Below are 57,671 nucleotides of genomic sequence, written 5' to 3'. Positions count from 1 at the left end.
TACGTTATGTAGAAGGTGTTCCTGCCGAAGACAGCTTTGGATATGTTGCAGTCGACTCTGAAAATGGCGTTAGCGATCCATCTACAGTCAATATCGTTAACGAAATGTTAGATGGTAATGTTGCGGAAAACGGGCCAAGTCTGTCTGTGGTCGGTGATAGTGTGACCGAGGGTGACAATATCACGTTCTCGGTTGTTTTAGATGAAGTCACCAGCACTGCTGTTAAGTACCAAGTTGATATGCTTGCTCAAGGTTCTTCAGTTGATAAGAATGACATAAATCTATCGAATGCAACCTACACAAATGGTGTTGTTTTCTTAGGTGGTTACTTGATTGTTCCAGCAGGTATAAGTAGCTTCGAAATATCGATTCCGACTATTGATGACTTGGTTGTGGAAAGCAGCGAAACGGTCGTTCTTGAGCTCGGAGGTGAAACGGGGACGGCAACAGTTCTTGATAATGATAGTACAGAACTTAGCGTAATAGATGCGGGCGATGTAATTGAAGGAACTGACGCAATATTTACCGTTTTACTCTCTAACCCTGTTCAAGAGGCCGTTGTCGTCAATCTGAAGTCAACAACAAATGATCGCTATACTGCGGAAGATGTTGATCTAGGCACTATGGTAGTGACCTATGTGGATACTCATGGTCAAACTCAAACATTAGATATAGCGCCTAATGGAGACGTTACTATACCTCCAGGTGTCGCTGAATTTAAAGTCGCAGTCCCGACCAAACTAGATAATGTCCATGAAGGTGATGAGAGCTTTGGTCTTACGGTTACGGAAATCGGTAGTGTCACCAGTAATGGTATTGCAACTGGTAACGCAAATATTGTGGATTCTGATCCTGCACCTTTAGTTAGTATTAGTGCCGATCAAAATAGCGTAAATGAAGGTGAAACGGCAGGCTTTACGCTGACACTTGATAAAGTTGCAGATGAGAGTGTTACGGTTCATTTCGAATATAGTGGCGTGGCCCAAGATGGAAAAGATTTTGTTGGCGTTCTGAGTGTTGAAGTTCCTGCGGGTCAATCTTCAGCTGCTCTTGACTTACTGACGGTCACCGATGGTATTTATGAGGGCGCAGAATCTTTCACAGTAACCATTAAAGAGGTTGATGGCGCTGATGCGAGCATTGCTTCAAATAACAGCGCAAGTGTTGTGATCGTTGATGCCCAAAGTGCACCGAAAGTGACTATTAGCTCAGATCAATCCTCAGTTGATGAAGGTAGTGATGCAAAATTTATCGTCAACATTGACCAAAAAGCAGATGAAGATGTACTGGTAACATTCACAATCGGAGGGAATGTTGATGACAAAGATTATATTGCTCCAAGTACGTACACAGTCACGATTCCAGCGGGTAAAACGTCGGCGCCGATTGATATAAAAACTCTCGATGATGGTATTTACGAAGATCTTGAAAACCTAACCGTGACTCTAATTGATACGGTTGGTGCAGATTCGACGCTTGCAAGTGACTCGAATGAAGCAACAGTCTCTATTATAGATGCTCAGCACGCTCCAGAGTTTATTTCTGGCGGCGATAGTGCTGGTGACAAACCAAATGATGATGTTTACGACTTCGGGTCAGTTAACGAAAACACGGTGAGTGGGGCCGTTATCGGCACGGTCGTTGCTGAAGATCACGATAATGACGTGCTTGTATACCGCTTTGCAGATGGCTCGAGCACTAATGGTATTTTTGATATCGACCCGACAAGCGGAGAGATTTCATTGAACAAGACAATCGATGATGTTGACTTGGGCGATTATACGCTTCAGGTTGAGGTTATCGATGGAACTGGCGGGATTGATACTGCCGAGGTAAATGTTTCTCTGGTAAATGTGAATGATGCTCCTGAATCTTCGCCTTCAGTGGTTGAGATGAATGAAGATACTCAAGTGATGCTTGATTGGTCATCATTCGGTATTAGCGATGTGGACTCTGATGTATCAGATCTCTCCGTTCAAATTACAACGCTTCCTGGCGATGGCTCATTAGAGTACAGAGATTCGCAAGGCGATTGGCAGTCTGTCCAAATCGATCAAGTGCTTGATAAGCCGCTCTTTGATGAAAACAGTGTTCGTTTTGTACCTGAATTAAATGAGTCTGGCAGTGACAGCTTCGGCGGAAATCAAGTCGGAGACCAGGAGTCTAGTTACGCTCAAATTGGCTTTAAACCAACAGATGGACAGAGTATCGGTCAAGAGTCAACACTGACAATAGACGTAAACCCTATCGCTGATAAACCGAACTTAATCGCAGTGACGCCATTAAACTCATTGCCTCAACAAGAGTTTAACGTTACGACATGGAGTAATGTTCAAGTTGGTTCTAGTGATGGTATGGGGGTCAATGGAGAGACTCTAATCTCAGCGATCAACGCTCTTAATGAAGCCGATGGTACTCGATTGAGTTGGGCAAATGTGGAAGATTTAGGGACTCATGCAACCTTGGCAAATGAGGCCGTTCTAGTCACATCTCTTGTTTATCTCGAAGCTGGCTCGAGTTACGACTTTGTTGGGCAAGCAGATGATAGCCTTGCAATCAAGTTGGGTGGTACGTTACTTGATCAAGCTCGTTGGGGGAGCGACAGTGGTGATATTAAGGGAGCTAGCTTTACCCCTTCGGTATCTGGCTTTTATCCAATTGAAATTTATCACCATAACCAAAGTGGTCCGGGTAACTTTAATGTGGATGTATCCATTAATGGACAAGCGCCTGTCAACCTGAGCAATAGTAGTCTTTACGTAGTTAGTGATGAAAGTGCACTAGAAGCAACTGATATCAGAACGTCTGAACTACAAGAAGTTAATGGTGTTGCGTTTTACGAAACATACCAGCTGAACGAAGGGTTACAAGATACAGCGATACCGCTCTCTGAAATTAAAGCAAGCTTAAATGATACAGATGGCTCTGAATCACTTAAAGTCACGCTAACTGGCTTACCTGTAGGTGCGATCCTTTCAGATGGAAATAGTTCTATTACTGTCGCAACTATTGATGAAGAACTGGACGTGACAAGTTGGGCATTAGATGCACTTACTGTGACTCCACCTGCGGGCTCCCATGATGACTTCACTATCAATTTGACTGCAACGAGTACAGAAAGCTCGAATGGTGATTCAGCAGAATCTAACTTGGTGATCAATGTTGTAGTACATGAGAACTTACCGACGGAAACGGAAAGTGATTTGGGCGAAACCATAGAAGACAATACTCTACAAGGGAATGTATTGCTTAATGACTCTGACGGCGACAATATTCTGATGGTAGATCATCTTACTATCGATGGTGCTGATTACGAGGTAGGCGAAAGTGTTTCTTTGACTAGTGGTACGTTACTAGTAAACCGAGATGGTAGTTACATATTTGAACCTGCTGAGCATTGGTCAGGTGACGTTCCATTAATTAGCTATACCACAAATACTGGCGTAACAAATACACTTGATATCAATGTTGTTGCTATCGCAGATGCACCTACGATCACGATCAATGTTGGCGACTTAGTTAAACGAGATGCTATTGATCCAAACCATCACTTAGCTACATCGGCAATAAATAATACCAATACCGAAAATGAGGCTGTCGCAGCCAACCTTGGGTTGGATAATGCAGTACCTAAAATTAATACACACGCTGGTGTTGTGTTGGGAGTCAATACTGACTTAAGTGACACCGACAGCTTGTTTGTTGGGACAGATTTCAACGATGTATTCTATGGTGGCGGTGGCGATGACGTATTTGTTGGCGGTGGTAACAATGATACGTTTTATGGTGATGACGCGACCAGTCTTACTCTGCATGATGGTAAAGATACAGTTTACTTAACAGGGAACTTTGATGACTACAAAATGACCTTCAAAGACGATCATGGCGGTAAAGTTCCATATTGGATTTTATTAGATAGTCGTTCTATCGATTCGGTAAACGATCATACAGGTAGTGATGACCGAGGTGATCATTTATATGAAATTGAACGCGTTGTTTTTGCAGACAAAATTGTTGATTTGAAACCTGATGGCACTTATGAAGTGCTTCAAGATCGCTGGATTTCGGTCGATGTGGATGTTGATCTAGTTGATGTCGATGGAAGTGAGGATTTAGCGCAGACTGCTCTTGTACAAGATCTACCAGACGGTGTTGACGTGTATGTTGATGGGCTCGCAATTAAGCAAGATTCAAATGGAGATTACCCTGTCACTCTTGGTACAGATGGTAAGCTTTCCCTGGATATCAGAGTGCCATTCGATTATGAAGGCAGCTTAGAGTTCCCGCTAAGCGTTACTGCTACGTCTGTTGAAGGATCAAATAATGACGCAGCTTCAACAACTGAATCCGTTGAGCTTACAGCTCGTGACTATGTGTTGGAGTCGGGATCACATGGGAATGATCAGATAACGGGTAGTGACGATCACGATATTATTGTTGGTGATGTTCAAGGATTGGAGATCATTGCAGGTCAGGACTACAACATCGCATTTGTTCTGGATACTTCAGGGAGCATGGGTAACTGGGTAGGAACTGCGAAGCAAGAAGTGCTAGACGTGTTTGATGAGCTGTTAAGTGCGGTAAATCAAGGAGAGAAGCCAGGGACAGTGAATATTCACCTTAGTGAATTTGCTTCAAGTGCATCAGCGGTGATTTCTGTTGACTTGAGTTCTCTTACAGCAAGAAAAGAGTTTGTAGAAGAGTTGAATCGTGTAATTGATGATGAGGGTTCTGGCGGCACAAACTATGAGGCGGGCTTACAGTCGGCCGTTGAATGGTTCAGCAGTCAACCTAACCCTAATGGCCAAAATATCACGTACTTTGTTACGGATGGTCAACCAAATAGAGCAACATACCTCTATGGTGTAGCACCGAGTGAATTCTCGAAAGTGATTTTGGACGTCGATAATTCTGGCAAGCTTGTTACCCTGCAAGATATTGCGAGTAAAAACAATTACTCATACGGACAAACAGTTACCTACAAAGGTGATGTCGTTATAGATAGTTACGGTAAGGTTTATTCACCGCTAACAGGAAGAATCCTTGGCGATATCGACAGATATTATGGCTCTATCCGTTATTACGATGAAGGGAATAGCTCGACACAAGCTCAACACATGTATCAAGTACTAGCGGCATTGTCCTCTATAGAAGCGATAGGTCTTGGGAGTGGCGTTGATGAACATACACTCAAGCAGTATGACACTGATGGTGTGGTAGAGTCAGATATTGATGTTACTAAGCTTGCTGAAACGATATTGGGTCAAGATGTACCTCTCAAACAAGGTTCAGACACTATTCAAGGAGGTGAAGGTAACGATATCTTGTTAGGTGACTTAATTGAGTTTGGTGGTAATGAACAAGGCTTAAGTGCGATTCAATCACATGTGGCGCAGCAAACGGGTCAGGATGTGTCTACCGTTGACGGCGAAGATATACATGAGTACGTTAGAAATAACTTGGAAGAATTCAACCAAACTCACCAAGGAGATAAATCGGATAATTTATATGGCGGCGCTGGTGATGACTTACTATTTGGTCATGGTGGCAACGACATACTCGTTGGTGGTGAAGGGGATGATATTCTGATTGGTGGTTTAGGTAGTGATACTTTAACAGGGTCAGAAGGGGCCGACATCTTTAAGTGGAGTGAAGTCACTAACGATGTTGATACTGTCACTGACTTCAATAAAATTGAAGACGCTCTAGACTTCTCAGATCTGTTTGACGACTTATCTAAAGATGAAATTGGAGAGCTTCTTAATGATCTTCAATCAGGTGATCATACTGGTGATGTCGGAGAGTATCATGTAGAAGTGGCACCAGACGGGGGATCTGAGGCAAACCTGAGTATTACAAAAGGGAGCTCGACATTGGACATCCATTTTGACGGTGCAAGTGTTGATGATGTGACTCAAAGCTTAATTGCGAGTTTAGAAGCTCAGTACAAAGACATGTAGTAGCGCTAAACTGTAGTCAAATTTAAAATCAAAAAAGGTCTAGCAATTTGCTAGACCTTTTATTTTTACGGTCTGTTTATTGTTGTGCTAGCTTTTTGGAAGTGTTGTGAAAACGGTCCATTCTTTCTTCACTTCACCCTTGTGGCCAATCACTGTTGCGGTTACTCGACGGTTCAATGCGTGACTAACTTGGTCTGTACCTTGTGTCGCAAGTACTGTGTCTCCATAGCCGACAATGGTAACTCTATCTCCACTAATGCCATTCTTCATGAGCTCTTTTCTAACGTTTTCAGCGCGGCGCTTAGATAGGTCAAGATTATGTTCTGCAGTACCAGTGCGACTAGCATAACCTTGAATCTCTATAGACGTGTTCGGGTACTCTTTCAAAAAGTCGGATAGTTCAAGAATTTGTTGCGTAAAGATAGGGTTGATCACATCGGAATCGTTCGCAAATAGTACTCGAATTTGCATTTCTTGTGAGGAGTCAACGTACGAACCACAACCGTCGTTGTCTATTTCGGCACCCAAAGGTGTACCCGGGCACAAATCTCGCTCGTTAATGACTCCGTCAGAGTCATCATCTATATGATCAGCCCACTGATCGGCAATTGGGGTATCTATGTAATCATATTCATCACCACGATCTGATGAACTGCATGCGGAGAGCATTAATGAGAGTGTAATAAAAGCTATGTGTTTCATAATTAATACTCCACTTCTTCTAGCCATTCTTTAGGCATTTCAACCCTTAATGCACTCAACAGTTGCCCAGTTGCGTTCATCACTCGATATTTGGCGTACTGCTCTGCGTATTTAGAATCTAAGTAGTCTTTACGCGCCTCAAAGAGCTCGTTTTCAGTGTTCAATAGATCAAGCAGTGTTCGTTTACCGATGCGATATTGCTTCTCGTAAGCAATTACGGTCTCAGACGCAGAGTCTACATGATCTGATAGAAACTCTTTTTGTTGTAATGTTAAATCAAGCGCACTCCAAGAAAGCCTTAACCCTTCTTCAACATTGCGATAGGCACCTTCACGCAAGTCTTTTGCTTTATTTAGCTGGTAGGCGAAGTTTTCTGAGTTCGCTGCATCACTGCCGCCATTGAATAGGTTGTAGCGTAGACGCAGCATGGCAAGTGTCTCATCACTTCGACCTTTTAAACCATCAGCGTCGTCACGCCATGTTTGCGAAGCTTCAATGGAAATGGTTGGGTAATTAACACCTTTAGACTGTTTGTATTGAAACTTAGCCGAGTCTACGTCTGCGAGCGCCACTTGAATAACGGGATGAAGTTCAAATGCCAAGCCTACCGCTTCATCAACCGTGTACGGGATAAAGTTTTGGTCCGCTCTCGGAAAGATTAACCCTTGTGGTGTTTGACCGACTAAACGAGTGAACATCGTGTGAGAGTCATACAGGTTATTTTGAGCAGCAGCTAAGTTTCCGTGTGCTTTTGCCAAACGTGCTTCTACCTGCGTCAAGTCAGCAGTAGAGCCGATACCCGAGTTGACTCGTTTTTTAATATCATCGTAAATATCTTTATGAACAGCAAGGTTGTTTTCTGAAAGCTTTAGGACTTCATACGCTTTAACAGCGTCCAAGTACACTTTAGTCACTTCAAGTGCCTTATCTGAAGCATCTGCTAAGAGTTGAAATCTAACAGATTCAGCATCAGCTGCGGTTCGATCAATATCATTTAACGTAGCGCTACCATCCCATATTAGTTGGGTCAGTGTCACTGAAGCTTCCTTTCGAGTGTAATCCGTGTCGCCTCGACCAACTTCATCTGACGGGTCTAATCCTTCATATCCAATTCCAGCATCTAGATCAACAGAGGGGAGGTAAGCACCTGATGAAGCTTCATTTATGTACTTCTGGCTCATAAACTCGTTAAATGCACTTTTAATATCGGGGTTATTTTGTAGCGTCTGTGCAACCGCTTGCTCTAGAGTTTGACCGAAAACTGGTGAAGACACTATTAAGCAACAGCAGGCTATATGTACTCGATTCCATCTCACGTTAGTTCTCCTAAAATCATGTCGCTCTTATTCTGTTTCATATTTGAGACGAGAAGTTACAAACAATGAATTTTCTTAGTGCGTATTATCAACTTGTTGATGTTTAAATGTTTAATTCAATAAAAAACAACAATCTTACTCTCTAAACTCTAGCATACGAGGCAAAGCTTGCTTGGTAAGTGGTCGATTTTTTCGTAGAAAACCTTTTTATCTTAAGAGCATAGCGGAAACTGGTTTAAATGAAGGCAAATTCTTCGGTTATTTTCCTTATTACTCTCAAAAAACTAAATCCTCTTGGAATAAAACGAAAAATTCATATTTTGTCTAAACTATAGACGTGTTTAGTGCAGTAACAAGCCTTTAATTAAACTAATACAAGGATGAAGAGCATGGATCGAGTAGCGTTAAGTTCATTGATGAGCAATGTAGTGGTTATAGGGCTTGATGGGAACCTGAGAAGTCTTGAAAGTGGTCAGCTACCTCAGCCTGGTGAATTAATTATTGAGGAAGTTTCTGATACATCAGAATTAATTGTACAACAGGTAACACCGCAAGGTAGTTCAATTAACGTTACTGATGATGTCACTGCGCTAATCGAGGCTATCGCTAGTGGAGAAGACCCGGCTGCTCTTGGTGAGGATTTTGAGCCAGCTGCTGGTGAGGAAAGTGGTTCTAGCCCCCAAAATACTGGTGCAATAGATCGTACTGGCGCTGAATTGTTGGCTAGTACGAATTTTGAGACCGTCGGTATTGATGGAATCGGACTATCTACAACTCAAGCACTATCTTTGTTGGATCTTTTCAGAGTAATTAATGGCCCTGTACCACCGACTATCTTAGTTCAAGAAATATCTAGTCCGACTATCAACGAAGGTGACCAAGTTGTATTCGATATTACTCTAAGTCAAACAACTGAAGACAATACTGATGTCATTCTTTCTCTCCTTGATGGAACCGCAACAGGCGGCTCAGCTGACGAGAACGGGAGTGACTACGTCAATGAGCGTGTCCTCATAACATTTTCTGATGGTACAACAGAAGAAGTTTCAGTCGGTGAAAGCGGAACCTTTACCATTTCGATCCCACCGGGTGAAAGTGACTTTACGGTCTCTATAGACTCTATTGACGACTCTGTATTTGAAGGCCCAGAAACGTTTACGCTCTCTGGCACGACAGAAGAACAAAGCACACCTGTTACTGGGACTGCCACTATTTTAGATGATGGTAGTGGACCTGGCTCAAATCCTGATGATGATCGCCCAGCGGTAACGATGAGTGATGCAGGTACGGTTAATGAGGGTGAGACAGCGAACTTCAAAGTGACGCTGTCGAATGCCTCCGAGTCCACTGTTCAAGTCGAGCTAGGCCTGAACTTAGGTGACACCGAAGTTGGAGACTTAGGCACCTTAGAATACAACACAGGCTCCGGTTGGGTTGCAGTGCCAAACGATGGCGTAGTAACGGTGCCAGCGGGGCAAACCGAGTTTGATGTGCGTATCGCTTCCATTGATGACGCCGTTTATGAAGGCCCTGAAGATTTCAGCGTGACAGTAACCGGCATTGGCGCAGTGCAAGGCAGCGATACCGGTACGGCAACGATAGTGGATGACGGCAGTGGTCCGGGCCCTGATCCGGATGATGACCGTCCAAGCGTGACTATTTCAGACGCTGGCACCATCAATGAGGGTGAGACAGCGAACTTCAAAGTGACGCTGTCGAATGCCTCCGAGTCCACTGTTCAAGTCGAGCTAGGCCTGAACTTAGGTGACACCGAAGTTGGAGACTTAGGCACCCTAGAATACAACACGGGAAGTGGTTGGGTTGCAGTGCCAAACGATGGCGTAGTAACGGTGCCAGCAGGGCAAACTGAGTTTGATGTGCGCATCGCTTCTGTTGATGACGCCGTTTACGAAGGCCCTGAAGATTTCAGTGTGACAGTAACCGGCATTGGCGCAGTACAAGGCAGCGATACGGGGACGGCGACGATCGTGGACGATGGCACTGGGCCAGGCCCCGATCCGGATGATGACCGCCCGAATGTGACTATTTCAGATGCTGGCACCATCAATGAGGGTGAGACAGCCAACTTCAAAGTGACGTTGTCGAATGCCTCCGAGTCCACTGTTCAAGTCGAGCTAGGCCTGAACTTGGGCGATACCGAAACCGGTGACTTAGGTACCTTGGAATACAACACAGGCTCCGGTTGGGTTGCAGTGCCAAACGATGGCGTAGTAACGGTGCCAGCGGGGCAAACCGAGTTTGATGTGCGTATCGCTTCCATTGATGATGCTGTTTATGAAGGTCCAGAAGATTTCAGCGTGACGGTGACTGGCATTGGCGCAGTGCAAGGCAGCGATACGGGAACGGCAACGATAGTGGACGACGGCACGGGTCCAGGCTCTGATCCGGATGATGACCGTCCAAGCGTGACAATTTCAGACGCTGGCACCATCAATGAGGGGGATACGGCGAACTTCAAAGTGACGCTGTCGAATGCCTCCGAGTCCACTGTTCAAGTCGAGCTAGGCCTGAACTTAGGTGACACCGAAGTTGGAGACTTAGGCACCTTAGAATACAACACCGGAACCGGTTGGGTTGCAGTACCAAACGATGGCGTAGTAACGGTGCCAGCGGGGCAAACTGAGTTTGATGTGCGTATTGCTTCCATTGATGACGCGGTGTACGAAGGCCCAGAAGATTTCAGCGTGACGGTGACTGGCATTGGGGCGGTGCAAGGTAGCGATACCGGTACGGCAACGATAGTGGATGACGGCACGGGTCCAGGACCTGATCCGGATGATGACCGTCCAAGCGTGACTATTACCGATGCTGGCACCATTAATGAGGGTGAGACAGCCAACTTCAAAGTGACGCTATCGAATGCCTCCGAGTCTACAGTTCAAATCGAGCTAGGCCTCAACTTGGGTGACACCGAAGTTGGAGATTTGGGCACCTTAGAATACAACACAGGCTCCGGTTGGGTTGCAGTGCCAAACGATGGCATTGTGACCGTTTCTGCTGGGCAAACTGAGTTTGATGTGCGTATCGCTTCCATTGATGACGCGGTGTACGAAGGCCCTGAAGATTTCAGCGTGACGGTGACTGGCATTGGGGCGGTGCAAGGCAGCGATACGGGTACGGCAACGATAGTGGATGATGGTACGGGTCCGGGCCCCGATCCGGATGATGACCGTCCAAGCGTGACTATTTCAGATGCTGGCACCATCAATGAGGGGGATACAGCCAACTTCAAAGTGACGTTGTCGAACGCCTCTGAGTCCACTGTTCAAGTCGAGCTAGGCCTGAACTTAGGTGACACCGAAGTTGGAGACTTAGGCACCTTAGAATACAACACAGGCTCCGGTTGGGTTGCAGTGCCAAACGATGGCGTAGTAACGGTGCCAGCGGGGCAAACTGAGTTTGATGTGCGTATTGCTTCCATTGATGACGCGGTGTACGAAGGCCCAGAAGATTTCAGTGTGACGGTGACTGGCATTGGGGCGGTGCAAGGCAGCGTTACGGGGACAGCAACGATAGTGGATGACGGTACGGGTCCAGGCCCCGATCCGGATGATGACCGTCCAAGCGTGACTATTTCAGATGCTGGCACCATCAATGAGGGGGATACGGCGAACTTCAAAGTGACGCTGTCGAATGCCTCCGAGTCCACTGTTCAAGTCGAGCTAGGCCTGAACTTAGGTGACACCGAAGTTGGAGACTTAGGCACCTTAGAATACAACACAGGCTCCGGTTGGGTTGCAGTGCCAAACGATGGCGTAGTAACGGTGCCAGCGGGGCAAACTGAGTTTGATGTGCGTATTGCTTCCATTGATGACGCGGTGTACGAAGGCCCAGAAGATTTCAGCGTGACGGTGACTGGCATTGGCGCAGTACAAGGCAGCGATACCGGTACGGCAACGATTGTGGATGACGGCACGGGTCCGGGCCCTGATCCGGATGATGACCGTCCAAGCGTGACTATTTCAGACGCTGGCACCATCAATGAGGGTGAGACAGCGAACTTCAAAGTGACGCTGTCGAATGCCTCCGAGTCCACTGTTCAAGTCGAGCTAGGCCTGAACTTAGGTGACACCGAAGTTGGAGACTTAGGCACCTTAGAATACAACACAGGCTCCGGTTGGGTTGCAGTGCCAAACGATGGCGTAGTAACCGTGCCAGCAGGGCAAACTGAGTTTGATGTGCGTATTGCTTCCATTGATGATGCTGTTTATGAAGGTCCAGAAGATTTCAGTGTGACGGTAACCGGCATTGGCGCAGTACAAGGCAGCGATACCGGTACGGCAACGATTGTGGATGACGGCAGTGGCCCGGGTCCCGATCCGGATGATGATCGTCCAAGCGTGACTATTACGGATGCTGGCACCATCAATGAGGGGGATACGGCGAACTTCAAAGTCACTTTATCGAACGCGTCTGAAGCGGAAACGCAAGTGGAGCTGGGTCTTAATCTCGGCGATACCGAAGCCGGTGACTTAGGCACCTTAGAATACAACACCGGAAGCGGTTGGGTTGCAGTACCAAACGATGGTGTGGTGACCGTGCCAGCAGGGCAAACTGAGTTTGATGTGCGTATTGCTTCCATTGATGACGCCGTTTATGAAGGTCCAGAAGATTTCAGTGTCACGGTGACTGGCATTGGCGCAGTGCAAGGCAGCGATACCGGTACGGCGACGATTGTGGATGACGGCAGTGGCCCGGGTCCCGATCCGGATGATGATCGTCCAAGCGTGACTATTACGGATGCTGGCACCATCAATGAGGGGGATACGGCGAACTTCAAAGTCACTTTATCGAACGCGTCTGAAGCGGAAACGCAAGTGGAGCTGGGTCTTAATCTCGGCGATACCGAAGCCGGTGACTTAGGTACCTTGGAATACAACACCGGAAGCGGTTGGGTTGCAGTACCAAACGATGGCGTAGTAACGGTGCCAGCAGGGCAAACTGAGTTTGATGTGCGTATCGCTTCCATTGATGATGCGGTGTACGAAGGCCCTGAAGATTTCAGTGTGACGGTGACTGGCATTGGCGCAGTGCAAGGCAGCGATACGGGAACGGCAACGATAGTGGACGACGGCACGGGTCCAGGCTCTGATCCGGATGATGACCGTCCAAGCGTGACAATTTCAGATGCTGGCACCATTAATGAGGGTGACACAGCGAACTTCAAAGTCACTTTATCGAACGCGTCTGAAGCGGAAACGCAAGTGGAATTGGGTCTTAATCTTGGCGATACCGAAGTTGGAGATTTGGGCACCCTAGAATACAACACGGGAAGCGGTTGGGTTGCAGTGCCAAACGATGGCGTAGTAACGGTGCCAGCGGGGCAAACTGAGTTTGATGTGCGCATTGCTTCTATTGATGACGCCGTTTATGAAGGCCCTGAAGATTTCAGTGTCACGGTGACTGGCATTGGCGCAGTGCAAGGCAGCGATACAGGTACGGCGACGATTGTGGATGACGGCAGTGGCCCGGGTCCCGATCCGGATGATGATCGTCCAAGCGTGACTATTACGGATGCTGGCACCATCAATGAGGGGGATACGGCGAACTTCAAAGTCACCTTATCGAACGCGTCTGAAGCGGAAACGAAGGTGGAACTGGGTCTTAATCTTGGCGATACCGAAGTTGGAGATTTGGGCACCTTAGAATACAACACAGGCTCCGGTTGGGTTGCAGTGCCAAACGATGGCGTGGTAACGGTGCCAGCTGGGCAAACCGAATTTGATGTGCGCATTGCTTCCATTGATGACGCCGTTTATGAAGGCCCTGAAGATTTCAGTGTGACAGTAACCGGCATTGGCGCAGTACAAGGCAGTGATACGGGTACGGCAACGATAGTGGACGATGGCACGGGTCCGGGCCCTGATCCGGATGATGACCGTCCAAGCGTGACTATTTCAGACGCTGGCACCATCAATGAGGGTGAGACAGCGAACTTCAAAGTGACGCTGTCGAATGCCTCCGAGTCCACTGTTCAAGTCGAGCTAGGCCTGAACTTAGGTGACACCGAAGTTGGAGACTTAGGCACCTTAGAATACAACACCGGAAGCGGTTGGGTTGCAGTACCAAACGATGGCGTAGTAACGGTGCCAGCGGGGCAAACTGAGTTTGATGTGCGCATTGCTTCTATTGATGACGCCGTTTATGAAGGCCCTGAAGATTTCAGTGTGACGGTAACCGGCATTGGCGCAGTACAAGGCAGCGATACGGGTACGGCAACGATTGTGGATGACGGCAGTGGTCCGGGCCCTGATCCGGATGATGACCGTCCAAGCGTGACTATTTCAGACGCTGGCACCATCAATGAGGGTGAGACAGCGAACTTCAAAGTGACGCTGTCGAATGCCTCCGAGTCCACTGTTCAAGTCGAGCTAGGCCTGAACTTAGGTGACACCGAAGTTGGAGACTTAGGCACCTTAGAATACAACACAGGCTCCGGTTGGGTTGCAGTGCCAAACGGTGGTGTGGTGACCGTGCCAGCAGGGCAAACTGAGTTTGATGTGCGCATTGCTTCTATTGATGACGCGGTGTACGAAGGCCCTGAAGATTTCAGTGTGACAGTAACCGGCATTGCCGCAGTACAAGGCAGCGATACCGGTACGGCGACGATTGTGGATGACGGCAGTGGCCCGGGTCCCGATCCGGATGATGATCGTCCAAGCGTGACTATTACGGATGCTGGCACCATCAATGAGGGGGATACGGCGAACTTCAAAGTCACCTTATCGAACGCGTCTGAAGCGGAAACGCAAGTGGAGCTGGGTCTTAATCTCGGCGATACCGAAGCCGGTGACTTAGGTACCTTGGAATACAACACCGGAAGCGGTTGGGTTGCAGTACCAAACGATGGCGTAGTAACGGTGCCAGCGGGGCAAACCGAGTTTGATGTGCGTATCGCTGCCATTGATGATGCTGTTTATGAAGGCCCTGAAGATTTCAGCGTGACGGTGACTGGCATTGGGGCGGTGCAAGGCAGCGATACGGGAACGGCAACGATTGTGGATGACGGTACGGGTCCAGGCCCCGATCCGGATGATGACCGTCCAAGCGTGACTATTTCAGATGCTGGCACCATTAATGAGGGTGACACAGCGAACTTCAAAGTGACGCTATCGAACGCCTCCGAGTCTACAGTTCAAGTCGAGCTAGGCCTGCACTTAGGTGACACCGAAGTTGGAGACTTAGGCACCTTAGAATACAACACAGGCTCCGGTTGGGTGACAGTGCCAAATGATGGCGTGGTAACGGTGCCAGCTGGGCAAACCGAATTTGATGTGCGTATTGCTTCCATTGATGATGCGGTGTACGAAGGCCCTGAAGATTTCAGTGTGACGGTGACTGGCATTGGCGCAGTGCAAGGCAGCGATACCGGTACGGCGACGATAGTGGATGACGGCACGGGGCCGGGCCCCGATCCAGATGATGACCGTCCAAGCGTGACTATTTCAGATGCTGGCACCATTAATGAGGGTGACACAGCGAACTTCAAAGTGACGCTATCGAACGCGTCTGAAGCGGAAACGCAAGTAGAGTTGGGTCTTAATCTCGGCGATACCGAAGCCGGTGACTTAGGCACCTTAGAATACAACACGGGAAGTGGTTGGGTTGCAGTGCCAAACGATGGCGTAGTAACGGTGCCAGCAGGGCAAACTGAGTTTGATGTGCGTATTGCTTCCATTGATGACGCCGTTTATGAAGACCCAGAAGATTTCAGTGTGACGGTGACTGGCATTGGCGCAGTGCAAGGCAGTGATACCGGTACGGCGACGATAGTGGATGACGGCACGGGGCCAGGCCCCGATCCGGATGATGACCGCCCGAATGTGACTATTACCGATGCTGGCACCATCAATGAGGGTGAGACAGCGAACTTCAAAGTGACCTTATCGAACGCCTCTGAGTCTACAGTACAAGTCGAACTAGGCCTGAACTTAGGTGACACCGAAGCCGGTGACTTAGGTACCTTAGAATACAACACGGGAAGCGGTTGGGTTGCAGTGCCAAACGATGGCGTGGTGACGGTGCCGGCGGGGCAAACCGAGTTTGATGTGCGTATTGCTTCCATTGATGACGCGGTGTACGAAGGCCCAGAAGATTTCAGCGTGACGGTGACTGGCATTGGCGCAGTGCAAGGCAGCGATACGGGTACGGCAACGATAGTGGATGATGGCAGTGGTCCGGGCCCTGATCCGGATGATGACCGTCCAAGCGTGACTATTTCAGACGCTGGCACCATTAATGAGGGTGAGACAGCGAATTTCAAAGTGACGTTGTCGAATGCCTCCGAGTCTACAGTTCAAGTCGAGCTAGGCCTGCACTTAGGTGACACCGAAGTTGGAGACTTAGGCACCTTAGAATACAACACAGGCTCCGGTTGGGTTGCAGTGCCAAATGATGGCGTGGTGACGGTGCCGGCGGGGCAAACTGAGTTTGATGTGCGCATCGCTTCCACTGATGACGCCGTTTATGAAGGCCCTGAAGATTTCAGTGTGACGGTGACTGGCATTGGCGCAGTGCAAGGCAGTGATACCGGTACGGCGACGATAGTGGATGACGGCACGGGGCCAGGCCCCGATCCGGATGATGACCGCCCGAATGTGACTATTTCAGACGCTGGTACGATTAATGAGGGTGAGACAGCGAACTTCAAAGTAACGTTGTCGAACGCCGCCGAGTCTACAGTTCAAGTCGAACTAGGCCTGAACTTGGGTGACACCGAAGCCGGTGACTTAGGTACCTTGGAATACAACACCGGAAGTGGTTGGGTGACAGTGCCAAACGATGGTGTGGTGACCGTGCCAGCAGGGCAAACTGAGTTTGATGTGCGTATCGCTTCCATTGATGACGCTGTTTATGAAGGCCCTGAAGATTTCAGCGTGACAGTAACCGGCATTGGCGCAGTACAAGGCAGCGATACCGGTACGGCAACGATTATTGATAATGATGCTCCTCCTTCTATTTCAAATGTTGTGAATGCAGTTGTTTCGGAAGAAGGTTTAGCTAATGGTATCCCTGATAATACAGGATCACCTTCAGACACCACTAACTCCGCAAGTTTCTCAGGAACATTCACAGTTGCCGATCCAGACACGGCGAATGTTTCAGTGGTATTGGCAGGCCCTAACAACCTAACATCAGGAGGGGAGCCTATATCGTGGACGTGGGACAACAGTACTCAAACGCTGACTGCGAAAACTGCTCACCTGAGCGTTGTTGCTACTGTTGTGCTGAGCGAGCCTTCAGCTTCAGGTCAAGGCTCTTGGGACTATACTATTACTCTGTTTGAGCCACTTGATCATCCTGTTAATGATGTGGAAGACATCATCAACTTTGATTTACAGATTTCTGTAAGTGATGGACAAACAACAACATCTCAAAGCTTAAATGTGGCCGTTGAAGATGATTGCCCATACGTGCCTGTTGTTGTTCAACCCGTCGATGTGTCGCTTACTGGTGCACCTAACGTTCTGACAGGGCGCATAGATTTTGCAGGAAGTGAGGCAGACGCAACCAGTCGAACATTTGGGGATGTTGTTGTGACTGCAAACGGTTTTGTGTCTGACGAATCTGTGATGCTGGGAACAGCTGAAATCAATCAATCATCAGAAGGGATTGGCGTTAAAAGTTCTGGTAACAACGGCTTCCAATTAGAAAACGAAGTCGATTATCGATTCGCGGGTAATGAGGGTGTATCAGAGCAGTTAATCATAGACTTAGGCAATAAAGTTGCTTACGGAGCAGAAATAGAATTTGAGAAAATGTTTGGTGGTGAACTTGAGAAAGGAATCGCATCTTTTTATAGAGATGGTGTATTAATTGCTCAGCAATCGTTCAGCTCTGACGCAAGCAGTGGTGATTACGCGGCAAATTTCAATGTTCAACAGGGAGGCTTTGATAAAATCATCCTCGAGGCGACCAGTAATGGCAATGGCCCGGATACTGAAGACAACAGTGACTTTACCGTTAAATCAATAACCTTTACAGGTGCGTACTCTGGCGTGCCAATTGCTAGTGCGGATGGGAACCTCGGTGCTGTATATGGAGCTGATGGCCCTGGTTCTATAGTCTTAAATGGAGGTGAGGCTGGTTTAGAGACTCTAGATGGTAAAGACGTGTTGATATACGTCGATCCACAAAACTCTAATAGACTGATTGCAGAGGCTGATGGAGAGCTTGCATTCGAAGTTCAACTTACACCTAGCACTGGAAAATGGGAGTTCTTCCAATACTTACCTTTGACCTCACCTTATGGCGATGGGGATATCGATTTTAACTACACGATTACTGATAATGATGGAGACAGTAAAACGGGGTACTTTTCTGTCAACCCTTACGCCCCACCAATCGTAGAAGGTGTAACTCTAAACGTTTCTGAGGAAGGCTTAAGCAACGCCATTGCTGATGACTCTGCTCTAAACGGCTTTGATGACACAACTGAATCGAGTACTGATGTAGAACAATTGACGCTGGGTCAAACCGTTGATTCTGTTACGCTCAGTGAACCATCTACAGCTCTTACTAGTAACGGTATCTCTGTAACGTGGACGTTATCAAATAACGACCAAATGCTTATCGGTTCAGCGAACGGTGAAGAGGTTATCAAAATATCAGTCAATGATACTGGAGTGGTATCTACGGAGCTTCTTGGTCCGATTGATCACTCCAACCCATCTGGAGAAGACACCTTAAATATTGAGGTGCCTGTGCTTGTCTCGAATGCTCGTGGTCTTACTAACTCCACAACGGTCAACGTTATTGTGGAAGATGACTCACCAGATTCTGCATCTATTATTCACGATGTAGTTGCAGAAACTAAAGAAAGTGCCAACGTTCAGCTCATAATGGATGTCTCGGGTTCTATGCGAACGGATAATCGCTTGCAGATAATGAAAGATTCGGCAACTCAGTTATTGAATCAATATGAGTCTATCGGTCAAACGCGAGTTCAAATTATTACTTATAGCAGTACAGCATCCACTTACGCTATAGGTGCTGCGACGTGGCTGACGGTCGAGGAGGCCAAAGCGTATATTGAGACGCTAACTGCGGGTGGCGCGACTAACTATAACAACGCGCTAAATGAAGCAAAACAGTCATGGGATGATGTAGGTAAGTTAACCAGTGCGTCGAATGTTAGTTACTTCTTGTCAGATGGTCAGCCAAACCCTGCGTCATCATTTATAAACGACGCTCGCGAGCAGAGTTGGATTGATCACCTAACCGATCCTGATAATCAGATAACAGCCCTAGCGTATGGTATGGGCGTTAATCTTATGCCGGAGCAATTAGATCGCGTAGCATATGATGGCTTTTTGAATCAAGACCTTGATGGTGTTGTGGTTCCTGACGTAACTCAATTACCTCCGGTTATGTTGCAGTCAGTGATTCAACCTGTTGGGGGGAACTTGATGTATACCACTTCTCCAGATACAGGTATTGGGGCAGATGGTGGTTATATTAGCGAAATAGAACATGACGGTGTCACTTATTCGTTTGATGGTACAGACCTAATAGTAACTGACAATAACGATGGTATTTCGCATGCATTTGACGACACAACGATGCAGCTTACTATCTATATCGACAGCAAACATACTCTGGAAATCGACTTAAACGATGGTGCGTATGCATTTTATGGTGCGGTGGGTGATACAGTTGAAACGTTAGACTTCGATTATGTATTGACGGATAACGATGGTGATCAAAGTGAGAACACCCTGCAATTCGTTATTGATGAAAACGGAGGAGTAAATGCTTCAAGTAATGGCTCTGCAAATATTATTGAAGCTGAAGTGGACGTAAGTCATGACATCTTGATCGGTAATGATAACGAGGCAGATGTCTTTAAATGGGTCAACGACTCCTTGGATACAGGAACAGATCTAATTAGAGGTTTTGAGAGAGATTTGGACACCTTAGATCTGAGTGAAGTCGTTGAAGATGCAGGGCACAATACGATAGAAGAACTTCTCAATAGTATTGACTTGAACATTGATGGCGATGACTTATCTCTAGAAATAACCCATAACGATGGAAACTCAATTCAAACTATCGTAATAGAAAACGGGGCGACAGAGTTTAGTGATTTAATCGTGGGAAATGCGGACTTTGAGAGAGATGTGTTATCCGCACTTACTAAGGTTAACTTAGAGCCATAATGAAAAAGGGCCAGTAGGCCCTTTTCTTCTGCTTTGTCTTACTTATTCGTAGCCTAAAGCACTTTACATGCAAAACCTTTTAAGTAGAAACCTTCTGGATATGCTGTATCGGTTGGGTGGTCAGCGGCTTGTTCAAAACGCTCCACAAACTTTACTTGGCGGTTAGCGTCTACGGCTGCATCAGCGATGATTTTCTGGAACAGAACTTGATCCATCAAGCCAGAGCACGAGTAGGTCAGTAGAGTGCCGCCCGGTTTTAGAATTTGCATTGCTAGCATGTTGATGTCTTTGTAACCACGACATGCACCGTTTAGTTGTGCTTTGCTCTCTGCGAACTTCGGTGGGTCCATAATAACCACATCGAACTGAGTTCCTTGATCACGATACTCACGAAGCAGCTTAAACACGTCTGCATTTAGGAACACGGCACGCTTCTTCGAAATATCAAAATCGTTTAGCTCTGCGTTGAATTTTGCGGTATCTAAAGCAGGTTGCGACACGTCAGCGTTAATCACACGCTTTGCATCACCTTTTAGAGCGTAAAGTCCGAAGCCACCTGTGTAAGAGAAGCAGTTAAGAACTTCTTTGCCTTTCATATATTTCATCGCTTGCTGGCGACTATCACGTTGATCTAGGTAGAAACCTGTTTTGTGTCCGCCAACGATATCTACACTAATCTTTACGCCATTTTCTTCGATGACGACCGATTTAGGTGGCTCTTCGCCGTGCAAGACGCCCGTGATCTCTTTTAAACCTTCTTTTTTACGAACGGCCACGTCAGAGCGCTCGTACACATTACAATCAGGGAAGCACTCAACCAGAGCGTCAACAATAGCCTGCTTATTGTGTTCTGCGCCAGCACTGAGAAGTTGGCACACAAAGAAATTTTGGTAACGGTCGATCGTAACGCCTGGTAAGCCGTCAGACTCTGCTGCGATAAGGCGATAACCCGTAAGGCCATCACGTTCGATAATGTCTTCACGAAGAAGTTGTGCGTCTTTAAGTCGTTTAACGAAAAACGCGGTGTCGATTTCTTCTTTATCAAAACTCCAAATACGAGCACGAATTTGCGAAGCTGGCGAATATGCCGCCTTAGCTAGCCATTTACCGTCGTGAGTGAATACATCAACCGTTTCGCCAAGAGCAGGTTCGCCCTCAACTTTGTTGATGCCTCGAGAGAAGATCCAAGGGTGCTTGCGCTTGACCGATTTCTCACGACCTTTAACCAAATAGATAGCAGCTGTCATTTCATTAGCTCTTGTTGAATTTTGAAAGGGGCGTATTGTCCGGGATGTGAATGGTAAAAGCAATATCCCTCGGCAATCCAGTACATTGTAGTGACTTTTAAATACAAAAAGGTCACTAAAGTGACCCTTTTATTTGAATTTGCTGTAACAGATTCCGTTGTTATGCTTTAAGTCCAGTAAGTAGTGCTTCCATTGTGTCGCTTTGCTTACGCAGTTGATCAACGTTTTGTGAAGTCGTGCTTATCATATTGCACACGTTATCTGCTTGAACTCGAATTTCTTCAACGCTTGAGGCGATATTGTCCGCGACTACACCTTGCTCTTCAGCTGCTGTTGCAATTTGAATGCTACTGTCGGAGATAGTTTGATTTTTATCTGCCAAAGAGCCGATTTCGTGATTCACTTCCGTCATGAGGTTTTGTCCCTCATTTGCATTATTAACTGTCACTTCCATCAGCTTAGTAAGCGACTGGCTGTTACGCTGTAACGATTCAATCATCGTTTGGATTTCAACTGTCGCTTGCTGAGTGCGTCCCGCAAGAGCGCGAACCTCATCCGCAACGACCGCAAATCCACGACCTTGTTCTCCAGCACGTGCTGCTTCAATGGCTGCGTTCAATGCAAGTAGGTTAGTTTGCTCGGAAATCCCATTAATGGTTGTCACGACTTCATCAATTTGTGCGGCATTAGCATCTAACTCCGCTACTGCTTGAGACGCAGATTGAATCTCATTAGAGAGGTTCGAAATCGAGTGAAGCGTATTCTCAACTTTCACTTGTCCAGACTGAGCCACGTTACGTGCATCATCGGTTTGCGTGCTTGAATCGTGAGCTAGTGTCGCGACTTCTCGAATCGTTGATGCCATCTGTTCAGTTGCACTCGCAAGAGAGTTGAGGTGTTCCTGCTGAGTCGCTGAAATATCTGAACTGTGATGAATCGATTGATTCAGGTCTGAGCTAATTTGTTGCATTAACGCCACAGACTCTTGAATCGACAGCACCATTTGTTGCTCTCGTTCTGCAACTTTGTCTATCGTAATAGCAATTTCACTAAACTCGTCGCGAACAGGGAAGAAGTTCATTCTCGCAGTTAAGTCGCCACCAGCAAGAGTGTTTAATGCTTTGTTCATCGTGAACATCGCGCCGCCAATAAACGTCATGATGTAGTAAACACCAAGAGCGAGAATAAACAAGCTCACACAGATGATGCTCACTTGAGTCGTTGATAGGGCAGTCCATAAAGAAAGTTCATGGTTCGCAACCAAACTGTACGCACCATTTAAAACAGACACGGATTGCGGACCAGAGCCAATAGAAACGGTTTCTGAACCCGCTATGAGGCTTGCTACTTGAGATTGAGAAAGATTGCCTGCCTCTATCAGACCTTTCATAAGCATGAGCTCTTCTTGGTACATACTTGAGATCAGTGTATTAGCCGCGCTATTAAGGACGAGAGTGAGAATGACTAAAGCAAGAAGAGGGAGAACGAAGAGCAAATAGAACTTTTCTTGAATCTTTAAGTGAATGAGATACTTATCAATCCAGCGGAATGGAATTTCTTTCATAATTATAATAACCGTGCAAAAACCCACTATCCTTAGTGGGGTGAATAGACAAAAAGAATATATCACTCAGTAAAAAGAAGCGGTACAAAGATGAACGTAAAGTGTGAGAGATTTATAGTAAAAGGTCATGTTCAAGGCGTGGGCTTTCGTTACCATACTTCCCATCAAGGATTGAAGCTAGGATTAACAGGTTATGCGAAGAACCTAAACAATGGTGATGTTGAAGTGATGGCGTGTGGAACAGACGCGCAAATAGTTGCGTTTTCGGAATGGTTACAAGAAGGACCGCGAACGGCAACAGTAGAGCATGTGATGCAGGAGCCTGCGTCGTATAAGCCGTTACGCGGTTTTAAAATTTTATGAACCTACAAGCATTTAGCTGGCTTTGGTAGGCCGGCTAATTTGGTTGCTTGTTTGGCTGGCCCCTTTTTAAACAGCTTGAATAGATACTTACTATTACCTTTTTCTGGGCCGTGCGCTTTTTCCATCGCTTTCACAAGCATACGCACTGCAGGGGAGGTATTAAACTCTTCATAAAAGTCTCGCACAAAATGCACAACTTCCAAATGAGCATCCGTAAGCTCGATGTCTTCTTCTTTTGCTAAAAGCTCAATCATACCTTCTTCCCATTGAGTATGATCCAATAAGTAGCCTTGAGCATCCGTTTCAATTTCTTTGCCGTTGTAAACGAACATAACGTTTTATCCGTTAAGTAAACATGGATGTTTATAGATTAGCGACAGCCGAGAATGTTCTCAACAAAAGAATCTCGAAGTCGTATCGAGCGAATCAAAAGCGTACAAAATGGTGAGTGTTTTTGACTGAGCTAGGTACTTTGATATAAATGCTCTTTTATTCAAATAAATAGGAAACTATTCAGTTTGTTAGAAATTTTACGGGGTGAGTACCAACGAAATTGCATGGATATCCAGGCTTATTCATTTTTGTTTTGGTTTTTTCTTGGCTACTTGTCTGATTATGGGATTTTATGGGTGAATGAATAGCTGACAACGTTGTGTTTGTTTTCATAGACCGATATTCTCTTTTATTGATGAAAAGCCTGTATTCAGGTTAGAAACAACAATGATGACAAGGAGTTAGTCATGTCGAAACAACGTTACATTGAGATTAATGACAATGTAAAATCCACTTGGTCCATCGAGCGAATTTGGCAACTTGCAGAATCCTTACCTGTAGAAGAAATTGCGATTGCTGATATAAAAGGCCCAAATGAAGTGACTTGGTTTAGTCATGAAGGGCCACAGCCAACCTGCCGTGAAATTGCAAAACATTGCCAACGAATCAACAATGCTGATTTGTCGTATCCGGTAATCTTAACCAGTGACTATCGTGTTTTTGACGGTATGCACCGAATCGCCAAGCAAATCATGTTAGGAGAGGAAACGATTAAAGTGAGACGCTTTAGAGAAAACCCAGAAGCTGACGAAGTTATCGAGTTGGCGGTAGACCAAGCGTAACAAACTGAATTACTTGCAAAGAAAAAGCCCGAAGGAATTACCTTCGGGCTTTTTGATTCTACTTAACGAGAAACGATTAATCGTCGTTCATGATGCCTAGAATGCTTAGTAGGCTGATGAAGATGTTGTAGATTGATACATACAAAGTTACTGTCGCAGAGATGTAGTTTGTTTCACCGCCACGAATAATGCTTTGTGTTGTCATCAGGATCGCCATAGTAGAGAAAATGATAAACAAGCTGCTCAACGCCAAGTGTAAAAGGGTTGATTGAATAAAGAAGCTTGCAATCATGCCCACAACCAGCACAACAAATAGTGATAGCATTAAGCCACCCATCATCGATAGGTCACGTTTCGTTGTTAGTGCGTATGCCGATGCTGCCATGAAAGATAGTGCCGTACCACCGAGTGCGGTTAATACGATATCGCCCATGCCTGCACCTATGTACATGTTTAGAATAGGGCCAACGGTGTAACCTAAGAAGCCAGTAAATAGGAACGTAAACACAAGGCCAAGACTGTTGTTACGGTTTTTCTCTGTTAAGAATAATAGGCCGTAGAAACCAACCAGCATTAGGATGATACCTGGATGTGGAAGGTTAAATGCCATTGCAACGCCAGCAACGACTGCCGACCATAAAAGTGTCATTGAAAGTAGAGCGTAAGTATTACGCAATACTTTGTTCGTTTGTAGAGCACTTTCTTGAGTTGAAGTGCGGGTAAACATTGGACTGTTCATAATCTTCCTCGATAAGAGACTTTCTTTTAAGTACATTTATGGGATTGAAAGTTCAAAAAATCAAGCCCTAACCATACGTAACTTAGATAAAATAATAATAGAAATAAGATGTTATGTATTTGGCAACTTGTAACACAATATTACTGACTAGCATAGCTATATTGATTCTTACACAGATTTTTGAATTTAGTAACAAAAAGCACTGGCTTCATAGAAACCAGTGCTTTTTTATGTCGATTCGGCTAAATCTTAGTGGTGTAAGATTTGCGCTAGGAAATTTTGGGTCCTATCCGATTGAGGATTTTCGAAGAAATCAACAGGGTTGTTTTCTTCGATGATCTCTCCTGCGTCCATGAATATCACGCGATCGGCAACTTCTTTAGCAAAGCCCATTTCATGTGTCACACAAAGCATAGTCATGCCTTCCTCGGCGAGTTCGACCATTACATCCAGTACTTCGCGAACCATTTCCGGGTCGAGTGCAGATGTTGGCTCATCAAAAAGCATGACTTTAGGGTTCATACACAAAGAGCGAGCAATCGCCACACGTTGCTGCTGACCACCAGACAACTGACCGGGATACTTCTCCGCTTGGTCTGGAATTTTTACACGTTCCAGATATTTCATCGCAACTGCTTCTGCCTCATCTTTTGGCATCTTCTTCACCCAGATAGGCGCGAGCGTACAGTTTTCCAGTACGGTTAAATGAGGGAAGAGATTAAAGTGTTGAAAGCACATGCCCACTTCTCGGCGCACTGCTTCAATGTTCTTTAAGTCTTCAGTTAATTCCGTACCAGAGACGTAAATGCTGCCTGCTTGGTGCTCTTCAAGACGGTTAATACAGCGAATCATCGTTGATTTTCCCGACCCTGATGGACCACAGATAACGATTTTCTCGCCGCGCTTAACGTCGAGGTTAATATTTTTTAGTACGTGAAACTCACCATACCATTTATTCATGTCCTTCAATTGGATCATGTAGTCTTGTTGTTGCGTCATAATACGTCCTTGATCTTGATGAGTTATCGTTTGTGACCGGTATGAAGTTTGTTTTCAAGCCATATCGAATAGCGTGACATGCCAAAACAAAATACCCAAAACACTAACGCGACAAATACATAACTTTCTGTAGCAAAGCCTAACCATTCAGGGTCGGTGTTTGCTGCTTGCCCTATACCGAGTACGTCAAACATACCAATGATGAGTACCAAACTGGTGTCTTTAAACAAACCGATGAAGGTGTTCACGATAGAAGGAATAGTAATCTTTAGCGCCTGTGGCAAGATAATCAGCCCAGTCTTTTTCCAGTAACTTAACCCAAGCGCATCAGCGGCTTCATATTGACCTTTCGGAATGGCTTGTAGACCACCGCGTACCACTTCTGCCATGTAAGCGGAGGCAAACATAACCACACCTATAAGGGCGCGAATCAGTTTATCTGTCTCTGAACCTTCAGACATAAACAATGGAAGCATAACCGAAGCCATGAACAAAACCGTAATCAGAGGAACGCCACGCCAAACTTCAATGTAGACGGTACAAATGCTGCGAATGATCGGCATCTCTGAACGTCTACCAAGCGCAAGCACCACACCAATTGGCAATGAAACTACGATACCAACTAGCGCAATAATGAGTGTAACGAGTAGTCCACCCCACTTGTGTGTATCGACCACTTCTAGTCCAAAGACACCACCGTATAACAGCCCAGCGATGATGAATGGGTAGATGTTTACGAAGAAAAGCCAAATCCACATCCGTTTCGGTGTCTTCTCATACGCGAGTAAAACAGTAAATATGGCCAATGTGATATAGAAAAGGCGAGGGCGCCATAGTTCGGACTCTGGATAAAAACCATACATGAACTGCTCCCAGCGCACGCTGATAAATACCCAGCAAGCACCATCTCGGCTACAGTCGTCACGCGTTGAGCCAATCCAGTCTGCGTTAATAAACGCCCAATCCACGATATACCATATTGCAGTTACGACAATATACGCAAGAATGACAGTAACAATGGAATTGATAGGGCCATTAAATAGATTTTTCCGCATCCAACCAACGAAGCCTACAGTATTGGCGGGTGGTGGGAGATCCGGTTGAACTTGATGAGTACTCATATTATCTCTCCACCAGCGCGACTTTACGGTTATACAAGTTCATTAATGCAGACGTAATCAGACTTAATGTCAAGTACACGCCCATCGTCATCGCAATGATCTCAATCGCTTGTCCCGTTTGGTTCAGGGTAGTACCAGCAAACACAGAGACAAGATCTGGGTAACCAATCGCCATCGCTAACGATGAGTTTTTGGTGAGGTTGAGATATTGACTGGTTAAAGGTGGAATAATAATTCGTAACGCTTGAGGAATGACAACAAGCTTTAAAGTTTTCGAGCGTGGTAAGCCTAGCGACATCGCTGCTTCGGTTTGACCATGACTAACCGCATTAATACCAGAGCGAACAATCTCAGCAATGAAAGAAGCTGTATAAACACTCAATGCCAAAAGTAGCGCAGCCAATTCAGGAATAATGCTAATACCACCTCGGAAGTTAAACCCTTTTAGTTCAGGATAATTCAGTGAAATTGGCATACCAGCAAGGAAGTACACAACCAATGGAAGGCCAACAACTAAACCCAAAACTATTCTTCCCATTGGGGTTTGTTGCCCAGTGAGACGTTGCTTATTATTCGCCCATACATTAATTAATAAGCTTGCGATTACCCCGAAGATTAACGCGGCAATAACGTAGCTACTGCCGGGTTCCATAGTCGGTGCAGGGAAATATAAGCCACGAACGTTCAGGAAAATAGCTTCACCAAGACTTAAGCTTTGGCGTGGTGAGGGTAATGCTTGAAGAACAGCGAAATACCAGAAGAATATTTGCAGAAGAAGGGGGATATTTCGGAAAGTTTCGATATAAACTGCCGCTAAACGACTAACTAACCAGTTAGAAGAAAGGCGGGCAACCCCCATGGTAAAGCCAATCACAGTAGCCAGAATAATACCTAATACGGAGACTAACGCCGTATTAAGAAGGCCGATGATAAATGTTCTACCGTAAGAGTACGTTTCATCGTATTCAATTAGTGTTAACCCAATACCAAACCCGGCTTCTTGATTCAGAAAACCGAAGCCCGTTGCAATACCACGAGCATCTAAGTTATTGAGAGCGTTGTTTACAATCGTGTAAAAGAAAAATACCAGTGCAGCAATGGCAATGATCTGGAAAATAGCAGAACGAAAGGCAGGATTATAAATCAGGCTCTTGCTTCCGCTTGGTTTGGACATCGTACTTGGCGATGCATCTTGTGTCGGTTTCATACAGCGATAACCTCAAACCTTAGTTATAGATATCGGCCTGTATAAAGAAGTTTCGTCCTTGCTGGCTAAAGAATAACGCTCCATGTCTGGTGACGTACGAACCTTTAAAGCCGTTCCACCAAGCGAGCGCTTTTCGCCATCCAATGAGCGATCCTTACTCATACAGTGAGATATAATCAAGAAAAAGGGCGGCATGAACCGCCCTGATTAACTCTTTCTATCGGATTGGTGGCGCGTACATAAAGCCGCCTGCATTCCATAGCGCATTAACGCCACGAGAGATTTCTAACGGCGAACCAGTACCGACTGTACGTTCGAAGCTTTCACCATAGTTACCAACTTGTTTGATAACCTGGTAGCCCCAATCGTCGCGGATACCCAACCCTTTGCCTTTAGGGCCATCAACACCAAGGATACGTTTGATGTTTGGATCTGTTGACTTCAGCATTTCATCCGCATTCTTCGAACTAATACCGTATTCTTCAGCGTTAATCATCGCAGACAATGTCCACTTAGCGATGTTAAACCATTGATCATCGCCTTGACGAACGACTGGACCTAGTGGCTCTTTAGAGATGATTTCTGGAAGAACGGCCGCAGAGGACGGATCTTTCAAATTCAAACGCAGTGCATAAAGGCCAGATTGGTCAGTTGTTAATACGTCACAGCGTCCCGCATCAAAACCTTTCGAAGTTTGCGCCGCTGTGTCGAATACCACAGGTTTGTACGCCATGCCTTGGTTGCGGAAATAATCTGCAAGGTTTAGCTCGGTTGTTGTACCTGATTGAACACATACCGACGCACCATCAAGCTCTTTAGCACTTGATATACCAAGTTCCTTCTTCACCATAAAACCTTGACCGTCGTAGTAGTTCACACCTACGAAGTTTAGGCCCAGTGCAGTGTCACGGTGGAGAGTCCAGGTCGTGTTACGGGAAAGCACATCAATCTCACCAGATTGAAGCGCAGTGAAACGTTCTTTTGCGGTTAGGGGTACATATTTAACTTTCGTTTTATCCCCAAGAACGGCTGCAGCCAGTGCTTGGCAATATTCTACGTCGATACCTTCCCATTCGCCTTTTGAGTTAGGGTTAGAGAAACCAGGTAGACCGGTACTTACACCACAAGTAAGAAAACCTTGTTTTGTGACTTTGTCCAGAGTAGTGTCTGCTGCTTGAGCTGATGTTGCCATCATCGCAGTAGAAGCCGCTACGACGGAAGCAAGAACTGTGAGTTTATTTGCCATTTGTATCCTTCCTGTATGATCCATGTTTAATCAGGAGTGACCTGAAATAACGTGTCCAATTCGTTAGAGTTATCGTCCTACGTGATTGATTTTCGAAGAAACGGCATTCGATAGATCAACCAGTTATAAGCGTAGGAAAGGATCTGTTAATTCTCAAATATATAATTTAAATGAAGTTTTGAGAGAACTTACAAAGTGCCTTGAGATTTAGAATGACGAAATGTTAATTGTTTGTAAATAGTGCAATTCATGGACAATTTGGTGCATCAGAACAATCAATAGAAGAGTGAACAATACAAAAGAATAAAAAGTTGTTATTAAAACTGTCATTAGCTGAGCAAGGTGAAGTTCAGTAAAAATTCAAACAAAAATTATTTGTGATACCGAAACAGGGTGATGAGCTTGCCCCATTTTTGGTAGCATGGTCTACAACAGCTAATTAGAGTAATCATGGATTGAAATGCGATATTTTCCTCTGTTCTTAGATTTAATTAATAAACCCGTTCTCGTCGTGGGTGGCGGTGAGGTGGCAAGCCGAAAGGTGGAAGCGTTGCTAAAGGCTGGGGCGGATGTGACTATCGTTTCTCCGACGTTGGTTGATTTTCTGTCTAAGCTTGCTTCTGAGCATCAACTGCGCTGGGTACAACGTTTCTATTCGAGTGACATTGTCACTAAAAACTTTGTTCAAGTGTGGGCGACGACAGACAATCCTGAGCTAAATCACCAAGTGTACAAAGATGCCAAAGAGCTAGGCATCTTGGTTAACGTTGTGGATGATAAGCCTTATTGTGATTTCATCACGCCGTCAATGATTAATCGTGGCCGCATCCAAATCGCTATCTCTAGTGGTGGAGCTTCGCCAGTTTTAATTCGAAACATCCGTGAAAAGCTTGAATCGATACTGCCACAAAACATGGGGTTGATGGCGGATTTTGCTAACTCAAAGCGAAACTCAATTAAAGAGGCACTGCCTAGCGTCGATTTACGCCGCAAGTTTTGGGAGCAATTTTTCTCGAATCCCGAGGTGGAAAACGCGCGAGGTAATCGTGAGTTAGAAGCAATTTACCAAGCGACCATGGCAACACCTTTAGATGAAAAGGGAAGTTGTACTTGGATACATGTTGGGAAAGATGTTGAGATGTTGCCAATAAAAGCCGTACGCTATATGCAACAAGCGGAGCTGGCTCTGTACTCAACTCGATGTGAAGCGAATGTGTTAGAACTAATACGCAGAGATGCAGAAAGAGAAGCTTTCTCGAGCGCTGCTGAGCTTTCGGATATGCTGGCCAAGGCTAAAGCTGAAAAGCTTCGAATTTGCGTGTTCATACCACAAGGAACGAGCGAATTCGTATTGCTGCAAGGGCAGGACTTGGTTATCTAGCAATGCCAAATGCTAAAAGTGGATACGTAGTTCGTTACACAAAAGCCAATAAAAAACGCCAGCGGATTATGCGCTGGCGTTTTTACTTACTTCTCAGATTGATTAATCACGGAAGTTGTTAAACTGGAATGGGATACCCATCTCTGCTTCACGAATCGCTGCCATTGTCGCTTGCAGGTCGTCGCGTTTCTTACCAGTAACACGTACTTTGTCGCCTTGAATAGAAGCTTGTACTTTTAACTTTGCGTCTTTGATAAGTTTCACTACTTTTTTCGCCGTTGGAGTATCAATACCTTGACGGAAAAGCAGAGTTTGGTGCCAGTTTTTACCAGTAACGTCTGGGTCTTGTGCATCCATTGCGTTCGCGTCAATGTTACGCTTCGCTAAGTGGCCGCGTAAAATGTCGCGCATTTGCTTAAGTTGGAAGTCACCTTCCGCAGACATTTTTACGTTTTCTTCTACTAGCTCAAAGCTCGCATTTACGTTGCGGAAATCGAAACGAGTAGACAATTCACGGTTAGCGTTATCAACGGCGTTACGTAGTTCAACCGTATCGATTTCAGAAACAATATCAAACGATGGCATGAAGATTCCTTGATTATTTTGTTATAGGGACTTTCGGGACTTAACAGCGCTTGCCAGCATATCTAGCATTGTAGCAGTGTCTTCCCAACCTAGGCATGGATCTGTAATAGACTGACCATACGTTAGGTTATTGATGTCAGTCATTGGCTGATTGCCTTCAAGAATAAAGCTTTCAGCCATGATACCCGCAATACGAGTGCTGCCTGACTTAATTTGGTTACAAATGTCTTGAGCTACGTCGATTTGTTTTCTGTGTTGCTTCTGACAGTTTGCATGGCTGAAATCCACAACCAAACGTTGTGGCAATCCAAACTCAGCTAAAGCATCACATGCTTGTTTGACTGATGCTTCATCAAAGTTAGGGCCTTTTTCTCCACCGCGCAGAATAATATGACCGTAAGGGTTGCCACTTGTGCGGTAAACCGTCATTCGACCGTTCTTATCTGGCGAGTAGAAGTAATGCGATGCTTTCGATGCGCGAATTGCATCAATTGCAATTTTTACGTTGCCATTTGTGCCATTTTTGAAACCAACTGGGCAAGATAGTGCCGACGCCATTTCACGGTGAATTTGTGATTCCGTTGTGCGAGCACCAATCGCGCCCCAAGTGATCAAATCCGCGATGTATTGGCCAGTGATCATATCAAGAAACTCAGTAGCAGTCGCAAGACCAAGCTTGTTGATATCCAGTAGTAGTTTACGAGCTTTATGAAGACCAGCTTCAAGTGCGTAAGAACCATCTAGGTTAGGGTCCGTAATCAAACCTTTCCAACCAACTACTGTACGAGGCTTTTCAAAGTAAGTACGCATCACGATAAACAGTTCGTCTTTGTACTTGTCTTGGATTTCACTCAGGCGAGTGGCGTAATCAATGGCAGCTTCAGTGTCGTGAACAGAACACGGACCTACAATCGCAAGAAGGCGATCGTCTTCACCCGATAAAATGTTTTCAATCTGACGACGAGATTGAGCGATACGGTCTGCAACGTCATCCGTAATAGGATGTACACTACCTAGCTCTGCTGGGGTAGGCATTGGACCCAAAGGTTGGGTTCTCAATTCATCTGTTTTTATAGGCATGTTATAGCTTTATTCTCTATTGCGAAGGGGTAAAGATAACGGAATTACAGGCAGGAATAAACCGTTTCACGGGAATCTTCGCCAGGAAATACCGAATTGTATACAAAGGTGTAGGTATTCATTTAAATGACTTATGTATAAATGACAAAACTTGATCATTAAATCAATATATATACATTTGAATTTATAACCATTTTATCTATCTCGCTGTAAGGTAATCTAAGTAACTGCGATAAACTTCATACCTCACGGGTGACGCCGTCACTTCCTGAAGGTTAAATAACTCGTGAGATCGAGCTTTTGTTAACATTTCTTTGACATCTATTTCTTTCGTTGATTAACTGGTCTGACTAGATTGGTAAGGAGACCAAAATGTTATCAGCTCTACGTCGTGCGAATTTGTATCTAAATCTGTTTGGCTTTTCAAAAGTGCCGCTGATTTGGCTTTGCCACCCTAAAATCATTGCGATAGATAGCAAGCATGTTGAGGTTCGTATCCCATTGCGCAGAAGGACGAAGAACCACCTGAATAGCATGTATTTCGGTGCTTTAGCCGTTGGCGCTGATGTTGCTGGTGGTTTTCTTGCTATGAGTAAAGCGCAAGAAAAGGGAGAAGCGATCTCGCTGGCATTTAAAGGTGTGAAAGCCGAGTTTTTAAAGCGCCCGGAAGCCGATGTGCACTTTGTTTGTAACGATGGTCATGTCATTGATGAGATGCTCGAGCACACCTTGGCAACGGGTGAACGAGTAAATCGTGACGTAAAAATTGTCGCGCTGTGTCCTAACTTACATGGTGACGAGCCAATGGCTGAATTCTCGCTTACTCTTTCGATAAAAAAAGCAGCCCAACAAAGAAAAGAGGCTGCCTAGTGGTTTGTGGCTCGCTTGTTTAAAGGTGGTGGCTTAATTGAGTTCAATCTTCTCGATAGAGACGATTTTGGAGCGATTTAAGACCACTTTCCAGCGGTAATAAACAGGCTCATCGGTGTGGTTGTCCTCTTTGACAATCACATTGAGCAAATGACGTTTCTCTACTGACTCTTTGGTTACTTGACCTTCATTTAAACGGTAAACTCGGTTTGAGCTTTTATCCATCAAGCGGATGATAGGGCGCAAACTGATGTTCAATGTTTCTCTCGTTTGTTCGTAACCACTCAAGAAAAGAGAGGTCGCCATTTCGGTTTTCTCGTGATAATGAAGAATCTGCTCTTCACGTTGCACGACGCGTTTTTTACGTATTCTTTGAATCTTATCCGGCAAGCTACTTAAGGTACGATAATCGAGCCACTCCAATTTTTTGCCAACCACTTTTTTCGTCGTTGGATCAACATACTTCTTACGCCATTTTGGCTTGCCTTTACGGATCCATCGCCACATGGCATCGCGTAAATCATCTTTAAAGATTTCTCGTAAAGCGTAAATAAAAGACATCGCGATAATGAATGAGGCAGAAATTTCCCCCAGATAATCGCGAGCGAGAATCACTGTCGAGGTCACGACAACCATCACTAAACCGGTTGCAATACCTTTGATAGCGCGCTTAATGTTGTTACCCATCGATATGGTTTCTTCACGAAGCACGATAGGGTGTTCAATCAATCGCCTTAGCAAGCGCATTTTGTTAGATAGGCGAGTAACGTCTTCAACGACTCTTGATGAGTTGTATTTGTTGAGTTTACGATGGGCTTGCTCTTTCTCACATAGCGTGATCAGACGCTTTTTGATCGTGCCATAGTCGCCTTCACGTGGTAGATGGGCCACCAGTGACAGGAACTTTTGCTCGGTATACCAAGACAGATAGTTATCGATGTTAACGTAGTAGCGTTTTAAGTTCTCTTCATAAGGAATAGAACGCCGCAAGCGCTTTAAGATCTCAAGCGTGAGCTCGATAACTTCGTCCACTTCATCTTCCGTTACGGAGTTGTTCTCATGCTTGTTTAAACTTGCTACCGCTTTGTCTAGCGCGATAACGTATTGGTAAGCGAACAAACTCAAACTTACTCGGTATTGCTGATTCGACAGGCGTCCACGTTTGGCAAGTCGACTGTGTACTAGCGGAAGAAGGATTTCAGTACTGTAATAAGATCGTTGCTGTGTGATTGAGGTGTAATAAAATTCGGATTCACTGATGATATCGGCGTTTAAACCAAGCTCACCAGGTATAAAAAAGTAAATATCTAGGTCGACACTTTTGCTCTTTGCGAGTGCATGACTGATTTTTAATGTTATTGAGTCTTGTTTATCGACGGTGACCAAAGAAAGCTCCTGACTTTGCTAAAGCATTCTTAACTTATGCGTTCCGTTGAGCAGGTAAGTATAAGAGTGCTAAAAGAGTGACTGGGGCATATAGCTGAACGACAACAGCATAACAGAGCACTATGCTTTTCTCTCTGATTTTCTTGTTAGTTTAGGTATAATTCCACGTAAATTTAAAAAGAGACAAAATCAATGATTAAAATTGGTCAAATTAACAGCTTAGAAGTCATTAAAAAGGCTGATTTTGGCGTATTTCTGGATGGCGATGATTACGGTTCTGTTCTACTACCTAGTAAGTATGTACCAGAGGGTACTGAAATTGGTGAGTATGTAGACGTATTTCTGTACTTCGATTCAGAAAGCCAACTTGCTGCGACCATTGAAAGACCAATTGCCCAAGTGGGTGAGTGGGGTTTAATGAAGATTGAGAGTGTGAATGCGACAGGTGCTTTTGTAAATTGGGGCATCAAAGAAAAGGACTTACTGATTCCTTTTAGTGAGCAACGCACTCGCTTCTCTGCCGGACAAACCATTTTAGTGTATGTTTATACCGACAAAGCGTCAGGTCGCATTGTTGGTACGACTAAGTTCAATAAATGGTTAGATAAAACTCCAGCGAATTATGAAGTTAACGAACAAGTTGATTTGATCATCGCAGAGCGTAGTCAACTTGGTTATAAAGCTATCGTTAACGGTAAGCATTGGGGCATGATTTTCCCATCGGATGTTTTTGGTAAGCTTTACATCGGTAAAAAGCTGAAAGGCTTTATTAAGCACATTCGTGAAGATGGTAAAATCGACCTTGCTCTACAAAAAGTAGGTGTGGCGAAAATGGACGATCTTTCTAGTAAGATCCTTGACCTGCTAGAGAAGAAAGGCGGATTTTTGCCTTTGAATGACAAGTCGTCTCCTGAAGCGATTTTTGATGCTTTCCGCACAAGTAAAGGGACTTATAAAAAGACCATCGGTGGCTTATACAAGCAGGGTAAAATTGTCATTGAGAAAGACGGTATTCGTCTAGCGTAGTCCAAACTCACGTATAGCGGATCTACAGCCAAAAAAACGGCCCAAACTTTTCCTTTTTTTGGGCCTAGGGGAAACGGCTCCGCAGAGCCTGCGCTAAACTTGTCCAACAATAATTTTGTTGGTGAACATAGAGAGAAATGCCACATCAAAGCATTACTTTGATACAACTAGTTTAGTACAGCGTGTCCGGATCGCTAGCGAGCCCACTTGTTTTCATACTTACGAATTAAAAAGCCATCGCAAATACGATGGCTTTTCATTTATTTATGGTTCGTTTTACGTCTTTTAAAATAAGTTCTTATCTCGTACTAATTCGCGAGGGAGACCATTCTTTATTCGGTTGCTTACCCACTTGCCAAGGCCAATAACTGCGCCTTGATAGGTGACAAGCACTTCGCCTTTACCTGTTTTCATTCCCTCAGGAATGGTTTGTGGGCGAACATCACGCCCCATGTACCATTCGCGCGCTTCTTCAATACTGAGTTCAATGGCGTTGCTTTCAGAACCTGTCGCCAGGGCAGTCGCGACTTGGTGTTGCCAACGGTAGCCATTTTTATGGGCTTCCGCGATCTTTATACCCATACGGGAGAAGCGTAATTCGCCGATCATCGCTTCTAAAGCATTAGGGAATAACCAGACATCTTTATCGCGAAGCCATACAGAACTGTCATTTGGAAGTTTAATACCTAACGCGCTTTGGAGTTGTTGAGCAATTTCTGTCGATTCTTTTTTTGAAGTTTTAGCAAAGGGGAATTTCCCCATGCGCTTTTTGACTTCTGGCGCCTCAACAGCAGCCTGTTTGCGAATTCTTGCAACAAAGAACCCTTCACAGTCGTAGACCTGCGGGAAAATATGCAAAAAGCCTTCTTCAGTTAGAGCTGCCTCTGCGTTTTCAAACAAGTTCTCAAGGCTTTCAAACTCTACAGCATCCCCAAAGGTTTCTTTCAAGTGTTGACAAACTTGTTGGTTTTCTTCTGTACTGAGCGTACATGTTGAGTAAACCATCACACCACCGGGCTTTAATGCATGGAAGGCGCTTTCAATAAGATCTTTCTGTGTGTCAGCGATGTCGAGTACGGAAGCTTGCGTCCAGTTTTTCATCGCATCTTCGTCTTTGCGAACGGTGCCTTCTCCAGAGCAAGGCGCGTCGAGCAAAACCGCATCAAATTGTTCTGGTAGCCAACCGCCAAAAACGCGCCCATCGAAGTTACTTAGTGCGGCGTTACGTACTCCACAACGTTCCACATTAGCGTGCAGTACTTTTACACGACTTGCGGCGTATTCATTGGCCACAAGCACACCTTCGTTGTTCATTAAAGCTGCAATTTGAGTGGTTTTTGAGCCTGGAGCGGCTGCGGTATCTAACACGGCATCGTAAGATTCATCATTCATAAACAGAGCAGATACCGGCATCATCGAACTGGCTTCTTGAATGTAGAATAAGCCAGACATGTGTTCTGCTGTGTTGCCTAATGGTACAACTGACTCGTCCGCTTCAATCCAAAAACCTGTGTCACACCAAGGCACGGGAGAAAGCTTCCAGCCTTTTGCTTCTGTTCGTTCTAGAAACGCTTCAACACTGATCTTCAACGTATTAACTCGAATACTTTTGCGCAGTGGCTTTTGGCACGACGCGATAAAGTCTTCCATGTTGAGGTGAGCAGGAAGAATAGTTTGGATTTTTTCCAGAAACGCGTCTGGGATGTAAACATTAGGATGCAATGTGGGATCTCGTTTGCAGAATTTGTGGCAAATAATATACGAAAGCGAAGCAGAAACGAATAGTGACAAGGGCCGAGCAATAAAAAAGAGCAGCGATTGCTGCTCTTTTAAAATGATCAAACTTCAATTGTACGTGAATTGAGCTTTATTCTACGGCTTCGGAATTGCTGTACGCCATTGAGTCCAACCTTCTTCAGCTTGTGGATACAAAAAGAAAGATTGCCCACTCTTTGCCGCTGGTGGAATAGTCGATTGCTCTGGCGTTGAAAACGCAATTCCTCCGCGAACTAAACTATCAAAGGTTCCCGCTTTGATGTTAGCGCCGGTAAGCCCGATGGAAACATCTACTCCTGAAACATTCCAGAACACACTGTTTTGACGAACGAGGTAAGCATATTCAGGCTGTATTTTGATAGTCGTGACGATGCGATCAGCAAATTCTCCTAGGCTTACGTCGGTCACTTGGCCAACTTCCATCTGGCGGTAAAGAATAGGGGTACCGACTTGTACTGAGCCTCTTTGTTCACTTTGTAACGTAAACATGATTCCATGCACGCGTTCTGAACTATTTTCTAATTGAAAATCAAATTTAGCTTTACCTTTACCTGGTTCAACACTGATGGATTTCGACACCAACGCCCCGAGGTTTTTAACGCCACCTAAACCAATTTCTGGTTCAGTTAGCCAAAAATGTGAGCCTTCAACTGCAATGTTTTCTACGTATTCAGGTAGGATCCTTGCAGTGACTTCAACCATGTTACGACGAAAATTCGGTACAACCAGAGTGATTTCACCAACTTTAACACCTTGATATTCAATCGGCATTCCTTTAGCAATCTCTTGCGAACCGTCGGTTTCTAAAGCAATGACGCGCCCAAACTTGCGAGCGGTTTTTTGATCAGAATACAGCTTCCAGTTTTCTCCGATTTTGTTTTCAACGCCTGGTACGGAGTCAAAAGCGATGCCACCTTCGATTAACGACTTCAAAGGGTGCGCTTTCACACTGACGCCAGCTAATGATGCATCTATCTCAATCCCTGAACGATTCCAAAAAACGGTTTGTGGCGTTACAAGATAAGCGAAGCGGTTTTCGATAGTAGCCTTAATTAGTACTCCGCCATCAACTAGTTGGAAATCGGAGACGTTACCAACTGGAAGATTACGATAGAGTAGAGGGCTGCCTTTGGAAATCGGCGGCAATTCAGAAGCAAATAGTGTTAGCGCCCTAGAGCCACTTTGATTGTACTGCGCCAATTCAGCCAATGATTCATTTTGGAACAGTTGATACTCTTTTTGAATATCCTGCTTGCCTTCGCTCACAAAACTAATTGACCCGGTTAACAACTGCTTTGCTGGAGGAACGGTAACGCTGAGCCCCGATTCAGTTAACTCTGCTGATGCACTGCCGGTTACATAAAAACGATTGTTTGATTTGATCAGATGTTTGTATTCATGGTCAATCAATACATCCATAAATACTTCGTGTTGTGATTTTTTATCTTCCTTAACTAGGCCCACTTTGATGATTGAACCAACAACGATGCCTTTATAAAGTACATTGGCACCGCTATCTAGGCCAAACGAATTGTCGGACACCAACCGAATCGCGATAGACTTTTCTTGCTGTTGGTTAAACACGTTTTTACGAATCGCAGTAAAGCGGCGAGAGCGTTCACCCGCGCCCGGTACGATCGTTAAGAAGTTTCCTCGCACTAAATTAGCAATGTTTTCAACACCAGAAAGGGACACCTTTGCTTCTTCTAAGACAAATCGAGTACCTGTCGTCAGCATGTCACTAAAAGCGGGTTGAATTGCCGCTGACGCCAATATCACTTCTCGGCCTTCGGAAAGGCTCAAGTCCGTAACTTGGCCAATTTCGATTCCGCGATACATAATTGGAGCGCCTTCTCCGCTGATCTTGCTGTCATCAGGTAGGACGATTTTAACCGCGATGCCTCGACCAGCAGTTTTCAAATCTTTATACAAACGGAACTCGGTGTTCTCTTCTACAGGCTCACCATCATCCGGAGAGTCGACGGCGATGGCGCCACCTAGTAAGGCACTCATGCTTTCTAGTCTTACATCGACACCTTCAAAACCGATGCTGGCACCAATTCCACTGACGTTCCAGAATCGACTGCGGTTGTTAATGATATGTCGGTATTGATCCTGAATGTTGGCTTGAATAGTGATAGATTTTGCATCTTCATCTAGCTGGTAACTGTACACTTCACCGATTGGGATTTTCTTATAAACAATTTGAGAGCCAACCGATACACCACCTAAATCACGGCTTTTGAGCTTAATATTCAAACCTTGAGAAACGCGTAAATCTGTTGGGGCAGAGTCTAACGCATGGAATGTTGTCTCAAACTCTTGACCATCTCCGGGTTGAATCGAGATGTAGTTACCTGAGACGAGCGCATCCAGTCCGGAAACTCCCGTTAGGCTGGCTGTTGGTTTTACTAACCAAAAGCGTGTTTTATCGTTCAGTAACTTTGCAGCTTCAGGATAGATATCAGCATCGACATAAATACTGCCGAGATCTTCGGTGAGGTTAATGTCTCTTACCATGCCGACTTCTAATCCTTGGTAACGGATAGTGGTTCGGCCGGCGACAAGACCAGCGGCATCAGAAAAATAGATTTGCACTCGTTGTCCTGCATCGTGTATCGACTTCACAACAAGCCAGCCAGCTAAGACCATGGTCAAAATTGGCAACAGCCAAAGAGGAGATATGCCTTTACTCCGCTTTACATCTGGTACGTATGACGTTTGAGAACTGTTCTGATCACTCATTCATTGACTCTTTTTCTGATTGTTTTGGGCTTGTTTGGTCCCAGATTAGCCTTGGATCAATACTTTCTGCTGCAAGCATGGTCAATACAACGACAACACCAAATGCTACCGCGCCATATCCTGGTGTGAAATCCAGTATCTGACCACGATCGACTAACGTCATCATGATAGAAATAACAAACAAATCCATCACAGACCATTTACCGATCCATTTAACAACAAAGTAAACCATCATTCGTTGTCTCTTAAACACCGAACGTTTGAATTGGATGCAAAGCATGATGTAGGCGAGCCCAAGTATTTTAATCACCGGGACAACGATACTGGCAACAAAAATGATCGCAGCGATTCCATACATGCCGCTTTTTACCAAACCAGCCACGCCTGAAAAAATAGTGTCCTCCAAACGCTTACCATTGGTAAGCAAGATGGAAATAGGGATCAGGTTAGCAGGGAAGATGGCGACCGTTGCTGCGATGAGGTAAGCCCATGTTTTCTGAATGGAGTTTGGCTTGCGATGATATAACTCGTGATGACAACGCTGGCAATGGTCACCTTCAGGTTGGGACAAGTGGCATTCATGGCAATGCACATCTTTATGCTCAAAAGCATATAAACTTTCTGGCTTCCAAGCTTCCCAATAACGACGGACGCTGATTCTTGAAACTAACAAAACGGTAAATATCTGCAAAAGAACCAGACCAATTAACCCTGGACCGACGAAAATGTCGGAATAATCTTGGAGTTTAAAACAGGAAATGGCGATGCTAACTAAGAACACATCCAACATAACCCAATGCTTCAAATGTTGAATTAGCCACAGTGAGATACGAAGCCCACGGAACCATCGTTGATGTAAAGAAATATGTGCCGTTACCACTGAAACACAAACCGTCAGTGGCGCAAGAGAGCTACAAAATAGAATGAGCAATGAAAGAAGAACAAATCCTTCTTCCATCAATGTGATCATCCCTGAAGGTAGGGTTGCCGGAATCATCACACCAAAGAGTCGGATGCTAATAAAGTTAAAAAAGTGCGATGGAATAAATAGTAGGATGCAGGTTATCGCGACGGCTAGATTACCAGAGAGGCTAGGGCTACCTCCGCGATATAATTGTGTACCACAACGAGGGCAGTGTGCATTTTTGCCATGGGGTAAGTCGACGATGTCGACAGGCAATTCACAACCTTGGCACAAACGTACGTTATTGGGTTGCATGGCGTGCTTAGACAGAGAGGTCATAACGACCTCTCTAGCTTGAACGATTTAAGCGTGGGACTGTATGCCCCCATATAAGGTTTGATATAAGCCTTCTTGCTCAACTAACTCACCATGAGTACCTGTTTGCGTCACTTTCCCATCTTCAAGCACGTAGATCAAATCGGCTTGTTTAACAGCGGACAGTCGGTGCGCAACGATTAATGTTGTTCTACCACGTAAGAACTCGGTCAGTGCTTTGTGTAAAGCCGCTTCAGTAGCGGTATCTAGCGCAGACGTGGCTTCGTCTAAAATAACAAATTGAGGATTACTCAGCACCATTCTAGCAATGGCCAGCCGTTGTCGTTGACCTCCTGACAAACGAATGCCATTACGACCAACTTGAGTATCCAAGCCGTGGTTCAGTTGAGAAATAACATCTTGCAGCTGAGCCACTTCAAGCGCACGCCAAAGTGACATTTCGTCAAAATCCCCACCAAGCGTTAGATTATGCCTCAAGGTGTCGTTAAATAGTATAGGTTGCTGTAATACCACGGCAATTTTGTCGCGAATTACTTCAAAACCAATATCTTCTGTTAATTCATCATTAAAGCGAATGCTACCGGAGTTTTGACGGTAAACCCCAATAAGTAATTGTATCAAGGTTGACTTACCACCGCCGCTTGCACCAACTAACGCCACTTTCTTTCCTGCCGGCATATGTAAAGAAAGATTATCTAGGACTTTGTTTTCATTATTGTAAGAGAAATTAATGTTTTCTACTTTAACATCAACTTCTCTACCTTCTTTGAAAGGATTTACCTTAGAAACCGGTCTCTGCTCTTCTTCTAACTCTAATAAGTCGTTGATGCGTTTTAATGCCGCTTTAGCGCTATACCAAGAAAACTGAATCCCAAGCAACTCTTGAACAGGAGACAGCATGAACCATAGGTAACCAAAAACGGCAAATATTTGGCCAATAGTAAGGTCACTGAACATGACCATTAACATTGCTACAGCTCTGAATAATTCAAAGCCGATCAAAAAGAGAAGGAAAGATACGCGACCAGCAGCTTCAGATTGCCAAGCATACTTGTCTGCATCAACGCGAACTTGGTTCGCACTGTCTTTGAGTTGCTGGAGAAATTCTCGTTCTTTATTGGCCGCGCGTAGTTGGTAGATTCCATCTAATGTTTCAACTAAACGGTTTTGGAAAATTTCAAAAGAATGATTTTCCTTCCGTTTCAGATGTTTAACCATACTGCCTAGTTTACGTGAGAAGTAAATGACAATAGGGTTAACTAACAGGATAAACAGACCAAGTCGCCAATCGAGCCAAAGTAGAACGATAGCAGTACCAATAACAGTCAGAAAACTGATAACGAATTTTGCTAACGTAGAACCAATAAATTTATCAATGGTCTCAATGTCAGTGATAAGGTGTGCGTTGATTCCTCCGCTACCTTTGGTTTCGTATTGTCGGATGCTGATACGGCCGAGTTTGTCGATCATTTTACTGCGCATCTCAAACGTGATGGTTTTTGAAACAAGCGTAAATTGTCGGCTTTGAAGGATATTTAATCCTTGGCTCGCAGCTCGCATAAGAACAACCAAGAACAGGGTGAAGAAAATATAGCCTGTCGGAGTGTGCCACGCTTCAGGGAGAATGGCATTCATGGCATCTAAACCTTTTGCAGGTTGGTCCAATAAGACCTCATCAACCATCAAAGGCATGAGGAGGGGAATTGGAACACTAATCAAGGTTGCAAGCACCGCTATCAAGTTCGCTATGATCAGCTTGGACTTGTGCTTTTTTACTTGTGTTATCAACCAAGAACGGCTAATAGTGTCATTTTTCAGAAGCATTGTAATTGAGAATAAGTCCTATTATAAAGTAGGGCTGCATTTTAGCGCCATACATTGAGAATGGAAGCTTTTATAGTAAGTAGGAAGTTAATATGAACTTAGAACAATACCAAAGACTAACCAAACAAGCTGTTGCTCTAATTGAGTCTGAACCAGACTTTATTGCGAACCTAGCAAACTTGAGCTCATTGCTTTTCATGGAACTTGACGATCTTAACTGGGCAGGCTTTTACCTAACAAAAGGTGAAGAGCTTATTCTTGGTCCGTTCCAAGGAAAACCAGCTTGTGTTCGTATCCCAATGGGTCGAGGCGTCTGCGGTACTGCTGCACAAACTAATACTATACAAAGAGTATACGACGTTCACGAATTTGAGGGGCATATTGCGTGCGATGCAGCGAGCAATTCAGAAATTGTGATTCCATTTTCTATTAATGGAAAGGTGGTTGGTGTACTTGATATTGATAGTCCAAGTATTGGCCGATTTAATGAAACAGACGAAGAAGGTCTCACTCATTTCATGGTTGAAGTAGAAAAGCTGCTTAATTCACACGCGAACGACGCATAAATTAGCCTTCGAGTGTGGTTTTTCCTTGGCATGTCACTATAATACGAGAATATTTTTTCTTAATGCTCGCGGAAATCCGCTCAAATCAGGACCCCTCATGACTGAAAAGTTAAAAAACAGCAAAGAAGTTATTGCATATATTGCTGAATGTTTCCCTAAGTGCTTTACTTTAGAAGGTGAAGCAAAACCTCTGAAAATTGGTATTTTTCAAGATCTTGCGGAACGTCTAAATGAAGACGAAAAAGTAAGCAAAACACAGCTTCGTGCAGCGTTAAGACAGTACACTTCATCATGGCGTTACCTACACGGTGTAAAACCAGGTGCAGTACGTGTAGACCTAGATGGCAACCCTTGTGGTGAGCTAGAAGAAGAGCACGTTGAACACGCGAAAGCGACACTTGCAGAAAGCAAGGCGAAAGTTCAGGCTCGTCGTAAAGAACAAGCACAAAAAGCTCGTGAAGAGGGTAAGGCGAAAGCGAAACCTGCGGCTAAAAAGCCTCAACAGCCTCGTCGTACTAATAAACCAAAAGTACAAAAACCAACTAAGCCTGTAGAAACGCGCGCTCTAAATGCTGATGAAATCACAGTAGGTAACGCAGTTAACGTGAACATGGGCAAAGGAAACATGGCAGCGACCATTGTTGAAATCAATAAGGATGATGTACGTGTTCAACTTGCTAACGGCCTACAAATGGTTGTGAAAGCGGAGCACTTGCGCGCATAAAGGAGATACTCCTACGCATGAATTGCCGTTCAAAAGTGACCCTGATTGCTGCTAGCTTATGGCTAGCAGCATCAGCTCAGGCTCTTGAAGCCAAACTACATAAAGATGACCTGCCGGTTCTTTCTCCTGAAGTTCAGCATGAAACAGCTAGCAAACGAGTCACCTCGCGATTTACCCGCTCTCATTATAAGCACTTCAGCCTCAATGATGATTTCTCTAAAGCGATATTTGAACGCTATGTAGAGTTGCTTGATTACAATAGAAATATTTTCACTCAAGCAGACATCGATTCATTTAAAAATTGGTCAGTCGAGCTTGATGATCAGCTTAAATCGGGCAACAACCAAATTGCTTTTGATGTTTACAACCTCTCAATGCAGAAGCGTTTCGATCGTTTTGCTTATGCGTTAACTCTACTCGATGAAGAGATCAAGTTTGATACCGATGACGAGATAGAGTTAGACCGCTCTGAGGCCGCATGGCCAAAAGACGAAGCAGAGCTCAACGAGTTGTGGCGCAAGCGTGTGAAATATGACGCGTTAAATCTGAAACTGACTGGCAAAGAGTGGCCAGAGATTAAAGAAGTTTTAGAGAAGCGTTATAACAACGCGATGAAGCGCATCACACAGACCAACAATGAAGACGCATTTCAGTTGTATATGAATGCCTTCGCGCGACAGGTTGACCCTCATACAAGCTACCTTTCTCCACGTAATGCCGAGCAATTTCAATCGGAAATGAACCTTTCTCTAGAAGGCATCGGCGCCGTTTTGCAAATGACAGACGATTACACAGTAATTCGTTCACTTGTTGTTGGCGGTCCGGCATCAAAGAGTAAGCAACTTGGTGAAGGGGACCGAATCACTGGTGTTGGACAAGACGGTGAAGAAATTGTCGACGTGATCGGTTGGCGTCTGGATGATGTTGTTCAGTTAATCAAAGGCCCTAAAGGCACAAAGGTTAATCTACAGATCTTGCCAGAAGGTAACGATGCGAAGAGTTACATTGTCACAATTGTTCGTGACAAAGTTCGCTTAGAAGATCGTGCGGTTAAGTCAGAAATCATCGAAAAAGACGGTAAGAAGATTGGTATTTTAGAAGTACCAAGTTTCTACGTCGGCTTATCGAAAGACACCGATAAATTACTAGCTGAGTTGAAAACCAAAAACGTTGACGGCGTAATCGTTGATCTACGTAACAATGGTGGTGGTGCGCTAACAGAAGCGACGGCATTGACAGGTTTATTCATTAAAGAAGGTCCTGTAGTTCAAGTTCGTGACAGCTATGGCCGCATCAAGGTGAATGCCGATACCGATGGAAAAGTGAGTTATGATGGCCCATTGACGGTATTGATTAACCGCTACAGTGCTTCAGCATCTGAAATTTTTGCAGCGGCAATGCAAGATTATAATCGTGCAATCATCTTAGGTGAAAACTCTTTCGGTAAAGGTACAGTTCAGCAACATCGTTCACTGAATCATATTTACGATCTTTTCGATAAAGAGCTAGGTTATGTTCAGTACACGATTCAGAAGTTTTATCGTATTGACGGTGGAAGTACGCAAAATCGTGGTGTTGCACCAGATATTTCGTACCCAACGCCAATTGAGGCTTCTGAAACAGGTGAAAGTGTTGAAGACAATGCTTTACCTTGGGATCAGATTGATAAAGCACAATATCAAACGTTTCCAAGTAACGACGCCTTAGTTGAAAAACTTACTGCTCTTCATAACAAGCGTATTTCTGATGAAATGGAGTTCCGCTTTATCAATGAAGACATCGAGAAATATCGTAAAGAAAAAGACGATAATACTTTGTCTTTGAACGAAAAAGTTCGTAAAGCTGAATCGGATAAAGCGGAAGCACTTCGTTTACAACGCATCAATGAGCGTCAAGCTGCTTTAGGTAAGGAAGCATTCAAAACATTGGATGATATACCTAAAGATTATGAAGCGCCTGATGTTTATTTAGATGAGTCTGTCGCGATTATGGTTGATCTACTCAAGCAGAAAAATCAGTCATAATAACTGGCAATTCAAAGTAAAAAGAGTGAGTCTTTCAGGCTCACTCTTTTTTTATGTCTTTTCATCTTTGTTTGTATTGAGTATCAAGTAAGACATTCGCTTATTTTTTCCCAATAATTTACGTGATCTACATCTAAAATTTCGCGAAAGTGAAGACTACTGGCTAAGCTAAAAGAAAACGATAAGGATGCCGATATGAAGTGGTTCTTTATTTTACTTAGCTTTTGCTGCTTTAGTGTGGTTGGTGGAGAAAACACCAGAGAAGATGAATTAAGTCACTTTGACACGCCGTTTCTCATCGGAGACTGGTATTTAATGAACCCAAACCCCGAAGAGTCGGCTGAAAACTTTCGCGCGATCAAACTCTCATTAGGTTCGGACTACAGCTTTTCTATTGATATTCAAAAGAAAGACTATTCCGTTGACCATTGGGAAGGGCTGTATAACGCAAATGAAGACACCATCGTTCTTGGTTTAAACACCGACGAGCCTCAAATTTATGCCTATCGCAACAACCATAATACGCTTGATCTTAATGGTGTAACATTCACTAAGGGATTATCCAATTCACTTGCAGGTATTTGGTCTAGCTCTCACGTATCTGGCGACGGTCTTGTGGCAAACAACATTAATCAGATGGATTTGATACTTCAACCTGATTTCGTGTTCATGTTTAGGGTTTCGAACGAAGAAGGGGATGAGTCCATCAAACAAGGTGTGTTTTACACAGAAGATGAGTTTCTGGTTCTGTTGTATGAAAATGGCGAGCATGGAACCACGTATAAGCTCAACAAGAATGAGCTAACGATCGAAGATTCCAATGGTGATATGTACGCCGTACTCAATAGAGTTACGCCATGATGCCTTTAACATGCGCCAAATTACGCGTGCGTACGGTAAGTCATTAATGTTGTTTAAATGTTAATCAAAAAACGGAGCTAGAGCACTAAAAGCTCCGTTTTTTGATGGAAAGACTTGTATTCTGATACCACAACCCCTACATATAGCTTATATAGTGATACCAGAACTGCATTTTTGATCATGCAGTCTGGTATTTTTGTTGTTCGACATACAAGGATTTATGCTCATGTCTCAAGCTCCCCTGGCCAAATATCGTAAAGATTATAAAGAGCCATCTCATGCGATTACTGATATCGATCTTACTTTTGATCTATATGACAATGACACAATCGTTACGGCGGTATCAAAAGTTGCTCAAAAAGGCGATACAACAACGCTAGAACTCGATGGCGAAGGGCTTGAGCTACGCGCTGTAAAAGTAAATGGTGAGGATTGGGCTCATCACGAGGTGAAGGAGTCATCGCTGGTACTGACCGATCTTCCATCCGAGTTTGAACTTGAAATCGTCACCAAAATTGATCCTGAAGCGAATACAGCACTCGAAGGTTTGTACAAATCAGGCGGCGCATTTTGTACTCAGTGTGAGGCTGAGGGCTTCCGCCGTATCACGTACTATCTAGACCGTCCGGATGTTCTAGCAAAATACACAACAAAAGTGATCGCAGATAAAGCGGCTTACCCATATTTGCTGAGCAATGGTAACCGAATTGCAGAAGGTGATGCAGAGAACGGTCGTCATTGGGTTCAATGGCAGGATCCGCATCCAAAACCAGCTTACTTGTTCGCCCTTGTTGCAGGCGACTTTGATGTATTGCGTGACAAATATACAACGATGTCAGGTCGCAGTGTTGATTTAGAAATCTTTGTTGATAAAGGTAACTTAGATCGTGCAGGTCATGCGATGACATCTTTGATCAACTCGATGAAGTGGGATGAGGAACGCTTTGGCCTGGAATACGATCTGGATATTTATATGATCGTTGCTGTTGATTTCTTCAACATGGGTGCAATGGAAAACAAAGGCTTGAACATTTTTAACTCAAAATATGTTCTGGCGAACGATCAAACTGCGACAGATCGTGACTATTTAGGTATCGAAGCTGTGATCGGTCATGAGTACTTCCACAACTGGACTGGCAACCGTGTCACTTGTCGTGACTGGTTCCAACTAAGTCTAAAAGAAGGCTTAACCGTATTCCGTGACCAAGAATTCTCTTCTGACTTAGGTTCTCGTGCTGATAACCGTATTGATAACGTACGTATTATTCGTGGTCCTCAATTTGCGGAAGATGCAAGCCCAATGTCTCACCCGATTCGTCCTGACAAAGTCATTGAGATGAATAACTTCTACACGCTAACGGTGTATGAAAAGGGCAGCGAAGTTATTCGCATGTACCATACACTCCTTGGCGAAGAGGGCTTCCAAAAAGGAATGAAACTTTATTTTGAACGTCACGATGGTACCGCCGCGACGTGTGAAGACTTTGTTTCTGCAATGGAAGATGCCACCGGTGTTGATTTAAAACAGTTCCGTTTGTGGTACAGCCAATCGGGTACACCAACGCTACGCGTAAATAGCGAATACAACGCTGATGCAAAAACTTACGCACTAACGGTAGAGCAATTTACGGAGCCGACGCAAGACCAAGCAGAAAAACAAGCGCTGCATATTCCGTTCGATATCGAGTTGTATGATTCGAAAGGTCGAGTTATCCCACTGGTAATTAACGGTGAATCTGTTCATAACGTGCTGGATATTAAACAAGATAAGCAAACGTTCGTATTTGAAAATGTCGAAGAACAGCCAGTGCCATCTTTGTTGCGTGAATTCTCGGCACCAGTCAAATTAGAATACGATTACAGCGATGACGAGTTAGTCTTCTTGATGAAGCACGCAACGAACGATTTTGCTCGATGGGACGCTAGCCAAATGCTATTGGCTAAATACATTCGTCAGAATGTGAAAAACGTTCAAGCTGGACAAGAAGTATCGCTTTCTGAAGGTGTGATAGATGCTTTCCGCGGTGTGCTGTTGGATGAAACGCTTGAGCCAGCTTTCATTGCTCAAGTTTTCTCTATGCCTTCAATCAATGAGATTACTGGTTGGTACCAGCAAATTGATATCGATGCCGTAGACAAAGTGCTAAACAGCATTACAGTGTCACTTTCTAAAGAGTTAGAAGATGAGCTAAGTGCAACTTATCACACGCTTAAGCAAACAGAGTATACGATCGACCATGCTGCTATTGGTAAGCGTGCTTTACGTAACCGTTGCCTTCAGTACCTAGCACATACGGAAAAAGGTAATGATTTAGTCAACGCGCAGTACGCATCTGCAAATAACATGACAGATACGATTGCTGCGATGAGTGCTGCAAATAACGCTCAGCTCGAGTGTCGTGAAGCACTTATGGCTGATTATAGCGATAAATGGAAGCACGATGGTTTGGTTATGGATAAGTGGTTTGCACTTCAAGGTAGCAATCCTGCAGAGGATGCTCTTGAAAAAGTAAAAGCAACCATGAACCACGAAGCATTTAGTTTGAAAAATCCGAACCGTACGCGCAGCTTAATTGGCTCGTTCTTAAGTGCGAACCCTGTACGTTTCCATGATAAATCCGGTGTAGGTTACCAGTTTGCCGGTGAAATTCTTCGCCAACTAAATGATTCGAACCCACAAGTAGCTTCTCGAATGATTGATCCTTTGCTTAAGTTCCGTAAATACGATGAAGCTCGCCAAGCAATGATTCGTGCAGAACTTGAAAAGCTCAAAGCAATGGATAATCTTGCTAAAGATCTATTCGAAAAAGTGACTAAAGCACTAGACGAATAGTAAACAACACAATAGGGTGGTCATTTAGACCACCTTATTTGTTTATGTCACTTAGTTTTCACTTCATGAACTATTACTACTTCAATCTCAACATTTCATATCAAACGTTTTTATCTCATTATTCTGGTGCGGCAAGTGTTGTTCAAGTTGTCACACACAACGGTTTGCGTTTGCAGTTACCCGCCGCGAGATTTAGACCATTTCTTAGTCAATTGGGCGTTAGAGGCCAGTTTAGACTAACAACTGACCAAAATAATAAGTTTCTTAAGTTAGAAACTCTGTGATGTATTGTATTTGCAGAGAGTTAAATAGGAATCTTAGTCACAGAATCGGACATTTCACCTCTTACCACTACGATTAGTTGTTAAACATTTGTAATTATGCTTTTACAATGGGCACATGCATTACCTATGCTTAGTTTCTAAGGTAACAACCTAGCTACTAAGTCCCCCTACAAAACAACAATTCTAATGTGGAGTGTGAATATGACCGCGCGTGAAAATGTAGTGCCGGTTCTGCTTGAAAAGGTTTACCAACTGATTCAAGACAAACTCGAGCTTTCTCACCAAACGCTTGTAACTAAACTTGCTCAACACTTATTCAGTAACATTGCTGATGATGATCTAATTCAGCGAAACGAATCCGACCTTTATGGTGCTGTCGTTAGCCTTTGGCACCATATCAATGAAAAAAAACCAGAAGAGATTTCGGTTCGAGTATTTAACCCGACCGTAAGTCGTCAAGGCTGGCAATCCACACACACAATCGTAGAAATTGTTGTTCCAGATAGTCCATTCTTAGTGGACTCAGTCAAAATGGCTTTAGCACGTTTGGATCTTGTTTGTCACCTAATGTTGAATAACCCAACACAGATTCAGCGTGATAAAAAAGGCCAAGTTACAGACGTAAACGGTGAGGGTGGTGTTCTTCAATCACTTTTCCACATAGAGGTAGACCGCCTTACTAGTAAAGACGAGATGCAAGCGCTTAAAGAAGAGCTGTTAAGAATTCTATCTGATACTCGCTTAGTCGTTGATGACTGGAAGCAGATGGTTGATAAGCTTAAGTTTGTTACTGATGAACTTGAGAAAAATAAAGATCGTGTTTCTATCCAAACTGATCGTATGGATGAAACGATCGCATTTCTTCGTTGGCTAGAAGATCATAACTTTACCTTTATGGGTTATAAAGATTATGACTTAAAAGAGGTCAATGGTGATACCGAACTTGTTCCTGCTAAAGAAAAAGGACTAGGTCTGTTTGCTGATGACAAGCGCGTGCGTAGCGTCAAGCTCTCTGAATTATCAGATTCAGCGCGATTAGAAGCGAAAAAACCATACGCTCTGATCATCACCAAAGGTAACAAAGCATCTCGTATCCACCGTCCAGCTTATACTGATTACATCGGTATTAAGAAGTTTGATGAAAACGGTAAAGTAATAGGTGAGCATCGCTTTACTGGTTTATATACCTCCGCCGTTTACAACCAAGCGGTACAAAGTATTCCTTTGATCCGTGAAAAAGTTGACCGTATCCTTGAAGCAAGTGGATACCGTCACGGATCATACTCATACAAAGCATTGCACAATATCTTAGAAAACTACCCACGCGACGAGTTGCTTCAAGCTAATGAAGAAGAGCTGCTTGAGGTGGGAATGGGTGTTGTACAAATGCAAGATCGTGACTTGCTGCGTTTGTTTGTTCGTAAAGACCCATTTGGTCGTTTCTTCAGTTGCATGGTTTATGTCACTAAAGATCGTTACAACACAGAATTGCGTCGTCAAACTCAACGCATTCTTAAGCAGTACTTTGGTTGCGAGCAAGAGGTTGAATTTACAACGTACTTCTCAGAAAGCCCACTAGCGAGAACACATTACATTGTTCGTGTAGACAATAACAACATTGACGTAGACGTGAAAAAGATCGAGCAAAATCTAATGGAAGTTTCTACCTCTTGGGATGACAGACTAAAAGAATCCATCATTGCTAACTTTGGTGAAAGCAAAGGCCTTCCTCTTTCAAAAGAATATATGAGTGCGTTCCCTCGCTCATACAAAGAGGACATGATGCCAGGTTCTGCGGTTGCAGATATCGAGCGCTTAGAAGCGTTAAGTGATGATAATAAACTTGGTATGTTGTTCTACCGACCTCAAGAAGAGGGAGCAGATTCCAAAGCTGTCCGCTTAAAGTTATATCATCGCGATGAACCAATTCACCTTTCTGACGTAATGCCGATGTTGGAAAACCTTGGTTTGCGTGTGATTGGCGAATCGCCATATGAGATCGAGAAAAACAACGGTCAGACTTTCTGGATCCTTGACTTCTCTATGCTGCATAAGAGCGAGAAAACCGTTGACCTTCGTGAAGCTCGTGATCGTTTCCAACAAGCATTTGCTGCCATTTGGGCGGGTAATCTTGAAAGTGATGGTTTCAACCGATTGTTATTAGGTGCGTCTTTATCTGGCCGTGAGATTTCCATTCTTCGCGCTTACGCACGATACATGCGCCAAGTCGGCTTCCCATTCAGTCAGCAGTACATCGAAGACACGCTAAGCCACTACCCAGACTTAGCGACAGGTCTAGTCAAGCTGTTCACCAAGCGATTTGATCCGAAACACAAAGGCAGCGAGAAAGGCCAAAACGATCTAATTAAAAAGCTAACAGAGCAGTTGGATCGTGTAGAGAGCTTGGATGATGATCGTATTATTCGTCGTTATATTGAAATGATCATGGCGACGCTTCGTACCAACTACTACCAAGTAGACGAGAATAAGCAGCCTAAGCCTTGGTTATCTTTGAAAATGAAGCCAAGCGATATTCCTGAGATTCCGCAGCCTGTACCTGCATTCGAGATCTTTGTTTACGCACCAGATATTGAAGGTGTTCACCTTCGTGGTGGAAAAGTGGCTCGTGGTGGTTTGCGTTGGTCAGATCGTCAAGAAGACTTCCGTACGGAGATTCTTGGCTTAGTAAAAGCGCAACAGGTTAAGAACACTGTAATTGTACCAGTGGGTGCAAAAGGCGGCTTCGTTTGTAAACGCCAGCCATCTCTCACCACTCGTGATGAAATTTTTGCGGAAGGTCAGCGTTGTTACAAACGCTTTATCCGTGCACTGCTAGATGTGTCAGATAACATCATTGAAGGAGAGGTGGTACCACCACAAAACGTTGTTCGTCACGATGAAGATGACCCATATCTAGTAGTGGCTGCCGATAAAGGCACAGCAACCTTCTCAGATTTGGCAAACTCTGTTTCTGCAGAATACAACTTCTGGCTAGGTGACGCATTCGCTTCAGGTGGTTCAAACGGTTACGATCACAAAGCAATGGGAATCACCGCAAAAGGTGGTTGGGAATCTGTTAAACGTCACTTCCGTGAAATGGGCATCAACTGTCAGACCACTGATTTTACTGCAATCGGTGTAGGTGATATGGCAGGTGACGTGTTCGGTAACGGTATGCTGTTATCGAAGCATATTCGATTGCAAGCTGCGTTTAACCACATGCACATCTTTATTGATCCAAATCCAGATTCAGCCAGCAGCTGGGAAGAGCGTAACCGCTTGTTTAATTTGCCAAGATCAAGCTGGGAAGATTACAACAAAGACTTGATCTCTCAAGGTGGTGGCATCTTCTCTCGTCGATCAAAATCGATCCAGTTGACGCCAGAAATTCAGAAAATGTTAGGTACGAAGAAAGCATCTTTAGCGCCTAACGATCTGATAAAGATGATCTTGAAAATGAAAGTCGATCTTCTTTGGAACGGTGGTATCGGCACTTACGTTAAATCATCGACAGAAACTCATACAGATGTTGGTGACCGTGCTAACGACATGCTGCGCATTGACGGCCGTGACTTAAGAGCCAAAGTGGTTGGCGAAGGTGGTAACTTGGGTATGACTCAGCTTGGTCGTATCGAATACGCACTAACTGGCGGTCGAGTGAACACGGACTTCGTTGATAACGTAGGTGGCGTTGACTGTTCGGATAATGAAGTCAACATCAAGATCTTCCTCAATGGACTGGTTTCAAATGGCGATCTTACGGTTAAGCAACGTAACCAAATTCTAGAGTCTATGGAAGACGAAGTGGGTGAAATTGTCTTGGATGATGCTTACCGTCAGTCGGAGTCGATCTCTGTTACTGAACAGCAAGGTGTTGGCATTGTTAAGGAGCAAATTCGATTCATCCACACTATGGAGAAAGCAGGGTACTTGGACCGTGCTCTCGAATACATTCCTGATGATGAAACGCTAATCGAGCGTGAAAAACAGGGACTAGGTCTGACTCGCCCTGAGCTATCAGTGTTAGTTGCCTACGGTAAAATGGTACTTAAACAGCAACTTGTTACGGATGAAATCGCAAATGATGAATTCCATGCAAAACAACTTGTTGAATATTTCCCAAGTGCGTTACGACGTAACTATAAAGATCAAATGGTTAATCACCCACTGCGAGCTGAAATTATCGCTACAGCATTGGCTAACCAGATGGTTAATGAAATGGGCTGTAACTTCGTTACTCGTTTGCAAGAAGAAACTGGTGCAAGTGTTGTCGATATTGCCAATGCTTACAGTGCGGCTAGAGAAATCTTTGATTTAGAAGCAATCCTCAAACAAACTCGCAAACTTGATAACGTTGCGACAGCGCAAGCTCAATACGAAATTATGTTTTACGTGCGCCGAGCACTGCGTCGAATTGCGCGCTGGTTGCTTCGTAACCGTAGCGGCAAATGCACGGTCGGTGAGTTGATTGCTATCTACAAGCAAGATGTCAATGTTATCACTGAAACCCTAGACACTATGTTAGTTGAGTCTGAAGTTGAAGAACACAATGAGTTGGCTCAAGGTTGGATAGAGAAAGGGGTTGAAGAGAAACTCGCTCACCAAGTTGCCCGCTTATCAAGCTTACAATCTGCACTGGATATTTCATCAGTAGCAAGTGAAACAGGTAAAACGGTTGAGCAAGCATCGAAACTCTACTTTAACTTGGGTGACCGTTTATCGTTGCATTGGTTCTTGAAGCAAATTAATAGCCAAGCCGTTGATAACAACTGGCAAGCACTTGCAAGAGCTGCATTCCGTGAAGATCTGGACTGGCAACAACGTCAACTTACCGCTCAGGTACTGACTTGTGGCTGCTCAACCGAAGAGCTTGACGTGATGGCTGCGTTAGAAGATTGGATTGAAACTAACGAGCAATCGTTGAACCGCTGGGAGAGTATCTTAAACGAGTTCAAAGTTGGCTCAGTACACGAATTTGCTAAGTTCTCTGTAGCACTTCGAGAGCTAGTACTTTTAAACCTCAACTGCTCATCGAAAGAGTAGTGGAATAATCAAGTCATAAGTAAAAGCCTCGTTATTTAACGGGGCTTTTTATTATCTATTATTCACATTTGGAACGAAAATAGTTACATTGTCACATTGAGTTGAAATTAAAACAGAGTGAAATCGATTGCTTTTAAGCGGTTAGTTACGATTTTTATAGCAGAAACTTGATTGTAATTGTTTGTTTTATATTTGAAAATCTTATAAAGATATAGGTTTTTACTTATTACGTTCATTTTCATTGAATTACGATGAAAAACGGTAAATAATATTGTCCCGTTTATACGGGGCTTTTTTCTTTCGGAGGCACAATGCTTTACCGTCTAGCCAGAACTGGCTTTTTCCAACTCGATGCCGAGAAGGCACATGATCTTGCAATCAAGAACTTCCAACGCTTTAACGGCACACCACTTGATCTCTTTTACCGCCAACAGTTACCAACTCGTCCAGTTGAGTGTATGGGTCTAACATTCCGTAACCCTGTTGGTCTTGCGGCTGGTTTAGATAAAAACGGCGAATGTATTGAAGCATTTGATGCCATGGGCTTTGGCTTTGTCGAAGTCGGCACTGTAACGCCACGACCACAACCAGGTAATGATAAACCACGCTTATTCCGTTTAGTGGAAGCAGAAGGGATCATCAACCGCATGGGCTTTAATAACCTAGGCGTTGATAATTTGATCGAGAATGTTAAACGAGCAAAATTCAATTGTGTTCTCGGAATTAATATCGGTAAAAATAAAGATACGCCAATTGAGAAAGGGGCAGAGGACTACCTGATTTGTATGGAAAAAGTGTATGAGTATGCTGGCTATATTGCAGTAAACATCTCATCGCCAAACACTCCAGGCCTTCGTTCACTTCAATATGGTGAAGCGCTTGATGAACTGCTTTCCGAATTAAAGGCGAAACAAGCGGAGTTATCAGAGAAGTACAACAAGTACGTCCCGTTAGCATTAAAGATTGCGCCAGATTTAAGTGACGATGAAATCTGCCAAATTTGCGATTCTTTATTGAAAAACAATATAGATGGTGTGATCGCGACTAACACAACTTTGGATCGCACGATCGTAGAAGGGATGAAACACGCCAATGAGGCAGGTGGCTTGAGTGGTCGCCCTGTGCAATCACGCTCTACGGAGGTCGTACGTAAGCTTCATGAAGAGCTTGGAGACAAACTTCCAATTATCGGTGTTGGTGGTGTAGATTCCTATGTTGCAGCCAAAGAAAAGATCATGGCAGGCGCTAAACTTGTTCAAGTCTACACTGGCTTTATTTACCACGGCCCAGGTCTCGTACGTGATATTGTTAAAAATCTTTAACATATACATCAAAAACTACTGAAAAATCAGTACCTGTTACATAAAAAAGAGGACTTTGTTTCCTCTTTTTTTTTATCCGTTCGTTTGTAGAATTTAAAAATCACGAGTAGGTAATTAAGCGTCTTACCTCTTTACCACTGATTTAACTAGTCAAGAGAGAACGGAATAATGCTTAAACCCAGCGACAAATGGAATTGGTATTTTGACGAGCAAAAAGCTTGCTTAATGCTGGATCTGGGGGAGGAAATGATTTTCCAAACCAATCTATCCCGAAAATTGTTGGTTAACTGTGCCTTCTCAAACAGTGAATTTACCGTTGATGACGCCAGCGCATTTCAAACGT

Annotated in this window: 33 protein-coding genes (2 of these 33 cut by a window edge); 16 read left to right on the top strand and 17 right to left on the bottom strand. The window is 44.4% G+C overall.

The window, feature by feature from the left end; translation table 11 throughout:
• On the top strand, positions 1-5,960 hold part of the coding region annotated (locus tag R7040_RS03200; protein WP_411978180.1) for a tandem-95 repeat protein (this coding region is incomplete at its 5' end). 5,956 nt of the annotated region lie to the left of the window's left edge; 5,960 of 11,916 annotated nt are visible.
• Between the two features lie 87 nt (positions 5,961-6,047).
• Here the strand turns inward: R7040_RS03200 and R7040_RS03195 are convergent.
• Together R7040_RS03195 and R7040_RS03190 are read right to left on the bottom strand one after the other, a co-directional pair.
• The gene (locus R7040_RS03195; protein WP_005377363.1) at positions 6,048-6,662 is read right to left on the bottom strand and encodes an OmpA family protein; all 615 of its coding nucleotides are present in this window, start codon (positions 6,660-6,662) and stop codon (positions 6,048-6,050) included.
• A gap of 2 nt (positions 6,663-6,664) precedes the next feature.
• Complete coding sequence (locus R7040_RS03190; RefSeq protein ID WP_021707835.1) at positions 6,665-7,978, bottom strand: TolC family outer membrane protein; 1,314 nt, start codon at positions 7,976-7,978, stop codon at positions 6,665-6,667.
• Between the two features lie 389 nt (positions 7,979-8,367).
• On the opposite strand from R7040_RS03190, the gene R7040_RS03185 reads away from it, so the two are divergent.
• Complete coding sequence (locus R7040_RS03185) at positions 8,368-20,157, top strand: Calx-beta domain-containing protein (protein WP_318095371.1); 11,790 nt, start codon at positions 8,368-8,370, stop codon at positions 20,155-20,157.
• Positions 20,158-20,210: 53 nt separating this feature from the next.
• On the opposite strand, the gene R7040_RS03180 is transcribed toward R7040_RS03185, so the two are convergent.
• Both R7040_RS03180 and R7040_RS03175 read right to left on the bottom strand, forming a co-directional pair.
• Positions 20,211-21,404, bottom strand: a complete 1,194-nt coding sequence (locus tag R7040_RS03180) for a class I SAM-dependent methyltransferase (protein ID WP_047102342.1) — start codon at positions 21,402-21,404, stop codon at positions 20,211-20,213.
• Between the two features lie 160 nt (positions 21,405-21,564).
• Positions 21,565-22,968, bottom strand: a complete 1,404-nt coding sequence (locus R7040_RS03175; RefSeq protein ID WP_053304484.1) for a methyl-accepting chemotaxis protein — start codon at positions 22,966-22,968, stop codon at positions 21,565-21,567.
• A gap of 90 nt (positions 22,969-23,058) precedes the next feature.
• Here R7040_RS03175 and yccX point away from each other — a divergent pair, with 90 nt between their 5' ends.
• Positions 23,059-23,331 carry an acylphosphatase gene (gene yccX, locus R7040_RS03170; protein WP_017634611.1) on the top strand — a complete coding sequence of 91 codons (273 nt, stop codon included), beginning with the start codon at positions 23,059-23,061 and terminating at the stop codon, positions 23,329-23,331.
• Between the two features lie 2 nt (positions 23,332-23,333).
• On the opposite strand, the gene R7040_RS03165 is transcribed toward yccX, so the two are convergent.
• A complete protein-coding gene (locus tag R7040_RS03165) occupies positions 23,334-23,663 on the bottom strand; it encodes a TusE/DsrC/DsvC family sulfur relay protein (protein ID WP_005377396.1) in 330 nt (109 codons plus the stop codon).
• Between the two features lie 408 nt (positions 23,664-24,071).
• On the opposite strand from R7040_RS03165, the gene R7040_RS03160 reads away from it, so the two are divergent.
• On the top strand, positions 24,072-24,446 hold the full coding sequence (locus R7040_RS03160; protein ID WP_042523006.1) for a chromosome partitioning protein ParB: 375 nt from the start codon (positions 24,072-24,074) through the stop codon (positions 24,444-24,446).
• 76 nt (positions 24,447-24,522) lie between these two features.
• Here R7040_RS03160 and R7040_RS03155 read toward each other — a convergent pair whose 3' ends face one another.
• The 5 genes from R7040_RS03155 to R7040_RS03135 all read right to left on the bottom strand — a co-directional run bounded on the left by R7040_RS03155 (position 24,523) and on the right by R7040_RS03135 (position 29,758).
• On the bottom strand, positions 24,523-25,185 hold the full coding sequence (locus R7040_RS03155) for a Bax inhibitor-1/YccA family protein (RefSeq protein ID WP_025766607.1): 663 nt from the start codon (positions 25,183-25,185) through the stop codon (positions 24,523-24,525).
• A gap of 249 nt (positions 25,186-25,434) precedes the next feature.
• On the bottom strand, positions 25,435-26,184 hold the full coding sequence (locus tag R7040_RS03150) for an amino acid ABC transporter ATP-binding protein (RefSeq protein ID WP_005377400.1): 750 nt from the start codon (positions 26,182-26,184) through the stop codon (positions 25,435-25,437).
• Between the two features lie 23 nt (positions 26,185-26,207).
• Entirely contained in the window at positions 26,208-27,305 is a 1,098-nt protein-coding gene (locus tag R7040_RS03145; RefSeq protein WP_318095368.1) for an amino acid ABC transporter permease, read from the bottom strand.
• 1 nt (position 27,306) lies between these two features.
• Positions 27,307-28,512: an amino acid ABC transporter permease gene (locus R7040_RS03140; protein ID WP_005377402.1), complete on the bottom strand. Its 1,206-nt coding sequence runs from the start codon at positions 28,510-28,512 to the stop codon at positions 27,307-27,309.
• Between the two features lie 217 nt (positions 28,513-28,729).
• Positions 28,730-29,758 carry an amino acid ABC transporter substrate-binding protein gene (locus R7040_RS03135; protein ID WP_005377403.1) on the bottom strand — a complete coding sequence of 343 codons (1,029 nt, stop codon included), beginning with the start codon at positions 29,756-29,758 and terminating at the stop codon, positions 28,730-28,732.
• Between the two features lie 460 nt (positions 29,759-30,218).
• On the opposite strand from R7040_RS03135, the gene R7040_RS03130 reads away from it, so the two are divergent.
• A complete protein-coding gene (locus tag R7040_RS03130; protein WP_318081217.1) occupies positions 30,219-31,139 on the top strand; it encodes a bifunctional precorrin-2 dehydrogenase/sirohydrochlorin ferrochelatase in 921 nt (306 codons plus the stop codon).
• A 102-nt stretch (positions 31,140-31,241) separates the two neighbouring features.
• Here the strand turns inward: R7040_RS03130 and R7040_RS03125 are convergent, their stop codons facing one another.
• Together R7040_RS03125 and R7040_RS03120 are read right to left on the bottom strand one after the other, a co-directional pair.
• Positions 31,242-31,724, bottom strand: a complete 483-nt coding sequence (locus tag R7040_RS03125; protein ID WP_005377415.1) for a YajQ family cyclic di-GMP-binding protein — start codon at positions 31,722-31,724, stop codon at positions 31,242-31,244.
• 21 nt (positions 31,725-31,745) lie between these two features.
• Positions 31,746-32,804 carry a 3-deoxy-7-phosphoheptulonate synthase gene (locus R7040_RS03120; RefSeq protein WP_005390197.1) on the bottom strand — a complete coding sequence of 353 codons (1,059 nt, stop codon included), beginning with the start codon at positions 32,802-32,804 and terminating at the stop codon, positions 31,746-31,748.
• Positions 32,805-33,176: 372 nt separating this feature from the next.
• Here R7040_RS03120 and R7040_RS03115 point away from each other — a divergent pair, with 372 nt between their 5' ends.
• Positions 33,177-33,674 carry a DUF4442 domain-containing protein gene (locus R7040_RS03115; RefSeq protein WP_005377418.1) on the top strand — a complete coding sequence of 166 codons (498 nt, stop codon included), beginning with the start codon at positions 33,177-33,179 and terminating at the stop codon, positions 33,672-33,674.
• 33 nt (positions 33,675-33,707) lie between these two features.
• Here the strand turns inward: R7040_RS03115 and R7040_RS03110 are convergent, their stop codons facing one another.
• Entirely contained in the window at positions 33,708-35,060 is a 1,353-nt protein-coding gene (locus tag R7040_RS03110; protein WP_005377421.1) for a hypothetical protein, read from the bottom strand.
• 192 nt (positions 35,061-35,252) lie between these two features.
• On the opposite strand from R7040_RS03110, the gene R7040_RS03105 reads away from it, so the two are divergent.
• On the top strand, positions 35,253-36,086 hold the full coding sequence (locus R7040_RS03105; protein WP_176310977.1) for a S1 RNA-binding domain-containing protein: 834 nt from the start codon (positions 35,253-35,255) through the stop codon (positions 36,084-36,086).
• Positions 36,087-36,371: 285 nt separating this feature from the next.
• Here R7040_RS03105 and rsmF read toward each other — a convergent pair whose 3' ends face one another.
• The 4 genes from rsmF to R7040_RS03085 all read right to left on the bottom strand — a co-directional run bounded on the left by rsmF (position 36,372) and on the right by R7040_RS03085 (position 43,671).
• Positions 36,372-37,808, bottom strand: a complete 1,437-nt coding sequence (rsmF, locus tag R7040_RS03100; RefSeq protein WP_170890642.1) for a 16S rRNA (cytosine(1407)-C(5))-methyltransferase RsmF — start codon at positions 37,806-37,808, stop codon at positions 36,372-36,374.
• Positions 37,809-37,958: 150 nt separating this feature from the next.
• Entirely contained in the window at positions 37,959-40,607 is a 2,649-nt protein-coding gene (locus R7040_RS03095; protein ID WP_017634276.1) for an MlaD family protein, read from the bottom strand.
• A complete protein-coding gene (locus tag R7040_RS03090) occupies positions 40,600-41,850 on the bottom strand; it encodes a paraquat-inducible protein A (protein WP_005377429.1) in 1,251 nt (416 codons plus the stop codon). Before R7040_RS03090 ends, R7040_RS03095 begins: the two co-directional genes overlap by 8 nt.
• A 24-nt stretch (positions 41,851-41,874) precedes the next feature.
• Positions 41,875-43,671 (bottom strand): ABC transporter ATP-binding protein, encoded by a 1,797-nt coding sequence (locus R7040_RS03085; RefSeq protein ID WP_033905326.1) that lies wholly within the window; start codon positions 43,669-43,671, stop codon positions 41,875-41,877.
• 92 nt (positions 43,672-43,763) lie between these two features.
• Here R7040_RS03085 and R7040_RS03080 point away from each other — a divergent pair, with 92 nt between their 5' ends.
• The 9 genes from R7040_RS03080 to R7040_RS03040 form a co-directional block, all read left to right on the top strand.
• A complete protein-coding gene (locus tag R7040_RS03080; protein ID WP_017634278.1) occupies positions 43,764-44,237 on the top strand; it encodes a GAF domain-containing protein in 474 nt (157 codons plus the stop codon).
• A 97-nt stretch (positions 44,238-44,334) separates the two neighbouring features.
• On the top strand, positions 44,335-44,961 hold the full coding sequence (gene proQ, locus R7040_RS03075; protein ID WP_005377435.1) for an RNA chaperone ProQ: 627 nt from the start codon (positions 44,335-44,337) through the stop codon (positions 44,959-44,961).
• A 17-nt stretch (positions 44,962-44,978) separates the two neighbouring features.
• Positions 44,979-46,985 carry a carboxy terminal-processing peptidase gene (gene prc, locus R7040_RS03070; RefSeq protein WP_062730581.1) on the top strand — a complete coding sequence of 669 codons (2,007 nt, stop codon included), beginning with the start codon at positions 44,979-44,981 and terminating at the stop codon, positions 46,983-46,985.
• Between the two features lie 195 nt (positions 46,986-47,180).
• Entirely contained in the window at positions 47,181-47,846 is a 666-nt protein-coding gene (locus R7040_RS03065; protein WP_062730582.1) for a hypothetical protein, read from the top strand.
• A 226-nt stretch (positions 47,847-48,072) separates the two neighbouring features.
• Positions 48,073-50,679: an aminopeptidase N gene (gene pepN / locus R7040_RS03060; RefSeq protein WP_186584240.1), complete on the top strand. Its 2,607-nt coding sequence runs from the start codon at positions 48,073-48,075 to the stop codon at positions 50,677-50,679.
• Positions 50,680-50,744: 65 nt separating this feature from the next.
• On the top strand, positions 50,745-50,963 hold the full coding sequence (locus R7040_RS03055) for a DUF2835 domain-containing protein (protein ID WP_005377440.1): 219 nt from the start codon (positions 50,745-50,747) through the stop codon (positions 50,961-50,963).
• Positions 50,964-51,164: 201 nt separating this feature from the next.
• Positions 51,165-56,006 (top strand): NAD-glutamate dehydrogenase, encoded by a 4,842-nt coding sequence (locus R7040_RS03050; RefSeq protein WP_318081214.1) that lies wholly within the window; start codon positions 51,165-51,167, stop codon positions 56,004-56,006.
• A gap of 311 nt (positions 56,007-56,317) precedes the next feature.
• Positions 56,318-57,328: a quinone-dependent dihydroorotate dehydrogenase gene (pyrD, locus tag R7040_RS03045; protein ID WP_017634281.1), complete on the top strand. Its 1,011-nt coding sequence runs from the start codon at positions 56,318-56,320 to the stop codon at positions 57,326-57,328.
• 168 nt (positions 57,329-57,496) lie between these two features.
• Positions 57,497-57,671, top strand: the beginning of a protein-coding gene (locus R7040_RS03040) for a cell division protein ZapC (protein WP_017634282.1). It continues 368 nt past the right edge of the window; 175 of the gene's 543 nt are visible here — the first part of the coding sequence; the start codon lies at positions 57,497-57,499; the stop codon falls past the right edge of the window.

The organism is Vibrio sp. 1069 (assembly GCF_033340555.1).
Note: the sequence above shows the minus strand (reverse complement) of the source record. Positions and strands in the feature narration are given on the sequence as shown.

Excerpts from the sequence above, each read along its gene's own strand:
- R7040_RS03180 (WP_047102342.1), bottom strand. The coding sequence starts at position 21,404 with ATGACAGCTGCTATCTATTTGGTTAAAGGTCGTGAGAAATCGGTCAAG.
- R7040_RS03055 (WP_005377440.1), top strand. The coding sequence starts at position 50,745 with ATGAACTATTACTACTTCAATCTCAACATTTCATATCAAACGTTTTTA.
- prc (WP_062730581.1), top strand. The coding sequence starts at position 44,979 with ATGAATTGCCGTTCAAAAGTGACCCTGATTGCTGCTAGCTTATGGCTA.
- R7040_RS03155 (WP_025766607.1), bottom strand. The coding sequence starts at position 25,185 with ATGAACAGTCCAATGTTTACCCGCACTTCAACTCAAGAAAGTGCTCTA.
- R7040_RS03150 (WP_005377400.1), bottom strand. The coding sequence starts at position 26,184 with ATGACGCAACAACAAGACTACATGATCCAATTGAAGGACATGAATAAA.
- R7040_RS03065 (WP_062730582.1), top strand. The coding sequence starts at position 47,181 with ATGAAGTGGTTCTTTATTTTACTTAGCTTTTGCTGCTTTAGTGTGGTT.
- R7040_RS03120 (WP_005390197.1), bottom strand. The coding sequence starts at position 32,804 with ATGCCTATAAAAACAGATGAATTGAGAACCCAACCTTTGGGTCCAATG.
- R7040_RS03160 (WP_042523006.1), top strand. The coding sequence starts at position 24,072 with ATGTCGAAACAACGTTACATTGAGATTAATGACAATGTAAAATCCACT.
- R7040_RS03165 (WP_005377396.1), bottom strand. The coding sequence starts at position 23,663 with ATGTTCGTTTACAACGGCAAAGAAATTGAAACGGATGCTCAAGGCTAC.
- yccX (WP_017634611.1), top strand. The coding sequence starts at position 23,059 with ATGAACGTAAAGTGTGAGAGATTTATAGTAAAAGGTCATGTTCAAGGC.
- R7040_RS03140 (WP_005377402.1), bottom strand. The coding sequence starts at position 28,512 with ATGAAACCGACACAAGATGCATCGCCAAGTACGATGTCCAAACCAAGC.
- R7040_RS03095 (WP_017634276.1), bottom strand. The coding sequence starts at position 40,607 with ATGAGTGATCAGAACAGTTCTCAAACGTCATACGTACCAGATGTAAAG.
- R7040_RS03115 (WP_005377418.1), top strand. The coding sequence starts at position 33,177 with ATGTTATCAGCTCTACGTCGTGCGAATTTGTATCTAAATCTGTTTGGC.
- R7040_RS03050 (WP_318081214.1), top strand. The coding sequence starts at position 51,165 with ATGACCGCGCGTGAAAATGTAGTGCCGGTTCTGCTTGAAAAGGTTTAC.
- proQ (WP_005377435.1), top strand. The coding sequence starts at position 44,335 with ATGACTGAAAAGTTAAAAAACAGCAAAGAAGTTATTGCATATATTGCT.
- R7040_RS03090 (WP_005377429.1), bottom strand. The coding sequence starts at position 41,850 with ATGACCTCTCTGTCTAAGCACGCCATGCAACCCAATAACGTACGTTTG.
- R7040_RS03105 (WP_176310977.1), top strand. The coding sequence starts at position 35,253 with ATGATTAAAATTGGTCAAATTAACAGCTTAGAAGTCATTAAAAAGGCT.
- R7040_RS03125 (WP_005377415.1), bottom strand. The coding sequence starts at position 31,724 with ATGCCATCGTTTGATATTGTTTCTGAAATCGATACGGTTGAACTACGT.
- R7040_RS03175 (WP_053304484.1), bottom strand. The coding sequence starts at position 22,968 with ATGAAAGAAATTCCATTCCGCTGGATTGATAAGTATCTCATTCACTTA.
- pepN (WP_186584240.1), top strand. The coding sequence starts at position 48,073 with ATGTCTCAAGCTCCCCTGGCCAAATATCGTAAAGATTATAAAGAGCCA.
- R7040_RS03130 (WP_318081217.1), top strand. The coding sequence starts at position 30,219 with ATGCGATATTTTCCTCTGTTCTTAGATTTAATTAATAAACCCGTTCTC.
- pyrD (WP_017634281.1), top strand. The coding sequence starts at position 56,318 with ATGCTTTACCGTCTAGCCAGAACTGGCTTTTTCCAACTCGATGCCGAG.
- R7040_RS03085 (WP_033905326.1), bottom strand. The coding sequence starts at position 43,671 with ATGCTTCTGAAAAATGACACTATTAGCCGTTCTTGGTTGATAACACAA.
- R7040_RS03145 (WP_318095368.1), bottom strand. The coding sequence starts at position 27,305 with ATGAGTACTCATCAAGTTCAACCGGATCTCCCACCACCCGCCAATACT.
- R7040_RS03080 (WP_017634278.1), top strand. The coding sequence starts at position 43,764 with ATGAACTTAGAACAATACCAAAGACTAACCAAACAAGCTGTTGCTCTA.
- R7040_RS03185 (WP_318095371.1), top strand. The coding sequence starts at position 8,368 with ATGGATCGAGTAGCGTTAAGTTCATTGATGAGCAATGTAGTGGTTATA.
- R7040_RS03135 (WP_005377403.1), bottom strand. The coding sequence starts at position 29,758 with ATGGCAAATAAACTCACAGTTCTTGCTTCCGTCGTAGCGGCTTCTACT.
- R7040_RS03195 (WP_005377363.1), bottom strand. The coding sequence starts at position 6,662 with ATGAAACACATAGCTTTTATTACACTCTCATTAATGCTCTCCGCATGC.